The 57,671-nt window shown below is 59.2% G+C and carries 50 protein-coding genes, 1 tRNA gene and 1 pseudogene (1 of these 52 running past the window's edge); 28 read left to right on the top strand and 24 right to left on the bottom strand.

Translation table 11 applies throughout. The features are described 5' to 3' along the window. From G518_RS0103980 to G518_RS39840, 6 genes and pseudogenes are all read left to right on the top strand, one after another. A protein-coding gene (locus tag G518_RS0103980; protein ID WP_028601426.1) for an FMN-binding negative transcriptional regulator crosses the window boundary here: on the top strand, window positions 1–146 show its final stretch. It extends 505 nt beyond the left edge of the window; only the last 146 of its 651 coding nucleotides appear in the window; its start codon lies off the left edge, out of view; it ends in the stop codon at window positions 144–146. A 111-nt stretch (window positions 147–257) separates the two neighbouring features. After that, on the top strand, window positions 258–1,046 hold the full coding sequence (locus tag G518_RS0103975) for an exodeoxyribonuclease III (RefSeq protein WP_028601425.1): 789 nt from the start codon (window positions 258–260) through the stop codon (window positions 1,044–1,046). Between the two features lie 472 nt (window positions 1,047–1,518). Further along, window positions 1,519–2,013, top strand: a complete 495-nt coding sequence (locus G518_RS33790) for a hypothetical protein (protein ID WP_028601424.1) — start codon at window positions 1,519–1,521, stop codon at window positions 2,011–2,013. Next, window positions 2,006–5,125 (top strand): HsdM family class I SAM-dependent methyltransferase, encoded by a 3,120-nt coding sequence (locus G518_RS0103960; RefSeq protein WP_028601423.1) that lies wholly within the window; start codon window positions 2,006–2,008, stop codon window positions 5,123–5,125. Before G518_RS33790 ends, G518_RS0103960 begins: the two co-directional genes overlap by 8 nt. Next, complete coding sequence (locus G518_RS0103955; protein WP_028601422.1) at window positions 5,122–5,850, top strand: hypothetical protein; 729 nt, start codon at window positions 5,122–5,124, stop codon at window positions 5,848–5,850. The genes G518_RS0103960 and G518_RS0103955 overlap by 4 nt, the downstream gene beginning before the upstream one ends. A 361-nt stretch (window positions 5,851–6,211) precedes the next feature. Beyond that, window positions 6,212–6,334, top strand: a pseudogene (locus G518_RS39840) (exodeoxyribonuclease III); the annotation flags it as partial. Here G518_RS39840 and G518_RS0103950 read toward each other — a convergent pair. The 5 genes from G518_RS0103950 to G518_RS0103930 all read right to left on the bottom strand — a co-directional run bounded on the left by G518_RS0103950 (window position 6,335) and on the right by G518_RS0103930 (window position 10,606). Beyond that, window positions 6,335–7,834: a carotenoid oxygenase family protein gene (locus tag G518_RS0103950; protein WP_028601421.1), complete on the bottom strand. Its 1,500-nt coding sequence runs from the start codon at window positions 7,832–7,834 to the stop codon at window positions 6,335–6,337. 15 nt (window positions 7,835–7,849) lie between these two features. Further along, window positions 7,850–8,266: a DUF2141 domain-containing protein gene (locus tag G518_RS0103945; protein ID WP_028601420.1), complete on the bottom strand. Its 417-nt coding sequence runs from the start codon at window positions 8,264–8,266 to the stop codon at window positions 7,850–7,852. 2 nt (window positions 8,267–8,268) lie between these two features. Next, window positions 8,269–8,670 (bottom strand): hypothetical protein, encoded by a 402-nt coding sequence (locus G518_RS0103940; RefSeq protein WP_028601419.1) that lies wholly within the window; start codon window positions 8,668–8,670, stop codon window positions 8,269–8,271. 157 nt (window positions 8,671–8,827) lie between these two features. Next, window positions 8,828–9,502, bottom strand: coding sequence for a class I SAM-dependent methyltransferase (locus G518_RS0103935; RefSeq protein WP_245597895.1), 675 nt, complete (start codon window positions 9,500–9,502; stop codon window positions 8,828–8,830). A 57-nt stretch (window positions 9,503–9,559) separates the two neighbouring features. Beyond that, window positions 9,560–10,606 (bottom strand): hypothetical protein, encoded by a 1,047-nt coding sequence (locus G518_RS0103930; RefSeq protein ID WP_028601417.1) that lies wholly within the window; start codon window positions 10,604–10,606, stop codon window positions 9,560–9,562. A 154-nt stretch (window positions 10,607–10,760) separates the two neighbouring features. On the opposite strand from G518_RS0103930, the gene G518_RS0103925 reads away from it, so the two are divergent. Continuing rightward, the gene (locus G518_RS0103925; protein WP_028601416.1) at window positions 10,761–11,642 is read left to right on the top strand and encodes a LysR family transcriptional regulator; all 882 of its coding nucleotides are present in this window, start codon (window positions 10,761–10,763) and stop codon (window positions 11,640–11,642) included. Between the two features lie 147 nt (window positions 11,643–11,789). Here the strand turns inward: G518_RS0103925 and G518_RS33785 are convergent, their stop codons facing one another. Together G518_RS33785 and G518_RS0103915 are read right to left on the bottom strand one after the other, a co-directional pair. Beyond that, window positions 11,790–16,001 (bottom strand): beta strand repeat-containing protein, encoded by a 4,212-nt coding sequence (locus G518_RS33785; RefSeq protein ID WP_156909271.1) that lies wholly within the window; start codon window positions 15,999–16,001, stop codon window positions 11,790–11,792. A 208-nt stretch (window positions 16,002–16,209) separates the two neighbouring features. Then, window positions 16,210–17,631 (bottom strand): MFS transporter, encoded by a 1,422-nt coding sequence (locus G518_RS0103915; RefSeq protein ID WP_028601414.1) that lies wholly within the window; start codon window positions 17,629–17,631, stop codon window positions 16,210–16,212. Between the two features lie 108 nt (window positions 17,632–17,739). Here G518_RS0103915 and G518_RS0103910 point away from each other — a divergent pair, with 108 nt between their 5' ends. From G518_RS0103910 to G518_RS0103895, 4 genes are all read left to right on the top strand, one after another. Beyond that, a complete protein-coding gene (locus G518_RS0103910) occupies window positions 17,740–18,363 on the top strand; it encodes a helix-turn-helix transcriptional regulator (protein WP_156909270.1) in 624 nt (207 codons plus the stop codon). 157 nt (window positions 18,364–18,520) lie between these two features. Further along, window positions 18,521–18,895, top strand: coding sequence for a COG4315 family predicted lipoprotein (locus tag G518_RS0103905; RefSeq protein ID WP_028601412.1), 375 nt, complete (start codon window positions 18,521–18,523; stop codon window positions 18,893–18,895). Window positions 18,896–18,924: 29 nt separating this feature from the next. Next, entirely contained in the window at window positions 18,925–19,440 is a 516-nt protein-coding gene (locus tag G518_RS0103900; RefSeq protein ID WP_028601411.1) for an RNA polymerase sigma factor, read from the top strand. Window positions 19,441–19,442: 2 nt separating this feature from the next. Then, window positions 19,443–20,303 (top strand): anti-sigma factor family protein, encoded by an 861-nt coding sequence (locus G518_RS0103895; RefSeq protein ID WP_028601410.1) that lies wholly within the window; start codon window positions 19,443–19,445, stop codon window positions 20,301–20,303. A 397-nt stretch (window positions 20,304–20,700) separates the two neighbouring features. Here the strand turns inward: G518_RS0103895 and G518_RS0103885 are convergent, their stop codons facing one another. The 3 genes from G518_RS0103885 to G518_RS0103875 form a co-directional block, all read right to left on the bottom strand. Then, window positions 20,701–21,255 carry a DUF924 family protein gene (locus G518_RS0103885; protein WP_028601409.1) on the bottom strand — a complete coding sequence of 185 codons (555 nt, stop codon included), beginning with the start codon at window positions 21,253–21,255 and terminating at the stop codon, window positions 20,701–20,703. Window positions 21,256–21,315: 60 nt separating this feature from the next. Further along, window positions 21,316–21,585 (bottom strand): hypothetical protein, encoded by a 270-nt coding sequence (locus G518_RS0103880; RefSeq protein ID WP_028601408.1) that lies wholly within the window; start codon window positions 21,583–21,585, stop codon window positions 21,316–21,318. A gap of 63 nt (window positions 21,586–21,648) precedes the next feature. Continuing rightward, the gene (locus G518_RS0103875; RefSeq protein WP_036593542.1) at window positions 21,649–22,425 is read right to left on the bottom strand and encodes an SDR family oxidoreductase; all 777 of its coding nucleotides are present in this window, start codon (window positions 22,423–22,425) and stop codon (window positions 21,649–21,651) included. Window positions 22,426–22,532: 107 nt separating this feature from the next. Between G518_RS0103875 and G518_RS0103870 the strand changes: the two genes are divergently transcribed. The 4 genes from G518_RS0103870 to G518_RS0103855 all read left to right on the top strand — a co-directional run bounded on the left by G518_RS0103870 (window position 22,533) and on the right by G518_RS0103855 (window position 25,640). Then, window positions 22,533–23,444, top strand: a complete 912-nt coding sequence (locus tag G518_RS0103870) for a LysR family transcriptional regulator (protein WP_028601406.1) — start codon at window positions 22,533–22,535, stop codon at window positions 23,442–23,444. 241 nt (window positions 23,445–23,685) lie between these two features. Beyond that, a complete protein-coding gene (pyrE, locus tag G518_RS0103865; protein WP_051235996.1) occupies window positions 23,686–24,384 on the top strand; it encodes an orotate phosphoribosyltransferase in 699 nt (232 codons plus the stop codon). 26 nt (window positions 24,385–24,410) lie between these two features. Further along, window positions 24,411–25,064, top strand: coding sequence for a hypothetical protein (locus G518_RS0103860; RefSeq protein ID WP_028601404.1), 654 nt, complete (start codon window positions 24,411–24,413; stop codon window positions 25,062–25,064). 177 nt (window positions 25,065–25,241) lie between these two features. After that, window positions 25,242–25,640: a hypothetical protein gene (locus tag G518_RS0103855; RefSeq protein WP_211231670.1), complete on the top strand. Its 399-nt coding sequence runs from the start codon at window positions 25,242–25,244 to the stop codon at window positions 25,638–25,640. Window positions 25,641–25,661: 21 nt separating this feature from the next. Here the strand turns inward: G518_RS0103855 and gatB are convergent, their stop codons facing one another. From gatB to gatC, 3 genes are read right to left on the bottom strand one after another with little or no spacing between them, the layout of a single operon-like run. Beyond that, complete coding sequence (gatB, locus tag G518_RS0103850; RefSeq protein WP_036593540.1) at window positions 25,662–27,113, bottom strand: Asp-tRNA(Asn)/Glu-tRNA(Gln) amidotransferase subunit GatB; 1,452 nt, start codon at window positions 27,111–27,113, stop codon at window positions 25,662–25,664. Next, the gene (gene gatA / locus G518_RS0103845; protein WP_028601401.1) at window positions 27,113–28,591 is read right to left on the bottom strand and encodes an Asp-tRNA(Asn)/Glu-tRNA(Gln) amidotransferase subunit GatA; all 1,479 of its coding nucleotides are present in this window, start codon (window positions 28,589–28,591) and stop codon (window positions 27,113–27,115) included. Before gatA ends, gatB begins: the two co-directional genes overlap by 1 nt. Beyond that, window positions 28,588–28,887 carry an Asp-tRNA(Asn)/Glu-tRNA(Gln) amidotransferase subunit GatC gene (gatC, locus tag G518_RS0103840; RefSeq protein WP_028601400.1) on the bottom strand — a complete coding sequence of 100 codons (300 nt, stop codon included), beginning with the start codon at window positions 28,885–28,887 and terminating at the stop codon, window positions 28,588–28,590. The genes gatA and gatC overlap by 4 nt, the downstream gene beginning before the upstream one ends. A 225-nt stretch (window positions 28,888–29,112) precedes the next feature. Here gatC and G518_RS0103835 point away from each other — a divergent pair, with 225 nt between their 5' ends. From G518_RS0103835 to G518_RS0103810, 6 genes are all read left to right on the top strand, one after another. Beyond that, a complete protein-coding gene (locus G518_RS0103835; RefSeq protein ID WP_028601399.1) occupies window positions 29,113–30,156 on the top strand; it encodes a rod shape-determining protein in 1,044 nt (347 codons plus the stop codon). Window positions 30,157–30,420: 264 nt separating this feature from the next. After that, a complete protein-coding gene (mreC, locus tag G518_RS33775; RefSeq protein ID WP_051235994.1) occupies window positions 30,421–31,392 on the top strand; it encodes a rod shape-determining protein MreC in 972 nt (323 codons plus the stop codon). Next, a complete protein-coding gene (mreD, locus tag G518_RS0103825; protein WP_028601398.1) occupies window positions 31,389–31,907 on the top strand; it encodes a rod shape-determining protein MreD in 519 nt (172 codons plus the stop codon). The genes mreC and mreD overlap by 4 nt, the downstream gene beginning before the upstream one ends. 6 nt (window positions 31,908–31,913) lie before the next feature. After that, on the top strand, window positions 31,914–33,863 hold the full coding sequence (mrdA, locus tag G518_RS0103820; protein ID WP_028601397.1) for a penicillin-binding protein 2: 1,950 nt from the start codon (window positions 31,914–31,916) through the stop codon (window positions 33,861–33,863). Window positions 33,864–33,869: 6 nt separating this feature from the next. Then, window positions 33,870–34,586 (top strand): MgtC/SapB family protein, encoded by a 717-nt coding sequence (locus G518_RS0103815; protein ID WP_028601396.1) that lies wholly within the window; start codon window positions 33,870–33,872, stop codon window positions 34,584–34,586. A gap of 97 nt (window positions 34,587–34,683) precedes the next feature. Next, a complete protein-coding gene (locus tag G518_RS0103810) occupies window positions 34,684–36,213 on the top strand; it encodes a catalase (protein ID WP_028601395.1) in 1,530 nt (509 codons plus the stop codon). 178 nt (window positions 36,214–36,391) lie between these two features. Here the strand turns inward: G518_RS0103810 and G518_RS0103805 are convergent, their stop codons facing one another. The 3 genes from G518_RS0103805 to G518_RS0103790 form a co-directional block, all read right to left on the bottom strand. Beyond that, window positions 36,392–38,368, bottom strand: coding sequence for an acetyl-CoA carboxylase biotin carboxylase subunit (locus tag G518_RS0103805; RefSeq protein WP_028601394.1), 1,977 nt, complete (start codon window positions 38,366–38,368; stop codon window positions 36,392–36,394). Further along, entirely contained in the window at window positions 38,365–39,984 is a 1,620-nt protein-coding gene (locus G518_RS0103800; RefSeq protein ID WP_028601393.1) for an acyl-CoA carboxylase subunit beta, read from the bottom strand. Before G518_RS0103800 ends, G518_RS0103805 begins: the two co-directional genes overlap by 4 nt. A gap of 369 nt (window positions 39,985–40,353) precedes the next feature. Continuing rightward, entirely contained in the window at window positions 40,354–41,109 is a 756-nt protein-coding gene (locus G518_RS0103790; RefSeq protein WP_028601392.1) for a YoaK family protein, read from the bottom strand. A 315-nt stretch (window positions 41,110–41,424) separates the two neighbouring features. Between G518_RS0103790 and G518_RS0103785 the strand changes: the two genes are divergently transcribed. Beyond that, window positions 41,425–41,889: a DUF2501 domain-containing protein gene (locus G518_RS0103785; protein ID WP_028601391.1), complete on the top strand. Its 465-nt coding sequence runs from the start codon at window positions 41,425–41,427 to the stop codon at window positions 41,887–41,889. Between the two features lie 109 nt (window positions 41,890–41,998). Here the strand turns inward: G518_RS0103785 and G518_RS0103780 are convergent, their stop codons facing one another. From G518_RS0103780 to G518_RS0103765, 4 genes are all read right to left on the bottom strand, one after another. Continuing rightward, window positions 41,999–42,862 carry a c-type cytochrome gene (locus G518_RS0103780; RefSeq protein WP_028601390.1) on the bottom strand — a complete coding sequence of 288 codons (864 nt, stop codon included), beginning with the start codon at window positions 42,860–42,862 and terminating at the stop codon, window positions 41,999–42,001. A 132-nt stretch (window positions 42,863–42,994) separates the two neighbouring features. Further along, a complete protein-coding gene (locus tag G518_RS0103775; protein WP_051235991.1) occupies window positions 42,995–44,518 on the bottom strand; it encodes an efflux transporter outer membrane subunit in 1,524 nt (507 codons plus the stop codon). Continuing rightward, a complete protein-coding gene (locus G518_RS33770) occupies window positions 44,511–47,777 on the bottom strand; it encodes an efflux RND transporter permease subunit (protein WP_084651448.1) in 3,267 nt (1,088 codons plus the stop codon). Before G518_RS33770 ends, G518_RS0103775 begins: the two co-directional genes overlap by 8 nt. A gap of 18 nt (window positions 47,778–47,795) precedes the next feature. Beyond that, window positions 47,796–49,082: an efflux RND transporter periplasmic adaptor subunit gene (locus tag G518_RS0103765; protein WP_051235989.1), complete on the bottom strand. Its 1,287-nt coding sequence runs from the start codon at window positions 49,080–49,082 to the stop codon at window positions 47,796–47,798. A gap of 217 nt (window positions 49,083–49,299) precedes the next feature. Between G518_RS0103765 and G518_RS33765 the strand changes: the two genes are divergently transcribed. Together G518_RS33765 and G518_RS0103755 are read left to right on the top strand one after the other, a co-directional pair. Next, window positions 49,300–49,932 (top strand): TetR family transcriptional regulator, encoded by a 633-nt coding sequence (locus G518_RS33765; protein WP_036593537.1) that lies wholly within the window; start codon window positions 49,300–49,302, stop codon window positions 49,930–49,932. Between the two features lie 19 nt (window positions 49,933–49,951). Continuing rightward, window positions 49,952–50,027 (top strand) — tRNA-Arg (locus G518_RS0103755). 263 nt (window positions 50,028–50,290) lie between these two features. Here G518_RS0103755 and G518_RS38260 read toward each other — a convergent pair. Beyond that, a complete protein-coding gene (locus G518_RS38260) occupies window positions 50,291–51,358 on the bottom strand; it encodes a leucine-rich repeat domain-containing protein (RefSeq protein ID WP_169457893.1) in 1,068 nt (355 codons plus the stop codon). 1 nt (window position 51,359) lies between these two features. Here G518_RS38260 and G518_RS40330 point away from each other — a divergent pair, with 1 nt between their 5' ends. From G518_RS40330 to G518_RS0103735, 3 genes are all read left to right on the top strand, one after another. Then, the gene (locus G518_RS40330; RefSeq protein WP_169457892.1) at window positions 51,360–51,557 is read left to right on the top strand and encodes a hypothetical protein; all 198 of its coding nucleotides are present in this window, start codon (window positions 51,360–51,362) and stop codon (window positions 51,555–51,557) included. Between the two features lie 393 nt (window positions 51,558–51,950). Further along, a complete protein-coding gene (locus G518_RS0103740) occupies window positions 51,951–52,859 on the top strand; it encodes a hypothetical protein (RefSeq protein WP_156909269.1) in 909 nt (302 codons plus the stop codon). 156 nt (window positions 52,860–53,015) lie between these two features. After that, a complete protein-coding gene (locus G518_RS0103735; protein WP_028601384.1) occupies window positions 53,016–53,924 on the top strand; it encodes a hypothetical protein in 909 nt (302 codons plus the stop codon). Between the two features lie 151 nt (window positions 53,925–54,075). Here the strand turns inward: G518_RS0103735 and G518_RS0103730 are convergent, their stop codons facing one another. Beyond that, window positions 54,076–54,303 carry a hypothetical protein gene (locus tag G518_RS0103730; RefSeq protein ID WP_028601383.1) on the bottom strand — a complete coding sequence of 76 codons (228 nt, stop codon included), beginning with the start codon at window positions 54,301–54,303 and terminating at the stop codon, window positions 54,076–54,078. Between the two features lie 188 nt (window positions 54,304–54,491). Between G518_RS0103730 and G518_RS0103725 the strand changes: the two genes are divergently transcribed. Further along, a complete protein-coding gene (locus G518_RS0103725; protein WP_028601382.1) occupies window positions 54,492–55,511 on the top strand; it encodes a hypothetical protein in 1,020 nt (339 codons plus the stop codon). A gap of 68 nt (window positions 55,512–55,579) precedes the next feature. Here G518_RS0103725 and G518_RS0103720 read toward each other — a convergent pair whose 3' ends face one another. Both G518_RS0103720 and G518_RS0103715 read right to left on the bottom strand, forming a co-directional pair. Next, a complete protein-coding gene (locus G518_RS0103720) occupies window positions 55,580–56,548 on the bottom strand; it encodes a hypothetical protein (protein ID WP_156909268.1) in 969 nt (322 codons plus the stop codon). A 450-nt stretch (window positions 56,549–56,998) separates the two neighbouring features. Next, window positions 56,999–57,301: a hypothetical protein gene (locus G518_RS0103715; protein WP_028601380.1), complete on the bottom strand. Its 303-nt coding sequence runs from the start codon at window positions 57,299–57,301 to the stop codon at window positions 56,999–57,001. Between the last annotated feature and the right edge of the window lie 370 nt (window positions 57,302–57,671).

The raw sequence follows: 57,671 nt of genomic DNA, 5'->3' as shown, positions 1-57,671 counted from the left end.
TGGAGTGCAAGCGCAAGCTCAACCAGCACCATTCGCTGCCCGATAGGGAAGGCGCCATCCGAGGCCTCGAATCTCGTGGGAATCATGGTTTGGCACAGGCCATGCGCGACACCCTAAAGCCCGACGGCAGTGGAAATTCGGCGTAATTAGCGGTTTACTTAACGCTGGAAAATTCCTCCGGGGGCTGTTCAGTATCTTGCCGGCAACCGGGGATAGCAAGGGTTGGACCGCACCATACCTTCTGAGAAAATACACGTATGCGCATCATCACAGCAAACCTCAACGGTATCCGCTCCGCAGCGAGCAAAGGCTTCTTCGAATGGGCCGTTCAGCAAGAGGCTGACGTCATTGGTGTTCAGGAAGTCAAGGCTCAAAGTGAGCAAGTCACCGGCATTCATTGCCATGTCGGCAAGATGCCCGGCCAGTTTCATTACGCTCAGAAGCGTGGCTACTCAGGCGTTGGCATCTACACGCAACAGGAGCCTTCTGAGGTCATCGTAGGTTTGGGCGACGAAGAATTCGATTATGAAGGCCGGTGGGTAGAAGCCCGTTTCGACAAGCCCGGGCGCAAGCTCAGCATCATCAGTTGCTACTTCCCCAGTGGCTCATCCGGTGAAGAACGTCAACAAGCGAAGTTTCGTTTTCTTGCGTTGCTCTACCCCAGGCTCCTGGCTTTGAGAGAAACCAGGGAGTTCATCTTGATGGGCGATGTCAACATTGCGCACCAGAATGCTGATCTTAAAAATTGGCGCAGCAACCAGAAGAACAGCGGTTTCCTGCCCGAGGAGCGAGCCTGGATGACCAAAGTGCTAAGCGAAGGCGGTCTGGTCGACGTGTATCGCCGACTGCACCCCGACACAACAGACACCTGCTACACATGGTGGAGCAATCGAGGGCAAGCCTATGCCAATAACGTGGGATGGCGATTGGACTATCAGTTGGCCTCTCCTTCCCTCGCGGCAACCGCCCGTACCGCCGCCGTCTATAAGGACAGCAAATTCAGCGACCACGCCCCCCTGACAATCGATTACGACTTCGACCTTTGATCAGACGAGGCTTCGCTGCGCCTTGGGCCCTGAAGCAGCCGTTCCACGGCTGTGGCCGGACGCACGCTTTGCAGCGATTGCCGTCATCGGCGGTCGGCCGCGCCCAGAATGGCTGCCTGCGGCTCTTGGCCTCTTTGAAGCAAGCCCGCTAACCTCTCAAAAAACAGCAGCGGGAGGTCGGGGCTTAATGCAGGCACTGAGGTCCGATTGATCTCAAAACCGAGCGCGGCGGCGCGGCATTTTCGGTGCGCTCGACGCTGCGCTGATTTTGCTGAACTTCATAGTGCTGCTCACTGTCGTCGAAGTCTTCTGTTAATTCCACTCATTGGCGCGGGATAGACCGATGCGCGCCAGCGATCAACGCAAACAGGCGCCAGGCATGTGCTGTATCTGCGTAATCTCTACGCAGATGTGCGTAAAAAAAACGCAAGGCTGCGGTCAGCACGCGCAGGACTGCGTCTATGATGCGCACATGCTGTCGCGCCGAATTACCTCTGCAGATCTGGCGGCTGTGGGCCGTGTGGGTCGACATCGCCTTCGAAACCTTCTCAAAGACCTGCCGGAGTTCGCCGCACGTCCGGCGAATGAGCGCGTAGCCATCGAGTACACACGACACGACTTAGCGGTAGTGGCGGTCTTGTGCGAGTTAGAGCGTATGGGCTTGCGCAAGGATGCGATTGCCCGATGGGTTACTCCCATACAGCAGGCGCTCTCGGGACCTCGCGCCATGAAAGCGCCGCAGTTGCTGCTTACATCCGAGCCCACGCAGGCATCGTTTGGCGACGAGCACAGCCTCTTTAGCGCTGGCGTCGTCGTGGATCTAGACAAAATCCTGCGCATGGTAGACAGCCACTTCGCTGGCGTGGATGGTGGCCGCGAGATCCAGCGCGATCTGGGATTTGAGCCGGTGAGCATAGGACGCACGAAGTCCTCGAACAATGAGTCGAAGGCACGTCGCCATGGTTAACCATCACGACTGGTACGCCTTCTTTGCAAAGGCGGGGGTGCAGATCGATAGCGTCGTTGACCTGAACGATGTGGCCGGACCACGCCACGTCCGATACCTGGACCTGATTCGCAGCAACGACACCGATGAGCCGTTGCCAGACGCGGTCGTGGAATCGAGCGGTGTTCCGCTCGTCTACGTGATCAGGCATGACACACTGGGCAATGCGCCAGGCGATCAGCAGGCGCTGAAGCAACTCGTTCGCGTCCTTGCCTGCCGCGCTGATGCACGTTATTTAGCCGTGCTCGAGCCTGGCCAGGTCGTGGTCTACCCGATCCTGATGGACGACGCGCTGCGTCAGCCGTTGTTTCACGACACGGAAGCCGCGAACTACGCCATGTTCCGGGGGATGCTTACGGGCAGCGCGGCGCAGAAGACATCAAGCCCCATCTCGCGCAAGTCGCGCAAATCCAGCAAGGCGGCAATTCAATGGCTGGACGAGCTGCTGTTTCAACTGCTCTCGGACGCTGCGCGCGCGATCCATGCGGCAGTGCCGACACTCTCCATTCAGCAGGTGCTGGCGCTCGTTGGACGCGCACTGTTCTTCAGGTTCCTAGTTGACCGCGGCATCGTTACCGATGCGGACCTGCCCGACATCACATGTCGTGTGAAAGACATCTCGGAGGTGTTCGGCACTCTCGATGCGTTGGTGGACACATGCAAGTGGCTTGACAAGATCTTCAACGGTGACTTGCTCAGCTTCAGCGAGGACGATTCGGACGACGCCAGTCACGAGTACATTGCCTTACAACAGTTGCTCTCGGCGCGCTCAACCGACGTCTGCTGGAACCTGACCAACATTCAGGCCAAGGCGCTGCGAGGGCAGTTACCGCTTGAGTGGAGCGGCATCTACTTCAAGCACGTCCCAGTGGATGTGCTGAGCCAAGTCTATGAGGACTTTGCGCACGAGTTTGTCCCAGCGCTGGCCAAGGCTACCAGCATCCACTTCACGCCGCGCAAGCTTGCGGAGATCGTGGTGGACGGTGCCTTCAGTGCAGTGAATAGTGCGCCGCCCGACCAGGCGCGTGTGCTCGATCCATCAGTCGGCGGCGGCGTGTTCCTGGTGTTGTCATTCAAGCGTCTGGTCGCGGAGCGCTGGCGTGCGACCGGCGCGCGCCCTCGGCGAGCCGAGATCCGCCGGATCTTGATGACGCAGCTCACCGGTCTGGACATTAATCGCGATGCGCTCAATGTCACGGCGTTGAGCCTGTACCTGTGTGCGCTTGAACTCGATCCCGACCCAAGCCCGCTGTCTGATCTGAAGTTTCAGAAGTTGATCGGCGCCATCCTCCACCCCGTGGACTTTGATGCGCTCGATCCAAACAAGGTGCCTGGGAACTCGCTGGACGACGCCGACCTCGGCAGCTTGTCCGACCAAGTGGTGTTCGGTCCCCTGACCAATACCTTTGACATCGTCGTTGGCAATCCACCTTGGAACGCGTTTAAGGACGGTCGGAAAAGTGCGCTGAACCTCACCTTGCGGAAATTGCTCGCGAAGAGGCTGGAGCCGGCGACACCGCCGGCAGCGGCCATGGTGGCGCGCTACGGGTCGCCGGACATCGCCTTCGTGTTTGCCGCGTCGCTGTGGGCCAAGGCGGGTGGTGCCATTGGCTTTGCGGTGCATGGACGCATCCTGTTCCAGCCCGAGTCGTTCGAACTGCGCCGGTACCTCTTCGAATCGCTGCGGATCACCGGTATCATGAATTTCGCAGCCCTGCGTCAGGACGCGAAAATCTGGCCGAAAAACGATGCGCAATTTGCGTTGATGGTCGCAGTCAACGAGTCACCCGGACCGTTGGACAGCTTCTATTTCATCAGCCCGCGCCATGAACCGAGCCTGTCGGACGAAGGGGTTTTTCGCATCGACCCCGGGGCCGCCATCCCGGTTTCACTGAGCGACGTGTGCAGCGAGCCTCAGGCGCTCAAGGCGCTCTTCAAGGGCGGGCGGCTGGGATTGGATCTGCTGCGCCGGCTTACCGGCGAGAGCTCGTTGCCACTGGGCCAGCAGGTGGCCAAGCATGGTGGTGACTTCAACAGCGGGTACCAGACCGGAAAGCAAGTCAACCGGATGCGGGATGCCAGCCACTTGATAGACCTGCTCGAAGTGCAGCACGACATGCAATTCACCGCCGCGCCCGGGTCGCGCGCCGGTGGCATGCAAGACAAGCATTTTTCGTTGCCGAAGATCCAGTGGCCTCGTTCGCCTGAGATCTTCCGTGGGCCGCTGCTACTGCTGCGTGAATCGCCCAAGCTTGAACGGGAGATCCGCGGCGCGCTATACGCGACTACGGACGTTGCGTACAGCGAGAGCTTTGTCGGCCTGTCAGCCTTCAACAAGCCCCAGCTCGCTCAGCTGATGGATTTGATCTACGTGGTGTCGTACAGCGATTTGTTCCTGTACTACCAATTGCTCACGAGTCCGAAATTCGGGGTCGAGCGTGATTCATCGCTTCAAAAGGATCTACTGGAATTCCCGCTGGTCCGCGATGAGACGTTAGACAGCGTGGCCCGGCAGCAGCTGCGAAACGTGGCCGGGCGCTTGCGCGAGGGTGTAGTCGACTGGGAAGAGCTGGACAAGCTTGTATTCGAGCTGCATGGGTTGACTGCAGCGGACGGCCAACTTGTACGAGACACGCTGGAGATGGAACTGCCGTTCACGGACATTTCCAAGCACGCAACTGCGCCAACCGCGCGAGCTGAACGCACCACTTTTTGCGACATCATTGAAAAGCTCCTGGCGCCATTCTTTGCACCCGACCAACCTGTGCGAATGACCGAGTTTCTAGAACGTCCTATCGATGGGTGGGTGTTCATCGAAGTTAGTGCGCCGCAGCTAGGCTCCGAAGGCTTCGCGGTGGATTTGGCCAACTTGGTGGAGTTCGCAGACAGCTACTGGAGCAGTCGCATTGTCATCAAGATTAAAGGCCGGACGATCTACGGGCTTCTCGATCAGAGGCGCTATTGGACCCGAACTGAGGCACGAACACTTGCGCTGAGCTGGTTGCAAGCCCGCGCGCCGCTGACACCAGAAGCGCGCTTGGCGCGCAGGCAAGCTGGAGCCGCGTCAACGTGACGTTCAACAGCCTCGGACGGCCGCCCGCCAAATACACCACCTTTCCTCCTTGGCCTGCTGAGCTCGTCAGTTCGGTCGAGCAGGCACTACAAGAGTCCTGGCGCGCGTTGCTGCAGCACTACCCGCATGTGCTTGCCACGCGCGACGAAGACAAAATTACCGAGGCATTGGTGGACATCATGATCGATGTCCGCAAACGTGCATCGGTGCCAGGATTTACGCCAGCTTTCTTCGGCCTGCCCACCCGAGATGCCAAGCATCGCGACTGGACCGGCAAGTGGATCGACCAAATGCCGGACATGAAGGTCCCACTGGCGTTGCCCCGCGCCAACGTTGCCCACGACAACCACGATGCGATGTTCTTCGAGTGCAAGGTGCTGTTCGGTAAACGCCAACTGAGGTTGTACGGCGATGACGGCATGGAACGTTTCGTGGACGGTCGCTACGGTTGGTGCATGCCCCACGGACACATGGTGGCGTACGTGCTGAAGGCACCCAGCGACCAGCCGCATCCAGCGCTGACGACTCATCTCGCGCGCGCGCGTGGCAAGCCGCCGCAGACCAATGGAAAACGCCTGGCGGTAGATGGCACGCCCACAGTCGTTGAACCGGCAGCGTGCGTCAACACGAGGGACATCGTCGAAACAGAACATCTTCGAGCAGCACCCGTGCTTGCCAGCGGCCAAAACAGGATCGTGCTGCGACATCTGTGGCTGTGCATTTGATGCGCTGAGCCCCCGATGACCTGATGGCGAGGTTCCGAACCACTGCCGGCCGTGTCAACGCAGCCTCCTCGGAAAGGACTCTTTTGGGTCGATTTGAGACGGTCCCACACCGCATCAGCGTTCATTTGGGCAGTCAGCGCGCTGACACCCGCGGCGAGCGGCCGGTTCAGGTGCGAAGCGGCCAATCAGCCCGGTGGCGCTCAATGGCCGGTCTTGGCGGGAGCGGTCGTTCAGCCACTGAACCACGAACGACTCAGCACAGTCTCAATCGGTCGTCCGCCTTCCGGCATTGAACGACCGCTTCGGCCGATCGCGGCCGTCCGATACACCAGGGGCGCCCCGCTATGTGTAGGTTTTTTGTCGCATTGACTATCAACTCGCCACCCCTGGCATTGCAGAAACTGCGCGCTCTGCTGCCATTTACAAAGACGTCAAGTTCAGCGACCACGCCCCGCTGACAATCGACTATGACCTGGAACTCTGACTACGCCGCCACAAACGCCCCGTGAAGTCCCAATGGAATGGCGTACGGGAGCGTCGCCTGCGCTACGGGTCCATCGGCCAGCGCATCGGCAGCAAAGCATGAGAGCACGGTTTTCTTCTGTGCGTAATCAAAGACGGTGCCGATCACCCAGCCTGGGCGTTGCCCGTCAGGCACAAAGACGTGCTCTTCAACCATGGCTTGCGCACCGTAGCTAAAGCTCTGAGAAGCCCCTGATTCAACGTCGGTGGACGCGATGGCGCTCCACATGGGAAGTCCGCCATTCGGCTTCGCTGCATGAATGACGCGGCGATGCCGCAGACCGACCCGCCGCAGATCGATGCGTAGGAACTCAGCCTCTATCCCCAAGTCCGTCTGCGTCGCCTTGCCGGTATGCAAGTTGAGGCTCACCACCGTCAGGCTGGGCCCTGCATTCCCGAGAAGGCGGGCACGCATCACTTCGCGCGTGTCCGTGAGGACGCTCGACGCATCAGACGAACGCGAATAGTCCAGATGAATCACGGTGCCGTGGGCTGCCTCTTCTTCCCATGCATTGCCAAGATGAAACAAAAAGCCAGTGGGAAGTGTGAGCACCTGCCTGCGCGTCCAATCCCTCTTGTCAATGACCAGCGCACGCATGCCCAGCTCAGGTCGCCATACATGAGAATCAAGAACGCTCGCACCTGCCGCCCTGCGTTGGACGTCGTACACCAGAGGTGGGAGCAGGAACACCAAATGGCCGCTAGTCACAGCAAAGTCATGGAGCAGCGGCATATCGCTGATGGGCAAAGCATCGGCGCGCCTGAGCACGCCGTCTGGTCCGATTTCATACAACAACAAAAAACCAGTGTTCGAGCTAACGCCAAAATTCCAGATCGTTCCGTCGGGTTCGACCCGAGGGTGCGCTGAAAACGGTGCACCCGCCAGATCATTCCGCCAAGTCTTGAGTCCCCGTGTCTCCAGTGTGCGGGGGTCCAGGCGTGTCGCGGAGCCAGCTTCCCATAAAGCGAGCAAATCACCCGCTATGGGCAGCAGGTTGATGTTTGCGGTGTTCATGCTGTCGGGTGAGCTCACTGCTTCCCTGCCTTTGAATACCGTGCCAAAGCCCTCTGTCAGCCGTCGGCCGGCTTGGACCTCGGCAACGCGCTTGGCCGTCGCCACATAGCGGCCCTGATGGTGGACTTCAGCGCCAGCGATCACAAAGCGATGCGCCATACCATCGCCATCGAACCAATGATGGTTACGCTCACCGCCGAGGTCATGACCCGCCGGGCCAATGCGGTAAAGCGTGCCACGGGCCGCATCGGGAAAGCGCCCACGCACCCTGACCGGTGTCAAGGGAAGGTCTCCGGCCGCCGTGGTAAACGCTGACTTCCAGGGCGCGTCAGACGCGTCGAACTGCGCTTGCCAGCTTTCGTGTTCGCTGGCGTCCGCTGCCCCTGACGCCAGCAACGGAGCACTGCTACTGGCGATGAGTCGCAGCAGAAGTTCGCGACGTCCCATGACTTCATCCTTCATTTAACGCAACCGAAAGGTGATGCTCATATCAGCATCCACCTGCACCGCAGCAGCGTCGAATGTCGGCGGGCCCATTCGGCCCCTGGCATCGTTAGAAAACCCATAGCGCTCGATGGGCAGGCCAACGATGTTCTTGTCCAGTTTGGAGTTGCCGTTCTCGTCCGCGAAAGACTTGATGACATACCGACCCACTGGGAGATCAGTGAAAACCAACTGCGCAGTGCCGTCGCGCATTTCGACCTTCTGAGAAGAGAGTGCCTTGTCGCTCGCCAACGCCTCTGCGGTGTCGAAAATGGCCAGATAAAGCGTCGCTGGCGCGGCTGGACCATCGCTCACTGTCACCCGAAGGTCTGCCGCGCTGACAGCCAGAGGAAGCGCCGCGGCGGCGAGTAAAAGAGCAACATGCGAGAACTTCATGTTCAGCACCGGCCTGCCGCGCGCAGCAAGGCATTGCACTCTCCGCCAGCGCTGCGGCCACGTTGGCCTGAAGCCGCAGACCCCTGATTGGTGCCCCGGTTCTGGCCGCCGACCATGGCGGTGCAGATTGCATCGGAATGCGGCGTCTGCCCAAAGGTCATGGCTTTCTGAAGGCCAGTAACCCCATACAGGTAGCAACGGTAGGCCAGGCCTTCGCGGGTGTTGACGGTGTAGTTGATGCGACCACCCGTTTCCTCCGAGCGGTCAGTGATAGTGAACTGACCGACGGTTCGCCCGATCGCCTGCGCGGTTCGTTTCTCCAGGCCATCCTGATCAATAGTGGATGCACATCCTGTCAGGAGTGCCACGGCCGTGACAATGGATGCGATGGGTCGAAGGTGCATAAACGTCTCCAAGGGTTTCAACGGGGTTAATGGGTAAAGCAGGTGTCTGTGGGCACGGTGGTCAGGCTTGCAGATCACGCACCAAAGGACGCACGAACTTGGGATGGGCGAACGAAAGCCCGCCTTCACCCAAGGCCTGCTTGTGGAACAGGGAAACTCAGGTCGGCTTGCGAGCCACGATGAAGACCCGGAAGTCCTTACCCCGGGTACCGTGCCGCTCTACCGATACGATCTCCAGCCCCTGCCGGACAACGGCAGATTGCAGGTGATCCGCGTTGAAGCACAGCACTTCGGGAGCCTTGCCGATGGCGCGCATCAGTGGCAATGCAAGCCAAGGAATGAGCGGATTCATTTCGGCGATGCAGGGCGTTTTGGAAATCAACAAGCCGCCCGGCCGCAAGGCCTGCACTGCAAGCGCCAGCGCTTGGTCGAGATCATTCACCAGATGCAGTAGATTGAAAGCCAGCACCGCGTCGTATTTACCTTGCTCAATCGCCGGCGCGTCGGCGTCGGCTACTGCAAAGCTCAGTTGAGGCACCGGCTGAGCCGTCAGTTTCTCGTGAGCGATCGCGATCATCGTGGCCGAGACGTCGGTGGCCAACAGCCGCCGGGTTAAGGGCGCCAGGCGCAGCGCGGTAGTGCCCGTGCCGCAGCCAAGTTCCAGCACGTTCTGATCCGCCGACAAGAGGGCCTGCACGCGCCGCAGTGTGGCCTCGTACCCCGCCATGTCAGCGATCGGGTCGGCCGCGTACTTGCGCGCAGTGCGGTCCCAGAAAACGGCCTTGCGCGCGGCTGCAATGGACAGGGGTAAGGCGTCAGAGCGCGGGGCCATGGTGAGGGGCGGCATAAATGGAGAGAACAGCGTTGAGCAAGCGGCAAGACTTGGATGCTAGTTTTGTGTGTAGCAGATCTTGCTGGGGATGATGGCGTTGACGTAGCTCTCTACGCGGGCCGCTGTGGGGAATACCGTCGGCGTCTGATCGCCCAGCAGGCAGAGATAAGCCCCCTTGCGCGCCCACACGGTGCGCGAAGTCTGCCCGGTGATCTGGGCCCAGTTGCCCCAGAATGCGCTGAGCGTCGGCGTGGCATCGGCGCGGTCAAAACTGAACACGCCCCCGTCACTCGCCTGCCCGCCGATGATCTGGCCGGGTACGGCGCAGTTCGCATCCGTGTAGGTAGCAACGCCCAGACTGACGGTGGCACGCATTTCACTCTGCTTCGCAATGCGCCATAGTGCGCGGCCCCATTGACCAGGGCCGATGAGCACGCAGGCCTCCTGCTTCCAGTCGCCCTGCGGCAAGGCTGCTGCGAGTGTGCCGCAGGTCACATCCACCGCCCCCACATTGGCCGAGGCCACCCTGCCGCTGCCGTTGCGCACCGTGCAACTCTGGCCTGCGGGCTGAGACTTGATCGTGACGGCGTAGGCGCTGCCATCAGCCATGGCCGAAAGGAAGGTAAAGCCGCCGTTACTGGCCACAGCCAAATCGTCGCCCATGTTGTTCTGCAGCACCACAGAGCCTGCCAGTCCCGATACCGAGCCCCCTACCGTGAAGGTGGCTGGCGCCAGGTTGTCGCAGCGCACCTGCACATCGCTCACGTTTGTTGTCGCGGTGCCCGTGGCTTGGGTCACGGTGCAGCGCTGCCCGCTCGGTTGCGTCTTGACAGTCACAGCGTAGGCCACGCCACTGTCCACCCGGGTGAGGAACACGAAACCACCGTTCGCGCTCAATGCCAGATCGTCGGCGCCGGAGTTCTGTAGCGTCAGCGTCTTGCCCGTGCCGAGGCCACTGACGGAGCCGCCCACCGTGAACACCCCGCCGGAAGGTGGCGGTGAGGTGCCATTGTCGTCATCGCCGCCACCACAGCCCACAAGCATCACTGCTGCCAAACCAAGGGAAACCCAGCGGAACACTGGCCGTGCGTTTGCCTTGGTCATGAGAAGAAACTTCTGGGTCGGGAATGAAAAGCAGGTGAGATTTGGCATAGGAGATGAAGGGGCAGCAGGTAGGCGTGAGGTATGACTGGAATGCTATCCATGCATAGGTCTTCAGGAAATAGCTGAAATTTGCAGTGGAGATATACATTTATGCATGGACAAAATCGACTGGAACCAGCTCAGGGCGTTTCTGGAAACCGCTGAAACCGGTTCGCTATCGGCTGCTGCCCGCAAGCTGGGCCTGACTCAGCCCACTCTGAGCCGCCAGGTGGCGGCCATCGAGCAGCGCATGGGCGTGACCCTGTTTGAGCGCGTGGGCAAGGCCATGGCGCTCACCCCTACCGGGCTGGACCTGCTGGAACACGCCCGCGCCATGGGCGCGGCAGCAGAGGCCCTGGGCGTGGCCGCCACCAGCCAATCGCAGACGGTGGGCGGAGTGGTCTCGGTTTCGGCCACGGACATGGTCGCTTTTTACCTGCTGGCCCCGCTGGTACGGCAACTGCACGAACAGGAGCCGCGCATTACGATCGAGGTGATCTCGTCGGATGCGATGAGCGACCTGCTGCGCCGTGAGGCCGACATTGCCATCCGCCACGTGAAGCCAGAGCAACCAGAGTTGATTGCCCGATTGATCCGCCAGGCGGAGGCCAACTTCTACGCATCTGAAGACTGGGTGAAGACGCATGGCCATCCGCGCAGCGCCGAAGAAGCGGCCCACCTGCCCTTTGTGGGCGCTGACCGCTCAGGCCATTTCCTAAACTACATGCGCCAGCACGGCCTGCCCCTGAGCGAAGCCAACTTCAGCTGCTATTCGGACCACACGGTAGCCCACTGGGCTCTGGTACGCCAGGGCATGGGCATCGGCGCCATGATGGACGAGATCGCCCGTGAAACCCCTGGCATGGTCCGCGTGCTGGACGACGTGCCGCCCGTGATCTTCCCGATCTGGCTGGTCACCCACCGAGAACTGCGCACCTCTCGGCGGATACGGGTCGTCTTCGAGGGATTGGCGCAGGGCTTGAGTGAAGGCAACTGAGCAAGGGCACGTGTTGGCACTTGCACCTAAGGTGGTTTTTTCGCCGGGCCTTCTACCAACTCGCCACCCCTGACATCGTGAAAACTGCGCGCTCAGCTGCCATTGACAAAGACGTCAAGTTCAGCGACCGCGCGCCTTTCAGATTGACTATGACTTCACTCTATAAGCCGCTCCGCTAGCATCGCTTGCGGCCCCGCCTCGGCGTCGCAAAGCATATCGGGCCGCACACAGACACCACAGAGCCAGCAATACCAGGAGCCATTGGTTCAAAGTGGGAACTGCGTGGGGCGCACCTCCCGTAGACGCGAGCGGGCCGGAGGGGTCGATGATCTCGCCATTGACAGTCCAATCGTCGTCGCCCTTTTGCCCATCGGTCACGGTGAACGTAACCACCCGTCCCTCCACATTCAGGTCGGTGGGGGCAAAGTAGCTGTTGGTGAGAGCGCCTGACTCAGCCTTTCCATACTTGGTGTAGCCGCCGACAGCTTGCGGCCAAGTCACAGTGACGCGCACAGGCGTTGCATCGCACCCTACCAGTTTGAACTTGAACAGCCCCTGGCTGAGCATCCGACCGGGCGGTGGTGGTGCAGTCTCGGCAATGAAGCCTGTGTTGCTGGGCTCCAGATCAAACGCACAGCGTGGGCCACCGCCTGAGATCGTGGCTGTTGCCAAGCCGGCGGGTGCGCTCCCCACACCACCTGGCGGTCGTGTGATGCCGCTGAAGGAAGTGTGTGGCGCGGTGATCAATATGCTTTGTTGGACTACGGCTGCATCGACGTAGTTGAGGTCACCCACCTGGCTCGCCTGCACATCACAAGTGCCGCTGCCCACCACTGTCACGACGGTGCTGCTCAACGTGCACACGGTCTCGGTCAATGAGCGATAGACAATGGGCGCACCGCTGTTGGGGCTTGCACTGCTGGCCTGGGGATTGATCGAGAACGTGCCGCCTATCCCCAAGACCTGCGCGGATTGGGAATCAAACGTGAGGGTTTGCGTCGCCTTGCCGATGCTTACGGTTTGTGTCGCACGCGTCGCAGCTTCGTAGTTGCTGTTGCCTGCCTGATCCGCATGAACCACACAGTCACCCGCAGACAGCATGCTGATGGTCGTACCGTTGGCACCGCCCGACGCGCACACGCTCGCACTCGTTTCAGCAATAGTGAAGGTCACGGGTAGCGCTGATGCGCCACCAATTGCGGCAACGGTAAAAGTGCCGCCGGGCGTGAATACGACGTTGCTCGGAAGGACCTGCAAAGTAATGACTTGACTCTGCTTGCCAATCGCTACCGTGAGGCTGACGGCTGGTGCTGCGCTGTAGTTGGCGTTACCGGCTTGGTTAGCCGTCAAGGCACAATCCCCCGCGGCGACGATGGTGGCGGTACTTCCCGCCACCGTACACACCGTAGGTGTGGAACTGGCAAACACCACTGGATTGCCCGATGCCCCACCGGTCGCAGCCGCGCTGAACGTCCCACCCGATGAGAACACCGGTGCCGTCGGCGTCGCGGCGAAATCCGTAATAGCTTGACTCTGTTTGCCAATCGCTACTGTGAGACTAGCGGCAGGCGCTGCGCTGTAGTTGGCGTTACCGGCTTGGTTAGCCGTCAATGCACAATCCCCCGCGGCGACGATGGTGGCTGTGCTTCCCGCCACCGTACACACCGTAGGCGTGGAACTGGCGAACATCACTGGATTGCCCGATGCCCCACCGGTCGCAGCCAGGGTGAACGTTCCGCCCGATGCGAACACAGGTGCCGCTGGCGTCGCGGCGAAGCCCGTAATAGCTTGGCTCTGCTTGCCAATCGCTACCGTGAGGCTGGCGGCAGGTGCTGCACTGTAGTTGGCGTTACCGGTTTGGTTGGCCGTCAATGCACAATCTCCAGCGGCGACGATGGTGGCCGTACTACCTGCCACCGTGCACACCGCAGGCGTTGAACTGGCGAACACCACTGGATTGCCCGATGCCCCACCGGTCGCAGCCAGGGTGAACGTTCCGCCCGATGCGAACACCGGTGCCGCCGGCGTCGCGGCGAAGTTCGTAATAGCCTGACTCTGTTTGCCAATCGCTACCGTGAAGCTAGCGGCAGGCGCTGCATTGTAGTTGGCGTTACCCGCTTGGTTGGCTGTCAATGCACAGGCACCTGCGGCGACGATGGTGGCCGTGCTACCTGCCACCGTACACACCGTGGGCGTGGAACTGGCAAACACCACTGGATTGCCCGATGCCCCACCGGTCGCAGCCACGGTGAACGTTCCGCCCGACGCGAACACCGGCGCCGCCGGCGTCGCGGCGAAGTTCGTAATAGCCTGACTCTGTTTGCCAATCGCTACCGTGAGGCTAGCGGCAGGCGCTGCAATGTAGTTGGCGTTACCCGCTTGGTTGGCTGTCAATGCACAGGCACCTGCGGCGACGATGGTGGCCGTGCTACCTGCCACCGTACACACCGTGGGCGTGGAACTGGCAAACACCACTGGACTGCCCGATGCCCCACCGGTCGCAGCCAAGGTGAACGTTCCGCCCGATGCGAACACCGGTGCCGCCGGCGTCGCGGCGAAGTTCGTAATAGCCTGACTCTGTTTGCCAATCGCTACCGTGAAGTTAGCGGCTGGTGCTGCACTGTAGTTGGCGTTACCCGCTTGGTTGGCTGTCAATGCACAGGCACCTGCGGCGACGATGGTGGCCGTACTACCTGCCACCGTGCACACTGTAGGCGTGGAACTGGCAAACACCACTGGATTGCCCGATTCTCCGCCGGTCGCAGCCACGGTGAACGTTCCGCCGGATGCGAACACCGGCGCCGCCGGCGAAGCGGCGAAGCCCGAAATACTTTGCGCGCGCTGTGCGATCACCAACGTGTAGTTGCGCGTACCGCTAAAGCCATTGGTTGAAGTTGCCCGCACCGTAAAGTTGAACGCTCCTGCCGCGCCAGGGGTTCCCGAAAGCACACCGGCAGTCGAGAGCGTGAGACCAGAAGGCAGGCTCCCTGCTGCAATCTGAAAGCCGTACGGTGCGATGCCGCCGTTCGCGCTGGTTGCAGAAATCTGTTGCGAAAACGGCAAACCGTATGTGCCGCCCGATAGCGTAGTCGGGTTGACGGATACCGCCACTGTGACGCATGACAATGCCACGTTCGTGACGTTGGCGCCAATATTCGTTCCACTGGAGGAAGTTAAAGTGCATAACTGCCCTGGAGGCGAGCTCGACACACTAGCACTCCAGTTCGCCCCCGCTGGCAGGCGTGTGCTAAATGCAAATGCCGTGGCGCCCACGGGAACGGTAACCTGTTGGGTACTCGCCGGATTGGAACCCACCAGCGCAAGATTGACGGCCCCCGTCTGACCGGACACAGTGCCCCCCACCGAGAATGTGGGTGATACGAAGCAGATCAATGCCGATCCATTGCCCGCGTTGACACCATTGTTAATAGTGACGTTGGTCAATCCGCCAGCGTTTGTCGATCCGCCGCTGCCGCCGCCGCCTCCGCCATTCCAATTCTGTTGGCAACCCGTCGTGCCCACGCCAGCCCCACCGCCACCGGCTCCAATCGTGCCACCGCCGCCTCCGCCACCACCGAAGCCGGCGCCGCCAAACGAACCGGAGTAGTTGTTGGCGTTGCCGCCTTTACCGGAGATTGCATTGCCTGCAGTGCCTGGAAATCCACCGCAACCACCACCGGCCGTTCCGCCGGAGCCAAGGGAACCGCCACCCCCTCCGAAGGGCCCTCCGCCACCCGGTACGGTATCGCCTGCCGCGCCGCTTCCCCCACCTCCCGCGCCTCCGGCGCCTCCTGCGATCTGGCTCGAATAACTCCAACCCGCGTTGCCACCGCCGCCGCCGCCGCCTGCAATAGCCACGCGATTGCCAACCGCATTGCCGCCAACTCGCAGGTCGGTTCCCCCACCGCCGGTGCCGTAGCCGCCTTGGCCCAGTCCACCTCCGTTCACTGCTTGCGAGGCCTGTCCACCCACATTGATGACAAGGGCAGTCCCGGGCGTCACAGCAAGAGTGCCACTAACCCGCCCACCCATGCCGCCAGTCCCTCCTGGAGAGTTCGGGCTACCACCGAGAGTGCCAGCGCCGCTCAGGCCATTACCTCCCTGGGCGCCATTGAGGAACACCCTGAGTGAACTCACACCAGCTGGTACGGTGGTGGTCTGCTCGCCGCCGGTAAAGCCAAAGGTGGCTGTTGTTTCCCCGGCGCTGCAGCTTTGTGCCTGGGAGACGAGAGGTGCTCCGAGGGCCGAAATGAAAACCACTCCCAGCGCGAAGCGGGAGAAACGGGTGCGTGGACGATCTGGCGTGGGCTTGATAAAGCCATTGGCAACTCGTGGCGCGAACTTCAAGATAGATTGCAAGGAATAGACTCCGCTACACCCAGATTTACAAAAATCCGCGCTGGGTGGCGACGATTATTACTACAAATTGTGATTTTGATACGAATTTAGTAGCATTCGATGCAGATAAACATCTAACGGAGCAAACGGGGTGTGCGGCTGGCAACCTGCGTGTAAGCCCGTCCAAGGAGCAGCCGAGGTGAGGGGTGGAAACTCATACCCTATCTCTTCACCTGGAATTGATCCGGCGCGCCAGCAGTGCTGCCGCAACCGGCGCCAAGCCAAACGTGGCGAAGAGCCAAACGGCCGCAGACTGCGCCCCCGCAGTGCCTCCTGGGTGGGCGAGGCCGGCCGCATTCGCCAAAAGCCCTGCCACAGCCGCCCCTATCGCCATGCCGTATAGCTGTACCGTGGTGATGGCTGCTGAAGCCGTGCCAGCTTCGTCAGGCGGAGCCAAGGTCAGCACCCGGGTGACCAGATGTGGCCAGCCGATGCCCACACCAGCACCGACGCACGCCAACGCAACGCCACACAACGCACTGAAGGCATTGGCTGACAGGCCGGCGCCTGTGGGCATCAACACGGCCAGCGCCAGCAGTCCAACCGCGCACAGAACCGGGCCTACCCGTAAAAGCCTGTCGGCCCGCGCTCCTTCTGAACTGGAGGAAAGCAGGGAGCCCACGCTCCACCCGGCCGCCATTGCCGCAGTGAGGTAACCGGCGGCCAGCGGTGTGTGGCCATGCAGTAGCTGCAGAAAATACGGCACAAAGATCTCGGTGGTGGTGCCAACCAGCAACAAGGCGATGCTCGCGTACACCGCGCCCAACGGCGATTTCAACAGCGTGGCACCGGAGGGCAGCAAGCGCACCTTCGCACGGCGGTCGAATGCAATGGCCGCTGCGCCCAAGGCCAACCCCGCTGCAACACCGGTGCCCTGCACGATGAGCAGCGACGACAAACCACCTGCCGCCACCGCCAGGACTGACGCAATCAATAGCGTGACCTGTGCCAGAGGGATACCTGTCTCTCGAGAGAAGACTTGGTCCTGGCCTTCAGCCGGGCGCAACTTCATGGCCACCAGCAGCGCCTGCGCGAGCGAAACTGGTAGCAACGTCCAGAACGCCCATCGCCAATGCCCTGCCTGCGCAAACAGCCCTCCCACGGCCGGCCCGCAGAGGGTTGCCACGCCCCACATACCAGACACCAGCGCTACCGCGCGCGACCACAATGCAGGCGCAAAGACGACTTGTATCAATGCATAGCTCAAAGCGGCCAAGGTGCCACCACCCAGCCCCTGCACACTACGCCCAACCAGCATCCAGGGCATAGAGGGTGCACCTGCACAGACAGCCGAGCCCAGCGCGAAAACCATCAGCGCGGTCAAGAAGGCACCCCGAGGCCCCACAGCCGCGAGCAGCCTGACCGAGAGCACGGCTCCCAGGATGGAGGCCACTACGAAGAGCGTGGTGTTCCAGGCATACCAGTCAAGGCCACCGATGTCACCGACCACCGAAGGCAAGACCGTGGTCACAATGTGCACATTGACTGCGTGCAAGGCCACGCCGCCCGTAAGGGCAAGCGCCAGCCAGCCATTGGAGCCTCGGAGCAAGTCGCTCCAGGCAGCTGTAGAAGTGGAAGAACCTGTACTCATGTCGTTTGCAGAGAAAAATGCATAGCGCGCTTAAAATCAAAGTAATTGCTTGGATAATAAATGGCAACCGCCAATTACACAAGTAAATACTTGGAAAATACAACGAGTATGTCAACGGTCGATCGCATCCTTTTCTTTATCAAGACCAAGGGACCAGTTTCCACCGCAGCCCTCGCCAAGGAGCTGGAAATGACCCCCGAGGCGGCACGCCAGCAAGTTCAAAAGCTGCTGACATCGGGGTTGATTGCAGGCCAGCAGGAAGCACTTGCGGGCGTGGGGCGTCCGCGCCAGAACTGGGTGCTTACTGAAGCAGGGAATGCTCGATTCCCAGACACGCACGCGCAACTGACCGTTCAGCTCATCGGGTCAATACGCCAACTGTTTGGTGAGGAAGGGATGGAACGGCTGATAGAGCAACGCGAGGCTGAAGCGCGTGCCAGCTATCTTCAGATTTGCCAAGCGCCTGGCTTGCAAAAGCGGCTTGAGCAACTGGCCACTGTGCGCACCGAAGAGGGCTACATGGCGCGGGTGGAACGCGATGGGAACGATTGGCTCCTGATCGAAGACCATTGCCCGATCTGCATTGCCGCTCGGACCTGCCAGGGTTTTTGCCGCTCCGAACTGCAGGTGTTCCAGGAGATCATCGGTATGCAGGCTTCCATCAGCCGTGAACAGCATCTGCTTGCCGGCGCTGGACGCTGTGTGTACCGCATCTCCCGCGTGGATGCTTGATGGCGGGGTTGCACGGCTCGGCGAGCGCGAGGACCTGATGCTGATCGAAGGCCCCTGCCATGAAGGCGCCCAGTGAAATTTTCTAGTGGGAAGTGGAATAAAGGCGTGAAGCCATGCGTCTATGCCAGTACCTCCTCAACCTTTTGAAAGATTCGCTATGACCATTCGCCTGCTCCCCACCCTGGTCCTCTCGCTCACCGCAGTCTTCGCCACGCTGGCTCACGCCGAACCTGCCGCGAAGATGGCCGGCGGCATGCTGGTCAACACCAGTGGAATGACGCTCTATACCTTCGACAAGGACGTCGCCGGCAGCGGCAAGAGCACCTGTAATGGGCCCTGCGCCACGCTCTGGCCGCCAGCCGCCGCCGCGGCCGATGCAAAGCCCGAAGGCGAGCTGAGCATCGTCACCCGTGACGATGGCAGCAAGCAGTGGGCCTACAAGGGCAAACCGATCTACACCTATGTCACGGACAAAAAACCAGGCGACGTGACAGGCGACAACTTCAGGGATGTGTGGCACATCATCAAATGATTCTCCACACATGAACGCTTGATCTCACGATGCGCACGCAAGACGAAGCCGAGATCGTCGCCTGTATTCCCAGCCTGCGGCGCTACGCACGCGGGCTAGTGTCGGACCGCGACCGTGCCGACGATCTGGTGCAAGACACATTGGAGCGTGCATGGAGCCGTTTCTCGATGTGGCAAAAGCGCGGCGACATCCGCGCCTGGATGTTCGGCATCCTGCACAATCATTTCGTCGACCGCTTGCGCGCGCAAAGTAGCCGCCCCGAAGCTAGCGCCGGAGACGACCTGCCCGAAGCACCGCAGCGCCCGCTGCAGACTGATGCGTTGGAAATGCGAGACCTCGACCGCATCCTGCAGCGGCTACCTCCTGAGCATCGCGAGGTGCTGCTGCTGGTGGGCGTGGAAGAGCTGAGCTACCAGGAGGTGGCCACCGCGTTGGGCGTACCAGTGGGCACCGTGATGTCCCGCCTGTCACGTGCCCGTGCACGTCTGCGCGAGGAACTGCAAGGCCACGCCGCCCCTACCAGCAAGATTCAACGCGTGAAATGACCATGGACGACAACAAGCCCCGAAGCGTCAGTTCGGACATCAGCCCCGGCGTACCTGCTCCTATTACCGAGGCCGATCTGCACGCTTATGCCGACCAACAGTTGTCTGCCGAGCGGACCGCCCTGGTCGAGCTCTATCTGGCGACGCGTCCGCAGGAGCAGGAGCGCGTGCGCGATTGGCAGAAGCAAAACCGGTTGCTGCGCCGATTGCTGGACCCTGTGCTCGAAGAGCCGCTACCGCTCGGCCTGCCGCTGAAGCCACCAGCCAACGCTTTTCCGTGGCGCTCACTTGCGGCCTGCGGGTTGATCGCCATTGTCAGTGGCTTCTCCGCATGGTCATTGCGCGGGCACCTGGACGCCGAAACCGTACGCCTGGCCCTAGCCGGCCGTTCAGATACAGCCTCGATCACGACGGCGGGCGGGGGCGCGCTCTCCGGGTTCGCCCACCGCGCAGCCATCGCCCACGTGGTGTACAGCCCGGACGCACGTCGGCCCGTGGAGGTGGGCGCCGACCAGGAGCAGGCCCTGGTGACTTGGCTGACCAAACGCATGGGAACGTCGGTGCATCCACCGACGCTTTCCAAGCTGGGCTACGATCTGATCGGTGGCCGCCTACTGCCGGGTGACAAAGGGCCGGTGGCGCAGTTCATGTACGGCACGCCAGGCGGACAGCGCTTGACGCTGTACGTCACGCGCGAAGTGCCGGGCGACGAGACCTCGGCGTTCCGATTCGGCACAGATGGCCCCGTGAACGTGTTCTATTGGGTCGAGAACCAGTTTGGCTATGCCATCTCAGCCGGCGCCGACCGAGCTGAACTGATGCGGGTCTCGCAGGAGGTCTATGCGCAATTGAAACCGCGCTAACGCAGGTGGGACGGCGCATTACGACGCGCCCTGATCACTGCCCACAATATCCTTGTCCAGCATGCAGTCGATGAAGGCGCGCAGCGCAGCAGGAAATTGGCGTCGACCAGGGTGGTAAAGAAACAGCCCCGGCCGTGTGATCGACCAATCCGCGAGCACCTGTATCAGCTCTCCCCGCCTTCCGTTCTTCTCAAACTCCCAGCGGTAAGCACTTCCATCGAGCTGATGCCGCCAGTTGATGCAGGCGTGGCTGTACAGATCAGCAGGCGATCGCAGCCAGCCACGAAGCGTTCGATTTCAGGCTCTGAGCACTTGATCGACGGGGGCACGGTACCCACAGTCTAGGAGGTGCCGGTGGAATGCGGAGGTCGCCATCTGCAATCGCCCGCAGTGGCGATCAACCGGCAAAACCACCATTTCGCAAGAACTCTATTTCCTCCAGCGAACTCTCGCGCCCTAATATTCGGTTGCGATGCGGGAAATGCCCAAAACGCCTCACGATGTCGCGATGGCCCTCTGCATGCTCACGCGCCTCAGCGCCGAGTAGCGTATTCAATTCGACCGATACATCTTGATCGGCCAGTTGCTCGGAATGCGCAAACGGCAGACAGAAGAACAGGCGTAGCGAGGCAGGCACTTCCTGCATGCGAGACGCCCGCTGAGCGTCTCGCGCAAACCAGCGCGCCAGTTCATCAGTGGCATACATGCGGGCGGTACCGCGAAAGGCGTTGCGCGGAAACTGATCGAGCAGGATCAGAAGAGCCAGCGCACCCTCTGCCGTTTCTGCCCAGTGATCAAGCTCACGACGCACTGCGGCCTCATGCAGGTGGAGAAACTGCTTACGAAAATCTCGGTCGAACGCCGGATCCTTGCGAAACCAATTCCCAGTCTCGCCAGCTTTGTGCCAGTAAGCAACCACTTTTTTGGCTTCATCCAGTGGAAGCCCAGCCATGGAATTCAATGCCCTGTCTCCTTGTTTCCGAGCATTCTCACCTGCCCAGTACGCATGGGTTCAACCGCGCGACAGTTGCCAAGCTGCAACAGCAGCCAGGATGGCAGGTACAGCGAACACCAGTACGAGGATAGGCGCCTCCTCGCGCACGGTGTACCCCGCGTGACTGACGCCCACCCACATGTTCACGCTGGCCACAACCAACCACACCGGCACAAACGCTTTGACCGCCAGGGCTATGCCCGCAGCGCTCGCGCCCCACAACCAGCCGAACATGGCGAACACACATAACAACAAGATACCGGTACCGATCACCATGACGATATGCATAAGCCACTCCCTTTGTTGACGATGAAACTGCGAGATCTGCGGCGCCTGGCAGGCGCACGCTTCTTATTTTGTCGTATATCCGCCGTTGATGAGGATGGTCTGCCCGGTCACCCACCAGCCGTCGCTCACCAAATGACGGATGAACGGCACCACATCTTCGATATGCGTGAGCCCTGTGGGTGAAAACGGAGACAGCGCCGCGGCAGTCTTATGGTATGCCACAGCATCTGCGCCCTCAGCGGGGTAGAAAAACGGCGTATCCATAGGGCCGGGTCCCACCGCGGTCACGGAGATTCCGCGCGCACCAAACTCCTTGGCTGCAGCTCGCGTGAAGTGTTCGACCGGCGCCTTGGTGCCAGCATACGATGCATAAAACGGCGTGAATGCACCCAGCAGCGATGTCACCACCGTCAATACCTTGCCGTTGTCGTTCAGGTTACGACCCGCTTCTTTGAGGAAAAAGAAAGCAGTCTTGGAATTGACGGCAGTCATCTCGTCGTATTCAGCCTCACTGATTTCAGTGATCGGCTTCTTAAGCACCTTACCTACCGTGTTAATGGCAATGTCAGGTTTGCCGATGGCTTTTTCGGTGTCGGCGAAGAGTTTCTCAACGGCTGCAGCCGAAGTCAGATCGCCCTGAAGCGCTACGGCCTTGGCACCTGCCTTTTCGACGGCCGCGACCGTGGCGTCTGCATCAGCCTTGCTAGCCGCGCTGTTGTAGTGAATCGCCACCGCCTTGGCGCCCTGCTCGGCCAGGTCACGTGCGATCAGGCCACCCAAGTTCTTCGCCCCGCCGGCAATCAGAACCACTTTTCCTTGAATGCTGTGTTTGCTAGACATCACTGAACTCCTTAATTGATCAAGGATTCCTATGTTATTGACATAAAAATAAAGATAAATAGACAATATTTAGTTAGTCAATACACAAAAAACCAATAATTAGCGCTATGGACCGTATCGATCACCTTCGGATCTTTTTGCGTATCGCGGCGAGCGGCAGTTTTGCCCAAGCGGCAGACCAGCTTGGGCTGCCGCGCGCTACGGCCTCACTGGCGATGCAGCAACTCGAACGCCGATTGGGTGCGCGCTTGCTGCACCGCACGACACGCAAGGTCAGCCTGACACTGGACGGCGAGGCACTTCTGGAGCGTGCAGCCACCTTGATTGCAGACATGGACGATCTGGAAAACCAGTTCAAACCCACTGCTGACGCGATCACCGGACGATTGAAGGTGGACGTGCCCAGTCGTATTGCACGGCGCCTGATCGCGCCAGCGCTCCAGGACTTCTTTGATCGTTACCCTGGCATAGACATCGACCTCGGATCCACCGATCGAACCATAGATCTCGTTCAAGAGGGCGTGGATTGCGCACTGCGCATGGGCACTCTGGTGTCCAGCAGCCTGGTCGCCCGCCCGCTTGGCGCGTTCGAGCTCATCAATTGCGCAAGCCCTGCATACCTGGCGAAATACGGCACACCAAGCGGGCCGCAGGATTTGGCCGATCACCGCGTGGTCGATTACCTCTCACCGAGCAGTGGGCGAGCCGCCCCCTGGGAATGGATTGAAAACGGTGAAGCTTGCACCATGCACCCGGCAGGCAGAGTCAGCGCGAACAACGCCGAAACTTACATCGCCTGCGCACTGGCCGGGTTGGGTTTGATCCAGATACCGGCATTCGACGTGCTGGAGCATTTACGTACGGGGGAGCTCGTGGAGGTGATGCCCAATGCACGCCCTGCTCAGATGGCGGTGAATCTCGTCTACCCGCACCGAAGGCACCTCTCACTACGGTTGCAGGCCTTTTCGCACTGGCTGGAAAGCCTGCTGTCCCCCCATCTTGCACAGTCGTCTAAATAAAACTAAGCCGTGACCAAGGCTCCTTCATTCCAGCGCCCAAGCCCAAAGGATGAACCGGTGGTAAGCAGCTCTCAGCGTTACAAATGCTTGCCAGACAACCCTACTGAATCGTTCCCCCTGAACCACCAGTACACAAATACAATCCAGCAGGCGCTTTTCCAGCCACACCCTGCACCCATCGTTGCGGGCGAGCCGAGATGCTCAAAGTGAAGCTAGCGAACTTGAACAAAGGAAGTTGTCGATGAAGTCGGACGAGTCATTGTCCTTGAACGCCAGCCGCGATACGCTGGCCCAGGAATTCGTGCAGTTTGCCATTGAGTCCGGCGTGCTGCGCTTTGGCGAATTCAAGACCAAGGCAGGCCGGCTGTCACCCTATTTCTTCAATGCCGGCCTGTTCGACGATGGCGCCAAGATCGGGCGGCTGGCGCAGTTTTATGCACAGGCCTTACTGGCATCGGGCATCGAATTTGACGTCATCTTTGGCCCCGCGTACAAAGGCATTCCGCTCGGAGCGGCCGTGTCCGTGGAGTTGGCCAGGCTCGGCTACAACAAGCCCTTTGCCTACAACCGCAAAGAAGCCAAGGACCATGGCGAGGGCGGTGTATTGGTGGGAGCCCCGCTGAAGGGGCGGGTGTTGATCGTGGACGATGTGATCTCAGCGGGCACAGCGGTACGTGAATCGATCGCGCTCATCCGTTCAGCCGGCGCAACACCTCACGCTGTGGTGATCGCACTCGACCGGCAGGAACGCGCCACCGAAAATGGTCAGGATGTTTCCTGGAGTGCTGTGCAATATGTCCGCGATAACCTGGGTCTGCAGGTGTGTGCCATCTCTCAACTGGCGCACTTATTGCAACACCTGCGTGCAGATGACAATTTTTTACCCTATTGGCAGGCCGTGTCCGCCTACAGAACACGTTACGGCATAGAACAAGCTTGAGCTCCGCGCTGTTTTTCCGTCATTTCTTGGCTCGCCAAGGCCAAGTCGCCTTGGCAGTGAGCCTGCTTGCGTTCGCCGGTTCGGCGCAGGCGCAGGGCAGGCCTGGGACTTCCAGCGGCATTTATGCCTGCGTCGACGCGAATGGCAAGCGCTTGTCATCTGATCGCCCCATTGCGACCTGCATAGACCGGGAACAGCGGGAATTGAACAGCAGCGGCACCACCAGACGAGTGGTGGGGCCGTCCCTCAGCGTCAATGAACGTGAAGCGCGTGAACAGCGCGACCGCGAGGCCGGACTGGCCCGGCATCGCGCGCAGGAGGCTGTCCGGCACGACCGAGCACTTCTCAGCCGCTATCCGGACAAGAGCACTCACGACGCCAGCAGGAACGAAGCACTGACACTCACACAAAGCGTCATTGATGCCGCGAATCGGCGCATCACCGAGTTGGCGCACGAGCGTACGACCCTGGACGAGGAGATGGAGTTCTACCGCAAAGACCCCTCTCGCGCGCCCTCTCAATTGCGCCGCCGAATGGAAGGCAACTCTCAAAGCGTCGTGCAACAGCAGCAAGCCATTGCAGGCCAGAATGCCGAACGCACTCGCATCAATGCGCGCTTTGACGAAGAACTCGCGCGCCTGCAACAGCTTTGGCAGGCGCAGCCGGGTAATCGGCAATGAAATAGGGCCCCCACGCTACCCCGCTTTACGTGGTCCGCTGCCCCCGAGGGGGTCGCATTTTCATCTTGGGAGTGGCCCGACGATGAAAACTTGCTTCGTTCAAATGTGCCTGCTTCGAGCTAAGGTGCATTGTGAGCGCGTAGGCTAACCAAAACATCAGACGTGATTGAACAGATGATGACATCCATCGCAAAAGCACTCGCTATCTGGCTCGTCATTCTCATCTGTGCCGTTGCCAACGGCGCTCTGCGTGAAGGCGTTCTCATCCCCCATCTCGGGAAGGCACCAGGGCTCATCCTGAGTGGCGTGCTGCTCTCCGCTTTGATTCTGGTTATCACCTATCTGGCCTTGCCATGGCTGGTGGCTCCGCGGCCAGCGCAACTCATTGGCCTCGGCGTATTTTGGCTAGCCCTCACACTCGTCTTCGAACTCTCATTGGGCCGCTTCCAGAGCAAGTCATGGACCACTATTCTGGAGGCGTATACGTTCAAGGACGGCAACATTTGGCCAGTCGTTCTACTGGTCACTACGGCCGCACCCTACATTGCAGCTCGACTCAGGGGGTTGCTGGCATGACTGCCATTGGCAGTCAGCCGTTCACGCGCCCAGCTTGCTTTTAAGCAGCGCATTCACCTGAGCTGGGTTGGCTTTGCCCTTGCTGGCCTTCATGGCTTGGCCCACCAGGGCATTGAACGCCTTGTCTTTGCCTGCTTTGAACTGGGCCACGTTATCCGGGTTGGCGGCCAGCACCTCATCGATGATTTGCTCCAGTGCGCCGGTATCGTTCATCTGCTTGAGGCCCTTGGCTTCAATCAATGCATCGACATCCGCACCCTCACCTACCCACAAGGCATCGAAGACCTGGCGCGCTGCTGCGTTGCTGATGGTTCCATCCTGAATACGCTGGATCAGCGCCGCCAGTTGGGCAGCGGACACTGGAGCGGACTCGATGCCAATCTCGCCCGTGTTCAGACGGCGAGACATCTCTCCCATGATCCAGTTACTCGCCAGCTTAGGCTCGCCACTGGCTTTGGCTACCTGCTCAAAGTAAGACGCCATCACGGGGGATTGCGTGAGCGTGGCGGCGTCGTATTCGGGAAGGCTGTAATCCGCCACGAAACGCTCGGCCATCTTGCGCGGCAGCTCTTGCATCTGTGCGCGTGTGTCTTCTATCCACTTTTCCGAAATGCAAAGCGGCGGCAGATCTGGATCAGGGAAGTAGCGGTAATCGGCCGAATCTTCCTTGGTGCGCATGGCGCGGGTTTCGCCGGTGTCCGGGTTGAACAGAACGGTGGCCTGCTGGATCTTGAGGCCGTCTTCTATCTGCTCGATCTGCCAACGGATTTCATAGTCGATCGCCTGCTGCATGAACCTGAAGCTGTTCAGGTTCTTGATCTCGCGCCGCGTGCCCAGCGGCGCCCCTGGCTTGCGCACCGAGACGTTGGCATCGCAGCGGAACGAACCTTCCTGCATGTTGCCATCGCAGATACCAATCCAAGTGACAATTTTGTGCAGCTCTTTCGCGTACGCCACGGCCTCCTCGCTGCTGCGCATGTCAGGCTCGGTCACGATTTCCAGAAGCGGCGTGCCCGCACGATTCAGATCGATACCGCTCATATCCTGGTAAACCTCATGCAGAGATTTGCCAGCATCTTCCTCTAAGTGGGCGCGTACCAGGCGCACGGTTTTCTTCTCGGCGCCCAGGAAAAACGAGACCTCACCACCCTGCACAACCGGTATTTCGAACTGGCTGATTTGGTAGCCCTTGGGCAGGTCTGGATAAAAGTAGTTCTTTCGCGCAAAAATGCTGCGCGGCGCGATGTGGGAACCCAGTGCCAACCCTAGCTTGATTGCGCATTGCACGGCCTCGCGGTTCATCACCGGAAGCGTGCCTGGCAGAGCCAGGTCCACCGGGCTGGCCTGGGTATTGGGCTCTGCGCCGAATGCGGTCGAAGCGCGGCTGAAGATCTTGCTTTTGGTCTGTAGCTGGGTGTGGGTTTCGAAACCGATGACGACTTCGTAGCCTTGTATCAATTTTGCTTCGCTCATCACAGCTCCAGTGTCTTAGGACGGCGAAGATGGAAATCCGTCGCTTGCTGCAAGCGGTGCGCCACATTGAGCAGCCGTGCTTCCTGCAGGTAATTGCCAATCAACTGCATGCCTACAGGCATCCCTCCCTCACCAAAGCCAGCAGGTACGCTCATGCCAGGCAGTCCTGCCAGCGAAGCAGGCAGCGTGAAAATATCGGCTAGGTAGTCGGCCAGGGGATCGGTCCCGTGGGCGCCCAGGTGCCAGGCCACTGTGGGGGCGACCGGTCCGGCAATCACATCGCATTGCTGGAACGCCTGCTGGAAGTCATCAGCAATCATCCGGCGGATCTTCTGTGCCTGCAGATAGTAGGCGTCGTAGTAGCCATGGCTCAGCACATACGCACCCGTCATGATGCGACGCAAAACCTCATCGCCAAAGCCTTCAGCGCGGGTTTTTTTATACATATCCTCCAGATCGCTGTAATCGCGGGCGCGATGACCAAATTTGACACCATCAAAGCGTGCCAGGTTGGAGCTGGCCTCGGCCGGCGCGATCACGTAGTAAACAGGGATAGCCAACTCTGTGCGTGGAAGCGAAATGTCAACCAGGCGAGCGCCCTGTTTTTCGCATTCTTTCAGCGCGCTTTCAATGGCAGTGCCCACATCTGCGGACAAACCAGCACCAAAAAACTCCTTCGGCACCCCAATACGCAAACCCTCGATACCCTGGCCAAGGCCGCGCGAAAAATCTTCAGCGGGCACGTCGAGCGAGGTGGAGTCGCGATCTGGGTCCGGGCCGCACATGGCGGAAAGCAATAAAGCGCAATCCTCGGCGGTGCGAGCCATGGGACCGGCTTGATCCAGACTGGAGGCAAAGGCGATCATGCCGTAGCGCGACGCGCGCCCATAGGTCGGCTTGATGCCCGTGATGCCGCAAAAGCTACCGGGCTGGCGGATCGAGCCCCCGGTATCCGTGCCCGTGGCGGCAGGCGTTAAACGGGCTGCCACCGCTGCGGCGCTGCCACCAGAAGAGCCGCCTGGAACACGCGTGGTATCCCAAGGATTTTTCACGGGCCCGTAGGCGGAGTTTTCATTGGCAGAACCCATGGCGAACTCATCGCAATTGAGTTTTCCCAGGCAGACCATGCCCTGGTTGGCCAGGTTGGACACCACCGTGCTGTCAAAAGGAGACCGATAGCCGCTAAGCATTTTCGAGCCCGCGGTGGTGGGGAAATCCTTGGTGACGAAAACGTCTTTATGGGCAATTGGCACGCCCGTCAGCAAGGGCGCTTCCCCTGCGGCCAGACGGGCATCCGCCGCCCGCGCCTGCGCCAAAGTGACTGCTTCGTCCTGAGCAAGATAGGTGCCAAGGCCCGCATGCTCGGCCGAACGGCGTAAGAAGTGCTGCGCCGTCTCGACAGCGGACACCTCGCGCGAGCGAAGCCGGGCGGCCAGTTGGGCCACGGAGAGATCGTGAAGTTCGATGCTGGAGCTCATTCGATCACCTTAGGCACCAGGAACAGGCCGTCTTCGACTGCGGGAGCGCTGCGCTGATTGGCTTCGCGCTGGTCGGGCTCACTCACCACGTCGTCACGCAGGCGCAGTTGCACATCCTGAATAACGGCGATGGGGTGCGGCAGAGGTTCAACGCCGGTGGTATCCACCGCACGCATCGCCTCGACGATGGCAAAAAAATCGTTGAGCTTCGTGAGCATGCGCTCACTTTGGTCATCGCTCAACCCAAGCCGCGCCAAATGGGCGATACGCTCAATGTCAGGAGAGGTCAGGGACATGTGAAAATCAAGGTGATCCAGGCGAAAGCCGGATTGAAACCAAATGTAATTTAGAACTCTGAGACGCTTTGTGTCTCGAGACCCCTAAGGGGGATGCGGTATTATCCCGCCTTTGATGCAACGTTTCGAAAACGGCTCGCATCTGCTCTAGAAACACCTAAATACTGCGGCGAAACCGCTAGCGGCGGCGGTATGGTGCACGCCGTGTGCCCAAGAGGACAATTCATGTTTGGAGCTTTCCGTCGGTACTTCTCCACCGACCTGGCGATCGATCTCGGCACCGCCAACACCCTTATCTACGTTCGCGACAAAGGCATCGTGCTCGATGAGCCATCAGTCGTGTCCATACGTCACGAGGGCGGCCCCCAAGGTAAAAAGACGATCCAGGCCGTGGGCAGAGAAGCCAAAGCCATGCTGGGCAAAGTGCCAGGCAACATCGAGGCCATCAGGCCCATGAAAGACGGCGTCATCGCCGATTTCACGGTCACTGAGCAGATGCTCAAGCAGTTCATCCGCATGGTCCATCCACGCGGCCTGTTCAAGCCCAGCCCACGCATCATCATTTGTGTGCCTTGCGGCTCGACCCAGGTCGAGCGGCGTGCCATCCGCGAATCAGCGCTCGGCGCTGGTGCAAGCGATGTCTATCTGATCGAGGAACCAATGGCTGCAGCCATTGGCGCTGGCTTGCCCGTAAGTGAAGCCAGCGGCTCGATGGTGGTGGATATTGGCGGCGGCACCACAGAAGTGGGCGTGATCTCGCTGGGCGGCATGGTCTACAAAGGCTCGGCGCGCGTGGGCGGAGACAAGTTTGACGACGCCATCATCAACTACATTCGCCGCAACTACGGCATGCTGATCGGCGATCCAACTGCAGAGGCCATCAAGAAGCGGATTGGCAGCGCATTTCCGGGCAGTGAAGTCAAGGAGATGGAAGTCAAGGGGCGCAATCTCTCGGAAGGCGTCCCACGCAGCTTCACCATCAGCAGCAACGAAATCCTGGAAGCCCTGACCGAGCCGCTCAACAGCATCGTCTCCGAAGTCAAAAAAGCTCTGGAAGAAACCCCTCCAGAACTGGGCGCAGATATCGCTGAACGCGGCATGATGCTCACCGGCGGCGGTGCCTTGCTTCGTGATCTCGATCGCCTGTTGGCGGAAGAGACTGGCTTGCCTGTGCTGGTGGCAGAAGAGCCGCTAACCTGTGTGGTGCGTGGGTGTGGCCTGGCACTTGAACGCATGGAGCGGCTGGGCAATATCTTCACCAGTGAGTAAGCTCACAGAGGCGCTGCTGATGCGCCTTTTTTCGGCACATTACGCTCATTTTTCAGGAGCATCAGCGATACTAACGCCGTGAGTCATAAGTACGCTGAAAAGACCTACCTGTCGAAATCGGTGTCATACGGACAACAAATCCTCGCCATACCCTGTCGTATCGCGAGGATTTTCGACGCCTGCATGACACCAAATGGGCTCTGCAGATTTTTTCAGCGACCTTTCCTCCTGGGTTTTTAACCGCCTCCGTGCCGCTCAATTGCCATGCCGCTGGAATCGCTAGATCGCATGCCGCCGCCCTTCTTCAAGCAAGGGCCATCGGCGCTGTCTCGTCTGGTGTTCTACAGCGCCTTGGCCCTGTTTCTGATGGTGGCGGACGCGCGCTTTCGCGTCGCACAACCGCTGCGCGCCGGCATTGCCACGGTGCTGTACCCAGCACAATGGCTTGCCCTGCAGCCAGTGCAGATGATGCAAAACTTCACCAGCTATCTGACTGACCTGAAGACCGCTCGCAAGACTGAGGTCGCTGCGCGCTCGCAACTGGCCGAGCAATCGCTGCGGGCTGGCCAAGTGGAGCATTTGGCGCTGGAAAACGACCGCCTGCGCAAGTTGCTGGCACTGCAAGAGCGCGTTCAGACACCCGCCATAGCGGCGCAGGTACTATATGACGCCACTGATCCCTACAGCCGCCGAGTGGTGATCGACAGAGGGCGCTTGCAAGGTATAGAGCCGGGCTCGCCGGTCATGGACGAATACGGTGTGCTCGGACAAATCACACGGGTCTACCCCTTCGTCAGCGAGATCACCTTGCTGATCGATCGCGACCAGGTGATCCCGGTCATGAACGCGCGCACAGGCACCCGAAGCGTGGTCTATGGCTCCCCCTCCCCTCATGGAGGCCTGCTGGAGCTTCGCTACATGTCTGTGACCGAGGACGTCAAGGAGGACGACCTGCTAACTACGAGCGGCGTGGACGGTGTTTATCCCCCAGGTCTGCCCGTGGCCCGGGTGGTCTCTGTGGATCGGCGCAGTGATTCGAGTTTCGCGCGCATTCAAGGCAAACCCCTGGCGCAGATGCAAGGTGTCATGCACGTGATGGTGCTCTCGCCCGTCGCTCGCCCGCAGGGGCAGGAAACCAGCGCTACCGCTCCGGCCGCCAGACCCTCGCCATCGGGCTCCCCGGCAGCAGCTCCACCAACTGCGCGCCGCGCGCCTGCTCGAGGAGTCAGCCCATGATCATGCCTCCCGGCCGGCCGCTACTGCTGCCCGCCAGCCCCATTTTCATTTGGGGGAGCCTGCTCGCTGCGCTGATGCTCAACCTGCTCCCATTGGGGCGAATTGCCTGGATGCCCGATTTCCTGGCGGTCGTACTGGTGTTCTGGAGCGTTCATCAACCACGCCGCGTAGGCCTGGGGGCGGCTTTCCTTTTTGGCCTGGGCCTTGATGTGCACCAGGCCTCTCTCCTGGGCCAACATGCGCTGGCCTATTCGGTGCTGATCTACTTCGCCATCATGATCCACCGGCGAATTCTGTGGTTTTCCGTGCCCGGGCAAGCGGTGCAGCTGATCCCACTTTTTTTTGCCGCGCACGCCATCACCATCGTGCTGCGACTGATTGGCGGTGCGGCGTTTCCCGGCTGGCAGGTCTTGCTGGCCCCTTTGCTCGAAGCATCGCTCTGGCCATTGATCAGTGTGCTGCTGCTGGCGCCCCAGCGGCGCGCTCCGAATCCAGATGCCAACCGGCCGCTTTAACGCCCCATGACTGAGCTGCGTAACGTCGAAGCGGACATCAAGCGCTTTCGCCTGCGCCTTTTGGTGGTCGGGCTCGTCATGCTTTTTGGCTTTGGATTGGTCGTTGCGCGCCTGTATGTGCTGCAGGTCGTTCGCCACGATGCTTACGCCGAACGCGCAGAAACCAACCGGACCGCCGTGGTGCCCATCGTGCCCAACCGCGGACAAATCCTTGATCGCAATGGCGTGGTGCTGGCCACCAACTACAAGGCCTACACGCTGGAGATCACACCTTCACGCGCTCGCCCTCTGGAAGAGACCATTGATGCGATCAGCGAAGTGGTGGAGATTACGCCACGCGATCGCCGTCGTTTCAAGCGCCTCATGGAAGACTCGCGAAGCTTCGAGTCGCTACCCATCCGTATGCGCCTCTCAGACGAGGAAGTCGCGCGCTTTGCGGCTCAGCGCTATCGATTCCCCGGCGTGGAGATCAAGGCTCGGCTGTTTAGAACCTATCCGCTCGGTGAAGCGGGCGCGCACGTCGTCGGCTATATCGGGCGCATCAACCAGGCTGAAAAAGAACGCATCGACGACTCCGAAGACGAGGCCAACTATCGCGGCACCGACTACATCGGCAAGCTCGGCATCGAAAGCAGCTTCGAAAAACTGCTGCACGGCACCACCGGCGTAGAACAGATGGAGACTTCAGCTGGCGGGCAAGCGGTACGGCGCTTGGCCAGCCACCCAGCAACTCCTGGGGACTCGGTTCGCTTGTCAATCGACATCACTCTGCAAAAGCTGGTGGAAGATCTTTACGGGGAGCGGCGCGGTGCACTGGTCGCATTGGACCCACGTAACGGTGAGGTGCTGGCCTTCGTCAGCAAACCCACCTACAACCCGAACCTGTTCGTCGAAGGCATTGACCATGAAACCTGGGCTGAACTGAACGGTTCGCTCGACAAGCCATTGCTCAATCGCGCTCTTCGTGGCACCTACCCACCAGGCTCGACCTACAAACCCTTCATGGGCCTTGCAGCGCTGGAAACAGGAAAACGAGCCGCAGGAACCGTGGTGATGGACGGCGGCTCCTGGACCTTTGGTGGCCATACCTTCCGCTCTGGCCACGCGTTGGGTGCGGTCGACCTCCGGCGCGCCATCACCCTATCCAGTAACGTCTATTTCTACCAGCTCGCCAACGACATGGGTGTCAACGCCATCCATGATTTCATGAAGCCGCTGGGCTTCGGGCAGGTCACCGGGATAGACATTCCTGGAGAAACGCGTGGCATCTTGCCCTCCACCGAATGGAAGCGCAACGCGTACAAGCGGCCCGAGCAACAGAAGTGGTTTGCTGGCGAAACGATTTCCCTGGGCATCGGACAGGGCTACAACAACTTCACCATGCTGCAGGTGGCGCAAGCCACGGCCACACTGGCCAACGGAGGGGTGTGGCACACACCTCATCTGGTGAAAGCGCGGCAAAATTCCATTACGCAAGAGTTTGTGGAGGTCCCTCAGCCGCCTCCGAAGAGCCTGGGCTACAAGCAAGAAAACGTGGCTCTGGTGCTCCGCTCCATGGTGGGCGTGACACAAGAGGGCACATCCACACGCGTCTTTGCAGGTGCGCAGTATGTCTCGGGCGGGAAAACAGGTACAGCGCAAGCCATCACCATCGGCCAAAAGGGGCGCTATAACGCCTCCCGTCTGGCTGAGTACCAGCGTGACCACTCCCTCTACATTGGTTTTGCACCGGCAGACAATCCCAGGATTGCTGTGGCCGCCATCGTGGAGAACGCGGGCTTTGGCGCCGCGCATGCTGCGCCTCTGGTGAGGCGAACAATGGATTATTGGCTCTCCGGCATTTTCCCCAGCGAGCAAGACATGGCCGCCGTTCAACGAGGTCAGGCCGGAGCCCCCATAGGCACCCCGCGCCGTGCGTCCGATATGGCCATTTCCCCACCGCAAACCGCCCCCTGAAGCTCTATGCAAGCCTTTCAGAACATCGACCTCGCATCGTTTCTAGACACGCTACTCAGTCTCTCGACTGCGTTCTTTCTGGGCGGTGCCATAGGGTTGGAGCGCCAGTACCGCCAGCGCACGGCGGGGCTGCGTACCAACGTCCTGGTGGCCGTGGGCGCGGCCATCTTCGTCGACATTGCCTACCGTCTGGCCGGCGCTGACGGTGCCACACGAGTCATCTCCTACGTGGTCTCGGGTATTGGCTTTCTGGGCGCGGGCGTCATCATGCGTGAAGATGGCAACGTTCGAGGCCTGAACACCGCGGCTACCATTTGGTGCTCCGCCGCCGTGGGCGCTTGCGCGGGCTCCGATCTGATCATCGAGGCGGTGCTGGGCACCGCGTTCGTCCTGGCTGCCAACACGCTGCTGCGCCCTATCGTCAACCGCATCAACCGCCAACCGCTGGATACTGAAGCGGTGGAGGTGACCAATACCGTTCATGTAATTTCCCCTAAGAGCTGGCAGAGGCAAGCCATGCAGCTGCTCGAAGCCGAACTCGAAAAATCCCGCTATCCAACGCGAGATTTGGATGCACACGCGTTCGGAGACGATGCTGTGGAAATTGAAGCCGTGTTGACCGTGACAGGCGTAGATGGTGAGGAATTGGACGCCCTGGTGGCCCGGCTGGCAGCCAGCCCCTACGTCACCCAAGCCTTCTGGAGCCCAAGCACTACGGAGTGATCGCTATCGCCTATCGCGGTTTTAAGGGGAATTAATTGGAAGGATCTCTCTAGCTCTTCTATAGTGGACCTACTCCCACTACAAAGAGACCTACCCAATGAGCGACGATATCAAGAAGTGCCCCGTGACTCATCTGACCACGGACTTCGGCGCCCCCGTATCCACCAACCGCAACAGCCTGACCGCTGGCCCCCGTGGCCCGCTGTTGGCGCAAGATGTGTGGCTGCAAGAGCGCCTGGCGAATTTCGTGCGCGAGGTCATCCCTGAACGCCGCATGCACGCCAAGGGCTCAGGCGCCTTCGGCACCTTCAAAGTCACACACGACATCACACGCTACACCCGAGCCAAGATTTTCAGCGAGGTGGGTAAAAAAACCGAGATGTTTGCGCGCTTCACTACCGTGGCGGGCGAACGCGGCGCGGCCGATGCCGAGCGCGATATCCGTGGCTTTGCCCTCAAGTTTTACACCGAAGAGGGCAATTGGGACATGGTTGGCAACAACACCCCCGTTTTCTTCATTCGCGATCCGCGCCAGTTTCCCGACTTGAACAAAGCCGTGAAGCGCGATCCTCGTACCAACCTGCGCAGCGCGCTGAATAACTGGGACTGGTGGACGCTCAACCCGGAAGCACTGCATCAGATCACCGTGGTCATGAGCGATCGCGGCATTCCCGCCAGCTACCGCCACATGCACGGCTTCGCTTCGCACACCTACAGCTTCTGGAACCAGGCCGGCGAACGCTTCTGGGTGAAGATGCATTTCCGCACCCAACAAGGCATCAAGAACCTGACGGATGCCGAAGCAGAGGCACTGGTGGGCAAGGATCGTGAAAGCCACCAGCGTGACCTCTACGAAGCCATCGAACGCGGTGAATTCCCCAAGTGGAAACTGTTTGTACAAATCATGCCGGAAGCAGACGCTGAGAAATACCGCCTGCACCCGTTTGATCTCACCAAGGTTTGGTACAAAGGCGACTATCCGCTGATCGAAGTCGGCGAGTTCGAGCTGAACAAGAACCCGGAAAACTTCTTTGCCGACGTCGAACAAGTGGCGTTTGCTCCCGGCAACCTGGTTCCCGGTATTGGCGCCAGCCCAGACCGCATGTTGCAGTCAAGGCTCTTCAACTATGCAGATGCGCAGCGCTTCCGCCTGGGCACCAACTACCAGCAAATCCCGGTGAACAAGCCGCGCTGCCCAGTCAACAGCAACCACCGGGATGGCGCGGGCCGCGTCGATGGCAACTACGGCGGCCTGCCCCACTACGAACCCAACAGCTTTGGACAATGGCAAGCTCAACCGGAATTCATGGAGCCACCACTGAAACTGACTGGTAACGCTGACCATTGGGATTACGACAAGGACGACAACAACTACTTCGAGCAACCCGGAAAACTGTTCCGCTTGATGAGCGCCGAACAGAAGGAAGTCCTTTTCGGCAATACCGGCCGCGGAATGGGCGATGCGCCAGAGTTCGTCAAGTTTCGCCACATTCGCAATTGCAACGCCGCCGATCCAGCCTATGGCGCAGGCGTGGCCAAGGCACTGGGCCTGGACCTGGCGAAAGCACTGGCCTCCAAGAAAGACGATCCAATGTTCGGCAGCCCGCTGGTGGCACTGCCCGCATGATCTAGTCGCTGCGAAGACCGTGTTGACAATTTATCCCATCGTCAACACGCTCAAGCGCAAACGCCCCTGCTAAAACAGGGGCGTTTTCTTTTGAGGCGCCACGAAACTCTGAGCGCTTCTCCGCATTTCATACCCTCGATGTTCGCCAGGAAGTAAACCGTTCGCGCTGAGCTTGGCCTCAAGACGTGGCTGGAGCTGCAATCTCGACCAACACCCGGCGCAGGGTGACCTGCTCCCCCACGGCCGCACTCAGCGCGCTGACCCGGCCACTCACAGGTGCCACATGCACATGCTCCATCTTCATCGCTTCAAGGGTGATGATGGGCTGGCCGGCCTCGACCAGATCGCCCTCGGCCACCAGCACCGCCACCACGCGCCCGTTCATCGATGCGCGTACTTTGCCATCGCCATCTCCAGCCGCTGAGCGCAGAGCGGCACTGCGGGTGTGATCGTTCACGGCGACAGGCTGCCCCCGGTAGTGCAGCAGCAGCTGTGAGCCGTCGCGCAGGAAAGCGGCGCTCTCCATGACGCCATCGACCACCAGGCGAGCCTGCTGCGGGGCGAACCCCACCAAATCAATCACGTGCTGCCGCCCTTCGACCTGAATCTCAAAACAGTGTGAGCTACTCTGCGTGATCTGGACCTTGTGCCGTGCGTTATCAATCTCCAGCAGCATGCCCACCGGTAGCGAGTGCGCCAGGCGCCGCAAGCCACTCTGCGTAGAGCGTTCGTTGGTGGTTTCGAAAAGCAGCACAGCAGCCACGGCCAGCGCGCGCTCGCGAGCAAGGCCTTCCGTTTGCAGCAGTTGCTCCTGGTGCTCCGCAATGAACCCCGTAGTCGCCCCTCCTGCCGCAAACACCGGATGCCGCAAACAACTGCCCAGGAACACCTGATTGGTGGTCACCCCCAACGCCACGGTCTGGTGAAGCCCCAACATCAGGCGCCGGCGTGCCTCATCACGGCTGGTGCCGTGCGCAATGATCTTGGCGATCATGGAGTCGTAGTAAGGGGGGATCTCTGCCCCGGAGCTCAGCGCCTGTTCCACACGCAGGCTGCCGGGTGCTTGCCAGAGCAGCATCGTGCCGCTTTGAGGCATGAACCCTTTGCTCACGTCTTCGGCGCACAGGCGTACTTCAATGGCGTGCCCTTGGAAAACCACATCCTCCTGCTTCAGTGGCAGCCTCTCCCCTGCCGCCACACGCAACTGCAACTCCACCAAATCCAACCCTGTGATGGCCTCGGTAACTGGGTGCTCCACCTGGAGGCGGGTGTTCATTTCCATGAAGTAGAAATGGCCATCTTGATCGAGTAGAAACTCAAGCGTGCCGGCGCCTTCATAGCCGATGGCCTTCACCGCGGCCACGGCCGTAGCGCCCATGCGATCGCGCAAGGCCGCATCCACCGCCGGCGAAGGCGCCTCCTCAATCACTTTCTGATGGCGTCGCTGTACCGAGCAATCCCGCTCGCCGAGGTGAATGGCATGTCCATACCGATCAGCAAAAACCTGGATCTCAATATGGCGCGGCGTGGTGATAGCGCGCTCCAGAATGACCTCGGGGTCACCGAAAGCATTCTGGGCCTCAGACTGGGCGCTGCGCAGCAGATCGGGGAACTCCTTGGCCGCGCTCACCAGGCGCATGCCTCGTCCACCCCCACCGGCAGTGGCCTTGATCATCACTGGAAAGCCAACGCGCTCTGCCTCGCTCAACAGCCGTGCTGCACTCTGGTCTTCGCCTTGGTAACCTGGAATGCAAGGCACCCCGGCGTCCATCATGATTTTCTTGGCGCCCGCCTTGTGGCCCATGGCAATGATGGCTTCGGGCGAAGGGCCAATAAACACCAAGCCCGCATCACGACACGCCTTGGCAAAGCTTGCGTTCTCCGCCAGAAAACCATAACCAGGATGCACGGCATCGGCCCCGGTCTGGCGCGCCGCCTCAATGATGGAATCCACGTTCAGGTAAGACTGCGCCGGCAACGGCTCGCCTATACACACGGCTTGATCAGCCTCAAGCACGTGGCGAGAGTGCAGATCGGCTGTGGAATACACCGCCACCGTCATGTAGCCCATGGCGCGGGCCGTGCGGATCACACGCAGCGCGATCTCACCGCGGTTAGCAATAAGAATCTTGTGAAAGGGAGTAGATACGGTCATGGCCGGGCAACTGAAAACTGCATGGACTGAGGTTGGCGTGCGGCCGCTTCACGGCAGGTGGCCAGTACGTTGGCCAACACGGCCCGGGTGTCACGCGGATCGATCACGCCATCATCCAACAGCTGCGCGCTGGTGGTGAACACACTCATCTGGCGATCAAAGCGATCGATGATATTTTGCTTGAGCGCCTCGATACGAGCCTGATCCACCTCCCCTTTGCGCCGCATGGCCGCTTCGGTGACGATGGCCATGGTCTCAGCCGCCTGTTCGCCGCCCATCACCGCCGTCTTGGCGTTGGGCCATGAAAAGCAAAAACGCGGGTGAAAGCCGCGCCCGCACATGCCATAGTTGCCGGCTCCGAACGAAGCGCCGCAATACAAGGTGATCTGCGGCACGGTGGCGTTGGTCACCGCCTGAATCATCTTGGATCCGTGCTTAATGATGCCACCCTCTTCATAAGCCTTGCCCACCATGAACCCCGTAGTGTTGTTCAGGTAGAGAATGGGAGTTTTGGCTTGGCAGCAAGCCTGAATGAAGTGCGTGGCCTTGGTGGCTCCGGCGGGATCGATGGGACCATTGTTGGTGATGACACCCAAGGGCCAGCCTTCAATCTTGATGTGCCCACACACGGTGGCGCCCCCATAGTTTTCGCCAAACTCCAGAAACTCGGAGTCGTCAGCGATGCGGGCAAGCACCTCTTTCATGTTCACCGGGCGCTTGTGATCCATCGGCATGATGCCCAGAAGCTCCTCGCCGTCGTAGCGCGGGGGCTTGAAGCGGCGGGGTGCATCGGCAGGCACGCCGTGATTCCAATCGATCTGGCCCATGACCTCGCGTGCAATACGCAAGGCATCGCGGTCGTCTTCGGCCAGATAGTCTCCCAGACCGGAGATAGAGGCGTGCATCACCGCGCCGCCAAGCTCTTCTTCCGTGGCAATTTCGCCGGTGGCAGCCTTGAGCAGTGGCGGCCCTGCCAGGAATGCCCTGGATCTACCCCGCACAAGGATGATGTAGTCAGACAAGCCCGTTTGATAGGCCCCACCCGCGGTAGATGAGCCGTGTGTCACTGTGACTACCGGCAAACCTGCTGCTGACAACCGCGCCAGATTGCGAAACGTATTGCCGCCGCGAATGAAATCCTCCACCCGGTATGCCATGAGGTTGGCGCCCGCACTCTCCACCAGCTGAACGTAAGGCAGCTTGTTTTCCAGCGCCAGCTCTTGCGCCCGCAAGATTTTGTCCAGGCCCATGGGCTGCAATGCACCCGCATCAATCCCGGAATCGGAAGCCATCACCATGCACCGGATGCCGCTGACAAACCCAATGCCGGCGATCACGCCCCCACCTGGCACGCTTTTGTCGAGATCAGCGTTGTCCAGCCCCAGGCCTGCCAGGGTGGAAAATTCCATGAATGGTGTTCCCGGATCGAGCAGCAGCGCCAGGCGCTCACGCGGCAGCATCTGGCCACGCTTTTCAAATCTCTCACGTGAAGCAGCAGATTTTTGCCGGGTCCGCTCCTCATAAAGCCGGACTCGGGTCAGGAGCAACTGCATACCCTCCCGGTTAGCGCGATAGGCATCACTGGCTACTGATAAGGAAGTCTCGATATTGGCCATGGTCTTCTTGGTTGATACGTTTGAAGCCACTCTGTCTCACAGTAAGGAGCGGCTTCGATTGCAAGCCCGAATCCGGCTCGCCAGCATGCAACACATCGTAGTCGCATGGCGACTTCTGATCTGGTGAAAATGAGCCAAATTAGATGAGGGTTGTCCCGCAGCGGACTCAGCGAGCGCCGGCATCCCTTGATCGCGTTGTCGGTCGACAAGCCACTATGGTGGCTTGGCGCGGCTTTGAGGCGAACGTCGCACACGCTTTCCCGAAACGCTTCTAACGCTGGCGCTTGCCAGGCACCGCAAATCGCGTTTGCCCGGCGCGCTTCGTGAGACCCCTCTACCACTGACGCTATCCATCATTGAACACAGGCTTTAGCCCCTAGACTTCCGATGCCAGATGTCATCCCATGCGGGCACCAGTGAAATAAGGGCAAGCAGCACCGCAAGCGGCACCGTGAAGCCATAGCCGACCTGCTTAAAGCCAAAAGCCCCGGAGATGCCTCCCAACAGGAAAGCCAGCAATAGGCCTCCGAGCACGACAATTCGATCCCGATCGGCCCGGACATGGTGCTCAGACGGTCTGCCTCTATCGATATTCCAATACATCAGCTTGCCCAGCTCAATACCAAGGTCTGTCACGGTACCGGTCATGTGGGTCGTGCGAATAACCGCTCCTGAAAGCTTGGTCATGGCCGCGTTCTGCAAGCCCATGATGAAGCACAGTAGAACAACCGTAAAAGGAATCAGCAGTCCGTCAAACGATGCCAGGCGGGCACCCAGTAAACCAAAGCACAGGATGAGTGCCGACTCCAGGAGCAACGGAAGCGAATACTCACTAGCCATTGCCTTTCGGCGAGCGAAATTAACCAGGATGGCGCTACATATGGCCCCTAGAAGGAACGCAAGTATGGCAACCATTCCATCGACCACCAGATCGAGATAGCCCAAAGCGAAGTTGTCTGCGAGCGCCGACAACATACCCGTGACATGCGAGGTATATTGCTGTACGGCTAAGAATCCTCCAGCATTAAGAGCGCCCGCCACAAACGCGAGAAACCACCCCAATTGCCGGTTGCCCGCTGTGGTGCGATGACGACCGACTAGAAATCGAGCATAGTTAGTCGGCACGGGCTATCTCACTTGACTGAAGTTGGTTCATGTCGAATACGTGGCAATAACAGGCGAGTGCTTGACAATACAACAGCGTAGAAAGCAAGTGGCGGTAGTCCCCGTCTGAATAAGTGGCTACAGCTGAAACGCTCCTGCGAGACTACGAAATTCAGTCTGGAGCGCACCGTGCGTCAGGACACGTACCCAAGGAAATTCTCCTTTCCGGGAACTATTGCCCCACGCCTACTGATCATTTTCGTACCTCGGGCTGCAGGGTCTTCGGCTTCCAGCTTAGACTGACTCAATCCATACATTTTTCCGGGAAAGGTCCTTATGAAGAAACGTGTTGTTCTAGCCACCATGGCCTTGTTCGCCGCAATGGCATCCCCGTTTGCTCACAGCCAAATGCTTGATGCGCTCAAGGACCGGCTCAACCAGTCCAACGCCACCTCTGGCACCAGCGGCGATGGTGCCAAAACCGGCGCGGCTGCGGCCCTGGCAAGTGGCTTGGGCCTCTCCATGCCCAGCATTGGCAGCAGCAGCCTGGGCAATGCAGCGGGGGTACTGGAGTACTGCGTCAAGAACAACTACCTGAGCGCCGATGCCGCTGGTGGCGTGAAGGACAAACTGCTCGGCATGGTCACCGGCCAGAAACCACAGCAAACCGGCTACGACACCGGAGTCAAAGGCCTCCTGCAAGGCAGCGATGGCAAGTCAATGAGTCTCGACAACGTGGGCAGTCAGATCAAAACCAAAGCCTGCGACTACGTGCTCTCCAATGCCAAGTCGCTGATTTAGCCTGCGTGTCTCCCCTAGCCGCCCGAAAGCGCGGCAGGTGGATGACCAAGGGATCTGAAAATGCAAAAAGCCGGTCTATGACCGGCTTTTTTTTAAGTGGGCGGGTTAATTACTTAACCGAATCCACCATGTACTGAACGGCAGCTCTGAAATCAGCATCAGATGCAGTCGTACCACCCTTGGCTGGCATGGCACCTTTACCCGTGGTGGCAATCTTCAGGATTTCTTCGAAGCCAACACCCAGACGCGGAGCCCATCCTGCTTTGTCGCCGAATTTAGGCGCACCTGCCACACCTGCCGCATGGCAAACCACGCAAGCGCTTTCATACAAAGCCTTGCCCACAGCTGGACCGCCAGCTGCTGCTGGAGCCGCAGCGGCCGCAGGGGCAGCTACTGCCACCACCGCAGCGGGTGCGGGCGTTGCTGCTGGAGCGGCTGCGGCTTGAGGCGCTGCGTCTGAGGCTGCTGCGTTCGCCGCTGGAGCCGCGGGCTCAGCAAACTTGGCACCAGCTGCGTTGGCCATGTAGGCTACGGCGCGGCCAATTTCCACATCTGTGAAGTTACCGCCGCCCTGTGGCGCCATACCGCCTTTGCCAGCAAGCGCCGAATGAATAAGCTTGTCAAGGCCGGTAGCGATACGGGCTGCCCATTGACCGGCGTCCTGGAACTTGGGCGCACCCGCCAGACCAGTGGCATGACAGGCCGCGCATTGCGCCTTGTACACCTCTTCGCCGCCAGCCAGTGGGCGGTTGGCATCGCGGATTTCCACGGTGCCGATTTTTTGAATACGCTGGGCGATCGCGCGCTCAGTATCTGTGGCCCCAGGCGAAAGCTTGTTCGCCGAAGTAACGTAGTAAACGAGGCCGATGATGATAAACACCGGGATCACGAATGCCGCGAAACTGACCCAAAATAGCTGTTTGGGTGTCTTGACCGGGCCAGTGTGTGCTTCCTCGTGCGTGTTGTCGCTCATGGCGTCCTCGGGGGGATCAGTTCGTGGTGGTTTTCTATTGCGGAGCACGTGCGTCATCATGCGCGGCTCCGCTGCAAGCCGCTGATTATAGGGCGGCTTGCGCGTGCACCTCAGCGCACGCGCAAGGGCCTCTTAACCCGCAGGGCGCGAAGTACCGGCGGCGGGCTCACTCCAGCCTCCGCCAAGTGCCTTATAGAGCTGCACTTCGTTGGTACGCTGAGCCTGCCGCGTCTGGGCCAGCGCTTGCTCTGTGGAGAAGAGCGAACGCTGTGCATCCAGCAGATCCAGGTAGCTGGCAATGCCGTTGCGATAGCGCAGATCCGCCAGGCGGAAGCGGTCGCGTTCGGCGGTAGCCTGAGCCTCAAGCGCTTTCAGTTGATCGCCCAGCGCGGCGCGGCCGGCCAGTGCGTCGGCAGCCTCGCGAAACGCCGTTTGGATGGCTTTCTCGTACTGCGCCACGGTAATTTCTCTACCGGCTTTGGCCACATCCAGGTTCGCCTGGTTACGGCCCCTGTCGAAGATCGGTACCGTAATGCTGGGAGCCAGGGACCAGGCCCCCGCACCGCCTGAGCTCACCAGCCCATCCAGCGTGGTGCTCGCACGTCCAGCGCTGGCAGTCAGGGTGATGCGTGGGAAGAAGGCCGCACGCGCAGCGCCGATGTTGGCGTTAGCAGCGATCAGTTGCTGCTCGGCAGCGCGAATATCCGGCCGGCGCAGCAGCAAGTCGGAAGGCAGTCCAGCCGGCACCGCAGTGAAGGTGGAAAGCTCTCCCGTCGGGGCGACAGGTGGCGTAGCCTGAGTCAAATCATTGGACGGCGGTGCAACCGCCACCATTGGCACGGCCGGTATCAGTCGCTCCGGAATCGCCTGACCCACCAGCAAGGTGAGCAAGTTGATATCTTGCGCACGCAGACGCAATTGCTGAGCCCGCGCCGCCTGCGCAGAGGCGCTGAGCGATTCGGCTTGGCGCAAGTCGAGTGCAGATGACGCGCCGTTGTCAAAGCGCAGCTTGGTCAACCGCAACGATTGATCTCGTGAGGCGAGCGTGCGCTCTGCCAGCAGCAGCAGCTCGGTATCTGCTTGCAAAGCCAGCCATGCCGTACTTACAGAGCTGACCAAGCTGATCTGCGCCGACTTGCGAGCTTCTTCCGTGGCCAGGTATTGCGCCAGGGCCGCGTCCTTAAGGGCGCCCACACGGCCAAAGAAATCCAGCTCCCAAGCCGTGATCCCCACGCCAAGCGTATAGACAGAGCTCACGTTCGAGCCGCCCTCACCACCGGCTGCGTTAGGTGCTTGGCGCGTCCCGGAAAGCGCTCCCGACAGGGTGGGCACTTGATCAGCCCGGCGGATCTGGTACTGAGCACGGGCTTGCTCAATATTCAGGATCGACACACGCAAGTCACGGTTATTAGCCAGTGCCAACTCGATTATTTCGCGCAAACGGACGTCATGCACGAATTCTTGCCACGGCAGATCTGCCGCGGCAGTACCACCGACCAACTGCGCACCTGCGGTATCGGGCCATTGCGCGGTCACTGGCGCAGCAGGGCGTTCGTAGGTAGGAATGAACGAGCAGCCCGCCAGCACACTGGCCAGAGCCAGTGCCGTGAGCGGCCGGATTGCTCCACTAGCGCGGGAAATACGGTACTTAGTCATGTGAGTCCTTTTTGGCGCCAGCTACTGGAGGCTCGGCACCTTCATGCATGGCGCGCCGCTCTTCTGCGGAGAGGCCGTGCTCAGCCGCTTCAACATAGGCGTGCGCGGCCTCAGGAGTAATGCCCGCTTGCGCCGCATGCTCGGCATAACGTTCACGCTCGCGTGGGCTGCTCTTGAAGATTTTCCGCACCACCACGAAGAAGATCGGCACGAAGAACACAGCCAGGAAAGTACCCACGACCATGCCGCCGATCACGCCGGTACCGATGGCACGTTGGCTGGCAGAACTCGCTCCGGTGGCAATCGCCAACGGCAGCACACCCAGAATGAACGCCAGCGAAGTCATGACAATCGGGCGGAACCGCAGGTGCGCAGCAGCCAGCGCTGATTCAATCGCGCTCATGCCCTGCGCCTGCAGATCCTTGGCGAACTCGATGATCAGAATAGCGTTCTTGGCCGATAGCCCAATGATCGTGATCAGACCCACCTGGAAGTACACGTCGTTCAGGAGCCCACGCCCGGTAATGGCCAGCAACACGCCAAGTACGCCCAGCGGAACCACCAAAATCACGGCCAGCGGGATCGACCAGCTCTCATACAGCGCAGCGAGCGCCAGCAGCACCGCCAAGATGGCGAAAGCGTACAGAATCAGCGCCTGGTTGCCCGCAAGCTTTTCCTCGCGTGATTGACCAGTCCACTCAAAGCCGAAGCCTGCAGGCAATTTAGCTGCCAGCGTCTCCATCTCCTTCATCGCCTCGCCCGTACTGAACCCTGGCGCAGCTCCGCCCGCAATCCGCATCGCGGGATAGCCGTTGTAGCGGATGGTCTGCATAGGGCCGGTGATCCAGCGGGTTGTCGCAAACGCGGACAGCGGTACCGCTTGGCCTTTGCTGTTGAGCGCAGTCAGGCGGAGGATATCCTCCGGTTCCATACGGGCCTGAGCATCCGCTTGCACCACCACGCGCTGCATACGGCCTGCATTCGGGAAATCGTTCACGTAAGCCGAGCCCAGTGACGCAGAAATCGCGTTATTGATCGCGGCAAAGCTCACGCCTTGAGCAGCGGCCTTGTCGCGGTCAATGTCCACCTGCAGCTGAGGCGCATCTTCGAGGCCGTCAGGACGCACGCCCGCCAGCACTTTGCTCTGCATAGCCATGCCCAGCATCTGATTGCGCGCACCGACCAGAGCATCATGACCGTTTCCACCCCGGTCTTGAAGACGGAAGGTAAAGCCGGAGCTGTTGCCCAACTCCGGAATAGGAGGTGGATTCAGCGCAAAGATAAAGGCATCCCGAACGCCCGAGAGCGCTCCCATCGTACGGCCCGCAATAGCGTCAGCACTATGTTCCGGGCCTTTTCGCTCATCCCAATGCTTCAGCGGAACGAATGCGAGTGCCGCGTTCTGACCTTGACCAGAGAAGGAGAAACCCAAGACGGACACCACGTTGGCCACCTCTGGCTGCTTCTTCATGAAGCTCTCCATTTGCTCCACGACGCTCTGAGTGCGTTCCATGGTGGCGCCGGGAGGCAACTGCATGTTCACGATGAGATAGCCCTGATCTTCCGAAGGCAGGAAGGAGGTGGGCAGTCGCGTGTACATGATGGCCACGACCGCTGCGAGTGCCAGATAGACCAGCATCAATCGTCCAGAGCGACGCAGCAGTTTGGCCACCACGCCTTCATAGCCCTTGGCGGTACGGTTGAAGCCTCGGTTGAACCACCCGAAGAACCCGCGCTTTTCATCGTGATGCCCAGCTTCAACTGGCTTGAGCAAGGTGACGCAGAGAGCTGGCGTGAGCGAAAGCGCCATGAATGCCGAGAAGAAAATCGACACGGCCATGACCGCCGAGAACTGGCGATAAATATTACCGACTGATCCAGCAAAGAACGCCAGCGGCACGAACACCGCAATCAGGACCACCGTCACACCGATGATGGCGCCCGAGATCTGGCTCATGGCTTTTCGTGTGGCAAGCAAGGGTGACAACCCCTCCTCGGCCATGATCCGCTCCACGTTCTCAACCACCACGATGGCATCATCCACCACGATACCAATCACCAGCACCATGCCGAACATGGTCAGCACGTTGATGGACATGCCGAACGCCAGCAGCGCAGCAAATGTACCCAGCAGTGCCACCGGCACCACAATGGTTGGGATGACCGTGTAGCGCCAGTTCTGGAGGAACAGGAACATCACCAGGAACACCAGCACAATGGCTTCGACCAAGGTCTTGACCACTTCGTTGATCGAGATCTTCACGAACTCGGAGCTGTCGTATGGAATGGTCCAATGCATGCCAGCCGGGAAATACGGCTCCAGCTCTTTCATGCGCTTCTTGATGGCTTCGGCTGAGGCCAAGGCATTGCCGGAAGGCGAGAGCATGACACCCAGGCCAGCACCAGGCTCGCCGTTCAGGCGCGCACTTGTGGCATAGCTCTGCGCGCCCAGCTCAATGCGCGCCACATCTTTCAGACGTACAGAACTACCATCGGCGAGGCCGCGCAAGACGATATTGCCGAACTGCTCTACGCTGCTGATCTGCCCAGGCACAACGACCGTCGCTGCGACGGTTTGTCCCGCGATCAACGGCAAGTCACCAATCGAGCCCGCCGACACTTGCGCGTTTTGCGCCTGAATAGCGCTGCTCACGTCAGACGGGGAGAGGTTAAAGCTTTGCAGCTTGGCAGGGTCGACCCAGATCCGCATGGCACGCTCGGAGCCGAACAGCTGCACTTGGCCAATGCCGGTTACCCGTTGCAACTCAGGCAAAACGTTGCGGGAGGCGTAGTCTGTCAACTGAGCCACGTCCAGATCGGCATTGGACGAAGACAGCATCACGAAGAGCAAGAAGTTCGATTGCGATTTTTCGACCCGGACACCCTGCTGAACCACCGTGGTGGGCAGACGAGGCGTGGCGCGCGAAAGTCGGTTTTGAACATCGACCTGCGCCATATCGGCGTCCGTGCCTGGCTCGAACGACAGCGTGATGCTTCCGGAGCCATCAGCCTGAGCCACCGACTCCATGTAAGCCAGCCCAGGAGAGCCGTTCATTTCGCGCTCGATCACCGACAGCACGGCGTCTTCCATCGTTTTTGCCGAAGCACCAGGATAGGCGGCGGCGAGCACGATGGTGGGCGGTGCCACTTTGGGGTACTGCGAGATGGGCAGCTGGGTGATTGCGGTTACCCCAATCACCATAATGAAGAGAGCGATCACCCATGCGAAGATGGGGCGATCAATAAAAAACTTGGCCATGCCTTGAGTCCTCGCTGCTTACTTGGAAGCTGCTGAAGCCGGTGCTTGCGCGGCAACTACGCCGGAAGCTGGGGTTTGGGGGGCTGACGCGGGCGGGGCTGCTGGAGCTGCGGCAGGTTTGCCTTCTTGCCATGGCACGGCCTTTACGGCCTTCACACCTGGCATCAGCTTCATCACGCCGTCCACGATCACCTGCTCGCCTGCCTTGAGGCCATCCAGGATGACCCAGGACTTGCCTTGCGCTTCACCCACTTTCACTGGGCGCGGAGCAAACGAGCCATCGGCTGCGACCACCAGAACTGAATCGCCCTTGCTGCCGCGAGTGACTGCTTGCTGTGGCAGCAAGATGGCATTGTTGACTTGCGCCTGCTCAATGCGTGCGCGTACATACATGCCTGGCAGCAACATGCCCTGTGCATTGGGCACTTCAGCACGCAAGCTGATCTGACCAGTCGCTGGATCTACCGACAAATCGGAGAACAACAACTTACCGGGGCTGCCGTAGACGCTTCCGTCTTCCAGTATCACTTGCACCTTGGCAGCTTCGCCACCGCCGGCACGCGACAGCTGGCCGCTTTGCAGGGCCTGACGCAGCTTCATCACTTCACCAGCAGATTGCGTGACGTTCACATACAGCGGGTTGATCTGCTGGATGACCGCCAACTGAGTAGCCTCACCCTGGCCGACCAGCGCGCCCTCAGTGACCAATGCGCGGCCAATGCGGCCATTAATAGGTGCGGTGACCCTCGCATAACTGAGGTTGATGCGGGCGGTTTCCACGGCAGCACGGCCAGCCTGCACATCAGCTTCAGCCTGGGCTCGCGCGGCCACCGCATTGGCATATTCCTGCTTGCTGACTGCGTTAGCTTCCACCAGAGGCTTGTAACGGTCGGCAAGCGCTGCGGCCTGCGACAGGTTGGCCTGGGCGCGGGCTGCTGTAGCCTGCGCGCTCAGAAGGGCTGCGTTGTAGGGCGCGGGATCTATGGCAAACAGCGCCTGCCCGGCTTTGACATCGCTGCCTTCCTGGAAGAGCCTTTTCTGCAAGATGCCTGCTGCACGTGCACGCACTTGAGCGACCCGGGAGGCTTCGAGCCTGCCAGGAAGCTCCGTCACCAAGCCCACAGTACCGAGCTGAACAGTCACCACTCCAACTTGAGGTGGAGGCATCCCACCGCCGGGAGCTCCCCCGGCTGGAGCGGCGTCTTTCTTGCCACAGGCGGCTAAAGACAAGGCCAGCAGCACGGCAGCGCCTACAGGCAGCAGGCGCGGAGGCAACGAATAGCGAACGGCACGCGTATCTGACATGTTGATTTCTCTTGCTTTTCTGGAAAAAAAGGGAGTGCGGCCCCGCGGTGGAGCAAGCACTGGGTAGACATTGCGGATGACTGCAGGTCTGCCACGTAAATCTAGCAGCAACCGGCGTAATAACCGAGTGAAAACGTTCGGAATTATACATACATTCAAGAATGTATATGCTAATATCGAACGAAATATCCTCTTTTTATCTCTATCTGATCGTTCAATGGCCCGCCGTACCAAGGAAGACGCTCAAGCGACGCGCAGCGCGTTGCTGGATGCCGCAGAGCACGTGTTTCTGCAGCGCGGAGTCTCTCGCACATCTTTGAATGACATCGCCCAGGCTGCGGGAGTGACTCGTGGCGCTCTTTATTGGCATTTCAAGGATAAGGCTGACCTGTTCAACGCCATGCTGGAGCGAGTCACGCTCCCTCTCGAATGCATGCTGCCGGACGTCACCGGAGATGACCCCATCGCCGCGCTTCGCCAAGGCCTGAAACATGCGTTGCGGCAGATCGTTCGCGACGAGCAAACCCGGCGCGTGCTGGAGATTGCCACTCTGATGGTGGAACACACCCCGGAACTGGGCGCCATTCGGGAGCGTCATCTACAGACTCAGCGCGAGCATGTGCTCTGCCAGCATTCCGCACTCGAAAACGCCAGCCAGCAGCTCGGCGTTGCACTTCCAGCCCCTGCTGAGCAGTTGGCCCATGGGATGCACGCCATGGTGCACGGGCTGGTCTTCAGCTGGCTGCTTGATCCCTCCTTCGATCTGGAAGCCACCGGTTTGAACGCACTCGATGTCTTTTTACGTGGACTCGGCCTGTCTTCACCGGTGAACGCCCACAATCAGGGATAATGCAGGGCTTACTTCAAATGCGGCTGTAGCTCAGTGGATAGAGTATCGGCCTCCGAAGCCGAGGGTCGTGGGTTCGATCCCCGCCAGCCGCACCAAGAACAAGACCAGAAATCCCGCCGGATTCCAGAGCCCGTATGCAGCGATTGCATGGCGGGCTTTTTTCTTGTCCAACGCAACCCAGGCGGTGCTGCAGAATCATCACAACGAAAGTGGCGATTTTTCCATTGGCCAATCAGGGAATCGAGTTACTGCGCGGTGCAGGTGACCAGCTTGGCGTGAAGAGTGGGTCACGAGGGACTCCTTTTTGCCGTAGACGACACAACCGGCGCTTATGGTGAAGCACCGGTTGTCTCAGCATTCAGCGCGTGGGACGCCGGACCTGACGCACACCCAAACCGCCCAGCAGGAGGCCCATCGCGATCAACGCCCACTCACCCAATGTGGGCACGGCTGTGGGCGCGGGTGTGGGATTGCCCGCTGGGGCCATCCTGAAAGAGGCGCTGACGGTGCAGTCAGCGTTGACGGGGCCGGTGGTGAAAGTGGCGCCGGCGAGCGAACCACCGCAGTTGCTGGAGGCAGTATCGACAATGTAGTTGGGGTCTGGCGTGAGCACGACTGCGGCCGTCAGCCCGGCTTGCACGCCTTGGGGCGGCCCTACACGCCCGCCTGAGCCTGCGGTGGCGCTGACCAGGTAACCCGGCGTACACCCACTGGACCAAGTGGAACCTTGTGCGGTATTCCAGGCCGCGTCGGTGGGCGAAGGCGTATGCAGGAGGTTGGGGCACAGGGCGGATCCGCCCGGCTGCAATGTGGCGGGTGCGGCGGGCGGTGTGCCGCTCAATTGGTTGTTTTCGACTCGGAAGGATTCCAGCGCAGGCAGGCCGGCAAGGCTGGGGATCGGCCCGCTGAGTTGGTTGTCTTCTACGTAAAGAGTTCGCAGCACCGACAAGCCGCTCATACTGGGAATGGAGCCGGTCAGCTGATTGCTGGAAACGGAGAAATACTCGAGCGCAGTCAATCCGTTGAGGCTGGGAATGGCGCCTGTCAGCTGATTGATCGCGAGCCCGATGTCTGTCAGTGCCGTCAGCGTATTCAGCGTTGCCGGCAGTGGACCCGCCAAGTTGTTGGAACTCATGAGAATCCGCTCGACCCTGTTGCCAGCCACATCACAGTAAACGCCATGCCAAGTGCACTCGGTGCCAGGTGCACTGAACGTGCCAGCGGTCTTCCATCCTGTGTTGGTGGTCCAGCCATCGCCAGCCGTGCCGTTGTAAAGGTCAATCAGCACCTGGCGCTCGCCGGCTGGTACGGCAGCGTGTGCTGGCAGCATGAGGCACGTGGAGCCCGCGGCAATGGCCAAGCTGGTGAATATGGCGCGTACGCGGCTCACGGAGCGACTAGCTCGGCGCATTGAAAGGTCTGACATCTTGAAGCTCCCTGGTGTTGACGTGAGTGCACCGGTGGACTGCGCTTGCTTCCTACAGGCCCCGGATGTTCTGTTGTTCAGCGTATTCGGTGTGCTCGCCGCACACCCAGCCCACCTGCCCATGGATGGGTTCGGTGAGGCCCTAATCACGATACAGAAATTCAATCTATCCGGCTTGGTCTATAGTGAAACCCGCTAGGACTAGAGTGAAATACGTTCGATATTTTTTATTAAGAATACGTCTGAGAGTAGTTGTAGATAACTGAAGTTTGCTATCTTTTTGAAAGCAACATGCAACACACAAAGGAGCGATATATTTTGTAAGCAATTGAGCAGCGCACTTTGGTGAGCCGCTTCAGAGTAATCTTTAGAACTCAGCGGCATCAACGGCGAGAACTCAATGTGAGGACATCCTCCTCACTTGATTGGAAGAGCTGTACACGCACCGGACGCTTTTATTCATTGAAACCAGTCAATACTGGCTTATCATTTCGAGAGCGCAAAGCGGATGCATTCGAGATTAATTGCTTCGTGGCGACGACACTTCCATTCAAAGCTTCAGATCGTAGCTATCACCAATAAGCCAAAGCCCATGAAAAATAAATTTACTTGTGGAAGCGTGCTGGTCTACGCCCTTGCCTTGACTGCTTGTGGAGGTGATGGTGGAAATACACCTCCTACTAATGTAATTCGAGCTGACGAGGGGATTTGGACTACTTACTTAGATCCAAATCCTGACGGCCACAATATGATGCAAGCCATTATTTTGAATGATGGCTCATATTTTGGAATTTCAGGAAGAGCGGCGCCCAACAACATGTCGTTTTGCCCGGAGGCAGTCTCATACGGCAAAGCCAATGCGAATGGAAACACAGTCTCTGGCACATACGCCGAAGCTTCCGGCATATATGCTGAAACAAGTACATTCAGGACTGGTGCTTACTCAGGAACAGCTTTCACCAAAGAAAACATAAGCTTAACATTTGAAAGTACAGGATTATCAGGCGCACCAGAGAAACGTAATTTCTCATTAAGCTATGACAGCATTTATGACCGCCCAGCTTCACTTTCTGAGATTGAGGGAGGCTACAATCAGGCGATTTTCGACTGCGGTGGTACTGGCTTCGGCAACCCTGGCGTTCCAGTTGATCCAGAAAAGCCACCAATCCCTACTGTATTATTAAATCCATTAATTTCCGGAACCAGCCTCAATCTAGTAGACAAGAATGTAGGCGCTGTTATGACGGGGACTGTGGCCCCGCATGGAACGGCAGTCAATGTATTTGACCTTAAATTGACCACTACGGTCCCCGTGTGGAGTTTTGGCTATTTTAATAGCGGTGGAGTCATAGGACTGAAGGGCGCGGCCTTGCCTGCTGGAACTGTTTTCAAAGGTGTTCTTTTTACCACCTCGTTCGGTGTTCTGAAGAATAAGATTCAAATATTTCTGACTTCCGGAAATACTTTTTACTCCTATATGGGCACCAAGAAAATTGATTGATCGATTGCTTGCGACGCAGAAGGATGCTGAATTTACCGAGTTCCACAGCCATCATGCAGCCATTGCGTAGCTCAATATTTCTTGGCTCTCACCCTCCTGGGACCTATCATCAAGATCCCGTAAATTTTTCAGTGCAAGTCGGCAAAGGAAGCTCCCGTGAATGAAAATCTCGCCGTTCTCCTGGTGCTGGCCTGCACGCTTGGAGCGTGGGTCGGGGTTTGGCATACCGTCGCGAATCGCCGCGTTGCGCTTAAGAAAAGCCGCTTCCTCGCCCATCTGTTCGGAGCGTTAGCGGGCAGCGGCGCCGGCCTCGGCGCATTTCTCTTGAGCGGTGCCTTTCTGATGCCTGCCGAAGATGAAGGCGGATCGATGGCGCTTGGGGTGTTGGGCGCGGCGATGCTTTGCACGCACCTCGGCGCGCTGCATCGTCCAACGAAGCAGTCGAAAAGTGTGAACTCCGTACCCCGCGTCCCGATGGAAGAGACTGTAGGGTTGCCGTTTGACGTGCGCCCAGTTCCTTCCCGCGTGCCGCGCTCACCCATTGAGGAGTCACTCCAGAGATTCTGGCAAGAAAAAAAACACCGGTGGGTGGAGCATTTTCGACAACAGGAACAACGGCGACGCGAGCGGGAAAAAGTACTGAGCATGCCTTTCAGCACCTTCTTTTCTCAGCGAATTGAAGATCACCTGCTGCTTTGGTGCGGTGTTTTATTCCTCGTCCTTTGGGGCAGCATCTTTGTCTATGTGCCGCTCCCCGGAGAGTGGCTGGCTCAACTAGTTGTGAGTTTTATCGCCACGGGTCTGCTCGCAGCCCTCTGGGGGGTGTCTTGTGTGCTGATTGTTCCCGGCTTATTACTAGCATTGGGTCTGCTGCCGTTTGCCTGTATTAGCATCATCGCTGAAGGCTGGTGGCGCACCCGCCACAATGAGTCCTACATCGCGCCGCCCGTCGCCAGTAATTTCACCCAGGCATCTCCAACCAACTCATGTCATAGCGCCTGTCACTGGCTCGTTCCACTCGTTGTTGGTTTGTGGATAGGTAATTCGTGGGGTAACGACGATTAAGAGAGCGGTTACGGGATCAGGCGAGCCTCGTCTGAGATTGAGCAATATGCCGTTCCAGCGAAAGTCATCCGCAGATGAAGCAAAAAAAACGAGATGACATGCATCTCGTTTTTCGTTTGAGCGACCTTGTTGCAGGCCGCGTTGGGCGCTATCAGGCCGATTCGCCGCTTTTCACGTGGAAGCCATGGGCAATGGCGTCACGGGTGGACTCACGCACTTGGGCACGAGTCGCAGTGCTACGCACAGACTTGGCGTCGGAAACAGAGTCGTAACCGTTAACGAGGGGTGGGTTGGCAATGGCGTCCTGGCGCACAGCGTCACGGCTCAGTGTGCTGACAGCCTGTGCTTCGTTCAGAAACTGTGGATCTTCGTCAGACACTAGTTGTACTGCAAAAGCGTTGCCCGGTCAAAACGATAGAAACCAGGGAAGCGAGGACGATGCTTTTAACTTGCATGATCTTCCCCTTAAAGTTAAATTTTTACTGGATGAAGATATAGGCTGGACATTTATACAGCATCAGTATTACTATTGCGCTGAGCGGTAGATTGCACCGCTAGGACACGCCTTTGGACACTATCGCACTCCCCGATCATCTGACCCAATTCACCGAGGCTCCTTCCACCTACTCTGACCTTCTGCGAAGACCAAGCTTTAGGACCGATGTTGATCCGAAGCTCAATCGCCTAGCGGAAGTCCTCACCCCGTACACGTTCGGCAATGAAGTCCCCTGTGGCCTCACCACATGCCATCAAGGTCACCTCCACGGGTTTCTTGTCCGCACGACAGAAGGACACGAGACCAACATTGGTCATGTGTGCGGTCGAAACCACTTCGGAGAGGATTTCGACATTGCCAATGCGACCTACAGGCGCAACGCGGATCGACGCGACGCGGTGAACCAGATTCTTGCACTGCAGGAGCGCGCTCCTGCGGTTCGGCAGCAAGTAACGTCACTGGTGAATCAGCAGTTCGGTGTACGGTGGGTCTATCACCTAATGGGATGTCTCAATCGGCGCATCGGAGCGCAGGCATACGCCTACCTAATCACCAGAGCGAAGCGCGAAGACATGGCGGTGACCAGGGTGTCAGAACGATCCGAAGAGGATATCTTGCGCCTCATGCGCGACACAGGAAAGAAGCGCGACCAAGTCCGCTACATCGAGGAGCAAGTTGGAAGGTTACCGTCCATGAAATGGCTGTATTGGGACTTTAAGAATGAAGTCGTAGCGGGGGTGGATGAAGCGTTCCGTTTAATCACTGAAGTTGATCCCAACATGGAGACTAAAAGACTGAAGGACGCAAGCAAGCTGTGCTTCGGTTGGGACGTAACGCTGCGTACTGCCCAAGCTCACCTCGAAGACGCGATGCGATTCCTTGCCGCTGATAACTTAGAGATCGCACACGTTGCCGTCGAGGAGTTCCTTCGGGATAAGACGAAACCCGATACGCCATGGAGCTTGAAGGAGTGGGCGGAGACAGGCGAAGCCAGGGTGTTGATGCGGGGAGATGGCAGGACCGTGGAGCCGGTTATCACGCCTGTGAAACAGGTCTCGAAAGGTAAGCTGAGGAAGCGCAAACGGCGTTGAGTCGGCAGCGATTTGACCAGCATTGCGCATGTAGGGAGACGGGTTTGAGTCTCCCAAGGTCTGACCGTTCAGTGAAGCTTCAAGTACGTCGCTAAGCTACCAATAATTGCTCCGATAGCGGTCGGCGGGATAAACAACTGAGCCCACTTCAGAAGCAGTTCGGATTTTGCGCGACGCTCGGCTGGTCGTTTTGCGTTCTCTTCTTTCTTGCGTCTGAATTCGTCGAGGTGCCAATTGGCGCGTGCGGCAAGAAGCGCCTCTGGAACGGTAGATATGCCCAATCGAGGCCCTAATGCGGAACCGCTGTCGAGCCAGGTACGTAGAGTCGCTTCCCCAGTCCTTTCAAAAAGTGGATCTAGTTCAGCAAGGGCTTCTACCTCACCGAGAACTATGTCCATGGCATTACTGCACTCATGGATGGCAATGCCAGCTTTATATCCCCGCCAGACAGTCTCTTCAAAGTAAGGTTCTTGGACAACTGTCAGAGCGTGGTTCAGGCCGATCAGCAAGCCAAAATAGGCTGCTTCATCTGCTTTACCAGCCTCTATGGTCCGTCCTAACTCACCCGAGAGCATAATTTTTACAAGCATACGCCATTCGCGACTGTCCATCTCCTCTTTGAGCCTCTGGAACATCTGCTGGCCGCCCTCGGGTGATCCCAAATCGATACCCGCGAGCTTATCGCTCTGCTGAAGTTCGTTTTCCCAAACCTCCCTACTGATATTGATCCTCTCACTGAGCTCGTCAACTTTTGCTGGCATCCCTTCCATTAAGAGCTTCTGCAAGAAGTAAGGGATGCCTTCTCGGGAGAGGCGACCTTGTACCTTGGATGGGTCAAGTGACATTTGAAGAAGGGCGGTGGGAATCGCAATGGTCTCCCCTGCCTTGGCGTGAAGCCCTTTTCCTCCCTCGCCCAGCCTAATAAAGTACTTCGTACGACCACAGACATCACAAGAGCCTGAAATATGGGGAACTTCGAGGGGGCGAAGGTTAAGTCCACAGTCGCTACAAAATCGCTCTATTGGAGGCTGGTTCATTGCGCTAGTCTAAACGGCGCAATTGTTCTACTAGCCTGCGGCAGGCTAATTTGAAGGGCGCCTAAAGGGCTTGAAAATTAGTGCCTTGGAATGGCCTTCTGCGCTGAGACCAATAACTCGAACGTCTCATATCGAGATCGAAAAACGAGTTGCTTTGGCCTTGAAGGCTTCGTGCCAAGGCAGTTGCGTCGTTAAAGACGCCGACTGCGGAAAACAACATATAAGGGTTAGCCTCACGCTGAATTTGGATGGTTTCGGCCCAAGCCAAATTAGTTGATGCCTCAGTAACGTCCCGTTGCGTTGGGCAATTGAAACGCTGTCGCTCAGGTTGTCCGCTGTTTCGGAGCTTTTAGGCGCAAGAGCGATCCGCAGATGAAGCAAAAAAAAACGAGATGACATGCATCTCGTTTTTCGTTTGAGCGGCCTTGTCGCAGGCCGCGTTGAGCGGTATCAGGCTGATTCGCCGCTTTTCACGTGGAAACCGTGGGCAATGGCGTCACGGGTGGACTCACGCACTTGGGCGCGGGTCGCAGTGCTGCGCACAGACTTGGCATCGGAAACAGAGTCGTAACCGTTAACAAGGGGTGGGTTGGCAATGGCTTCCTGACGCACAGCGTCACGGCTCAGTGTGCTGACGGCTTGTGCTTCGTTCAGAAACAATGGGCCTTCGCCAGATGCTGGTTGGGCTGCGAAAGCGTTGCCAGCCAGAACGATGGAGAACAGGGAAGCGAGGGCGATGGTTTTAACTTGCATGATCTTTTCCTTTGAATTGAATCTTTGTCCAGCGAGACTGCCCGTCAAGGCGGCCTCCTCTTCGTTGAATCCGCTTTATCTTTTCGGACTCACCGCGGAGGAGGCTTTTGCTTGGAAAGCTACTGGCCGGCTCCGTAAGACGTAGTTTGCGCCTGAACGGGGGTGTTTAAAACCACCGAACGAGAACAACACTTTCTTCGAATTGGAAACAATCTTTTCGAAGAATAAGGATCAGGTTGACCTTAGGCACAGGCCAGTTGAAGCCGCCGAACTGCGGACGTTTGATCTCAGCAATGAATTTGCCAGCTCGGCAATGCAGCGTAGTCGCTCAACTCTTTCCAGGGCAACCTCATTCGCGGCACGTCCCAGG

The organism is Ottowia thiooxydans DSM 14619 (assembly GCF_000422885.1).
In the GTDB taxonomy this organism is placed as follows: Bacteria; Pseudomonadota; Gammaproteobacteria; order Burkholderiales; family Burkholderiaceae_C; genus Ottowia; species Ottowia thiooxydans.
The sequence above is the reverse complement of the archived record's forward strand: the minus strand, read 5'-3'. Positions and strand labels throughout refer to the sequence as shown.

Excerpts from the sequence above, each read along its gene's own strand:
- G518_RS0103975 (WP_028601425.1), top strand. The coding sequence starts at position 258 with ATGCGCATCATCACAGCAAACCTCAACGGTATCCGCTCCGCAGCGAGC.
- G518_RS33790 (WP_028601424.1), top strand. The coding sequence starts at position 1,519 with ATGCTGTCGCGCCGAATTACCTCTGCAGATCTGGCGGCTGTGGGCCGT.
- G518_RS0103960 (WP_028601423.1), top strand. The coding sequence starts at position 2,006 with ATGGTTAACCATCACGACTGGTACGCCTTCTTTGCAAAGGCGGGGGTG.
- G518_RS0103950 (WP_028601421.1), bottom strand. The coding sequence starts at position 7,834 with ATGGGACGTCGCGAACTTCTGCTGCGACTCATCGCCAGTAGCAGTGCT.
- G518_RS0103945 (WP_028601420.1), bottom strand. The coding sequence starts at position 8,266 with ATGAAGTTCTCGCATGTTGCTCTTTTACTCGCCGCCGCGGCGCTTCCT.
- G518_RS0103940 (WP_028601419.1), bottom strand. The coding sequence starts at position 8,670 with ATGCACCTTCGACCCATCGCATCCATTGTCACGGCCGTGGCACTCCTG.
- G518_RS0103935 (WP_245597895.1), bottom strand. The coding sequence starts at position 9,502 with ATGGCCCCGCGCTCTGACGCCTTACCCCTGTCCATTGCAGCCGCGCGC.
- G518_RS0103930 (WP_028601417.1), bottom strand. The coding sequence starts at position 10,606 with ATGACCAAGGCAAACGCACGGCCAGTGTTCCGCTGGGTTTCCCTTGGT.
- G518_RS0103925 (WP_028601416.1), top strand. The coding sequence starts at position 10,761 with ATGGACAAAATCGACTGGAACCAGCTCAGGGCGTTTCTGGAAACCGCT.
- G518_RS0103915 (WP_028601414.1), bottom strand. The coding sequence starts at position 17,631 with ATGAGTACAGGTTCTTCCACTTCTACAGCTGCCTGGAGCGACTTGCTC.
- G518_RS0103910 (WP_156909270.1), top strand. The coding sequence starts at position 17,740 with ATGTCAACGGTCGATCGCATCCTTTTCTTTATCAAGACCAAGGGACCA.
- G518_RS0103905 (WP_028601412.1), top strand. The coding sequence starts at position 18,521 with ATGACCATTCGCCTGCTCCCCACCCTGGTCCTCTCGCTCACCGCAGTC.
- G518_RS0103900 (WP_028601411.1), top strand. The coding sequence starts at position 18,925 with ATGCGCACGCAAGACGAAGCCGAGATCGTCGCCTGTATTCCCAGCCTG.
- G518_RS0103895 (WP_028601410.1), top strand. The coding sequence starts at position 19,443 with ATGGACGACAACAAGCCCCGAAGCGTCAGTTCGGACATCAGCCCCGGC.
- G518_RS0103885 (WP_028601409.1), bottom strand. The coding sequence starts at position 21,255 with ATGGCTGGGCTTCCACTGGATGAAGCCAAAAAAGTGGTTGCTTACTGG.
- G518_RS0103880 (WP_028601408.1), bottom strand. The coding sequence starts at position 21,585 with ATGCATATCGTCATGGTGATCGGTACCGGTATCTTGTTGTTATGTGTG.
- G518_RS0103875 (WP_036593542.1), bottom strand. The coding sequence starts at position 22,425 with ATGTCTAGCAAACACAGCATTCAAGGAAAAGTGGTTCTGATTGCCGGC.
- G518_RS0103870 (WP_028601406.1), top strand. The coding sequence starts at position 22,533 with ATGGACCGTATCGATCACCTTCGGATCTTTTTGCGTATCGCGGCGAGC.
- pyrE (WP_051235996.1), top strand. The coding sequence starts at position 23,686 with ATGAAGTCGGACGAGTCATTGTCCTTGAACGCCAGCCGCGATACGCTG.
- G518_RS0103855 (WP_211231670.1), top strand. The coding sequence starts at position 25,242 with ATGACATCCATCGCAAAAGCACTCGCTATCTGGCTCGTCATTCTCATC.
- gatB (WP_036593540.1), bottom strand. The coding sequence starts at position 27,113 with ATGAGCGAAGCAAAATTGATACAAGGCTACGAAGTCGTCATCGGTTTC.
- gatA (WP_028601401.1), bottom strand. The coding sequence starts at position 28,591 with ATGAGCTCCAGCATCGAACTTCACGATCTCTCCGTGGCCCAACTGGCC.
- gatC (WP_028601400.1), bottom strand. The coding sequence starts at position 28,887 with ATGTCCCTGACCTCTCCTGACATTGAGCGTATCGCCCATTTGGCGCGG.
- G518_RS0103835 (WP_028601399.1), top strand. The coding sequence starts at position 29,113 with ATGTTTGGAGCTTTCCGTCGGTACTTCTCCACCGACCTGGCGATCGAT.
- mreC (WP_051235994.1), top strand. The coding sequence starts at position 30,421 with ATGCCGCTGGAATCGCTAGATCGCATGCCGCCGCCCTTCTTCAAGCAA.
- mreD (WP_028601398.1), top strand. The coding sequence starts at position 31,389 with ATGATCATGCCTCCCGGCCGGCCGCTACTGCTGCCCGCCAGCCCCATT.
- mrdA (WP_028601397.1), top strand. The coding sequence starts at position 31,914 with ATGACTGAGCTGCGTAACGTCGAAGCGGACATCAAGCGCTTTCGCCTG.
- G518_RS0103815 (WP_028601396.1), top strand. The coding sequence starts at position 33,870 with ATGCAAGCCTTTCAGAACATCGACCTCGCATCGTTTCTAGACACGCTA.
- G518_RS0103810 (WP_028601395.1), top strand. The coding sequence starts at position 34,684 with ATGAGCGACGATATCAAGAAGTGCCCCGTGACTCATCTGACCACGGAC.
- G518_RS0103805 (WP_028601394.1), bottom strand. The coding sequence starts at position 38,368 with ATGACCGTATCTACTCCCTTTCACAAGATTCTTATTGCTAACCGCGGT.
- G518_RS0103800 (WP_028601393.1), bottom strand. The coding sequence starts at position 39,984 with ATGGCCAATATCGAGACTTCCTTATCAGTAGCCAGTGATGCCTATCGC.
- G518_RS0103785 (WP_028601391.1), top strand. The coding sequence starts at position 41,425 with ATGAAGAAACGTGTTGTTCTAGCCACCATGGCCTTGTTCGCCGCAATG.
- G518_RS0103780 (WP_028601390.1), bottom strand. The coding sequence starts at position 42,862 with ATGAGCGACAACACGCACGAGGAAGCACACACTGGCCCGGTCAAGACA.
- G518_RS0103775 (WP_051235991.1), bottom strand. The coding sequence starts at position 44,518 with ATGACTAAGTACCGTATTTCCCGCGCTAGTGGAGCAATCCGGCCGCTC.
- G518_RS33770 (WP_084651448.1), bottom strand. The coding sequence starts at position 47,777 with ATGGCCAAGTTTTTTATTGATCGCCCCATCTTCGCATGGGTGATCGCT.
- G518_RS0103765 (WP_051235989.1), bottom strand. The coding sequence starts at position 49,082 with ATGTCAGATACGCGTGCCGTTCGCTATTCGTTGCCTCCGCGCCTGCTG.
- G518_RS33765 (WP_036593537.1), top strand. The coding sequence starts at position 49,300 with ATGGCCCGCCGTACCAAGGAAGACGCTCAAGCGACGCGCAGCGCGTTG.
- G518_RS38260 (WP_169457893.1), bottom strand. The coding sequence starts at position 51,358 with ATGTCAGACCTTTCAATGCGCCGAGCTAGTCGCTCCGTGAGCCGCGTA.
- G518_RS0103740 (WP_156909269.1), top strand. The coding sequence starts at position 51,951 with ATGAAAAATAAATTTACTTGTGGAAGCGTGCTGGTCTACGCCCTTGCC.
- G518_RS0103720 (WP_156909268.1), bottom strand. The coding sequence starts at position 56,548 with ATGAACCAGCCTCCAATAGAGCGATTTTGTAGCGACTGTGGACTTAAC.
- G518_RS0103715 (WP_028601380.1), bottom strand. The coding sequence starts at position 57,301 with ATGCAAGTTAAAACCATCGCCCTCGCTTCCCTGTTCTCCATCGTTCTG.